Consider the following 57,671-nt stretch of genomic DNA (forward strand, 5'->3'; position numbering starts at 1 on the left):
CTCAAGCATGGCCGTACCGGCAAGTGAATTACCATGGTTATCAAGCTCTGGCGACCAAACGCAAATCGAGAGTTCCCCAGGAATAACGGCAATGATGCCGCCACCGACACCACTTTTACCCGGCATACCGACACGATAAGCAAACTCACCCGCACCGTCATATAGGCCAGAGGTCGCCAATAAGGCATTAAGCTGCCGAGTTTGTACCGGTGAAATAAGTTCAGTCCCTGTAATGCTTTTGCCGCGATTTGCCAAATACAACATGGCTTTGGACAAGTCTGCACAATTCATTTTTAAGGCACAATAATGAAAATAGGTGCGCAGCACAGTATCGACATCGCCTTGAAAATTCCCAAACGACTTCATTAAATAAGCAATCGCCGCATTGCGCGCACTATGCTGATATTCTGAATCGGCCACTTGTTTGTCGAAACTCACTTTATCGTTTTGGCTAAGTTGCCTAACTAACTCGAGCATTCTATGTTTAGGCGCACCTAAACGGCTCTGCAATAAGTCAGCAATCACTAACGCGCCCGCATTGATAAATGGATTACGCGGCTTGCCACGCTCTAACTCAACTTGCACTAAAGAGTTAAATGAATGGCCCGACGGTTCTTTGCCAACACGGCTCCAAATTTCGGCTTCGTCATATAAAGTTAACGCTAAGGTTAAGCTGAACACTTTGGAGATACTTTGAACCGAGAATGGTTCAAGGTAATCACCCGCACCTAAGGTTTTACCATCAACGGTTGTGACAGCAATACCTAATTTGCCAGCATCAACACTGGCGAGTGCGGGGATATAATTTGCAACCTTTCCTTGGCCGAGCAAGGGTCGAACTTTCTCGACCACTTCCTCAAGTAATGCCAACTCGGGCATTAACCCCACCAAATGTCGTACAGTTCACTAACTTCAAGCTGAGACACGTTTTGCTTTGCCCAGAATGCTTTAACAGCTGCAATATCTTCTTCAGTACATTTGCCGATGGTTTGGGTTGCGATAATGCCTTCCCATTCGATATGACCGCCGCCATGGAAACCTAATTTACGAGTCTCAATCACTTCTTCGATAAATTTATCTACCGTTGCATCGATATCAGCTTCTGACACTGATGCATCAAAAGACCAAGTCATATCAAAACCTAACTCTTGGAATTCATCAACGCGCATTTTCTTACGTAAACGACGGCTACGATTAGTTGCCATATAGATTTTCCCCGTTGTGTTAAAAAACTAATTAATCATTCAATTGAAATATCTAAATTAAGCAATACGCTCAAACATTAGATCCCATACACCGTGACCCAATCTATGGCCTCGGGCTTCAAACTTGGTTAATGGACGATGATCGGGGCGTGGCACCACAGTGCCATCACTTGACTGGTTTTTATAACCAGGAGCCGCTTGCATCACTTCCAACATATGTTCGCTGTATTCTTCCCAGTCGGTTGCCATATGGAACACGCCACCAATTTTTAGCTTGCGGCGGATAAGCTCAGCAAATTCAGCTTGCACGATACGGCGCTTATGGTGACGTTTTTTATGCCAAGGATCGGGGAAAAACAATTGTACTCGAGCTAAAGAACCGTCAGCAATTGCATGCTCTAATACTTCCATGGCATCGTGATGATACACACGTAAATTAGTCACCTCTGCAATAGCGGCATCGCTTAAGCAAGAACCGACACCCGGTTTATGCACTTCAATACCTATGAAATTTTGCTCTGGTGAGTCTTTAGCCATTTGCACTAAAGAGGCGCCCATGCCAAAACCAATTTCTAGCACGGTATCAGCTTCACGGCCAAAAACGTCACTCAGTACCAATGGCGTTGGGCTGTAATCTAAACCCATTGTTGGCCACTGACTGTCAATAGCGTGTGCTTGGCCTTTGGTTAAGCGACCTTCTCTTAGGACAAAGCTTCTGATCTTACGCAGATACTTGCCTTCTTCATTAAATTCAGCGGTAGTAACTTCGCTCATTTTTGCCTCGTCTAGTGGACAACACCATCATAAAAGAAGGGCATTATCCAAAGTTCAACATACAGTGCAAGCACTAATGGGGCGAAAGTATACCAAGATTATTTAAGAGTGCGAATTTAGTATGACTTTCGGCTTATTAACCTCTATATAGCATGTCTTTGGCGCTTGTCTAAGAAGGGAACTGCCGCTACACTGCGCCGATGAAATCTACAGCCTGCTTTGCTACACGTATCGTCTCTTGGTACGACAATCACGGTCGTAAAACCCTCCCTTGGCAGCAAGATAAAACCCCATATAGCGTATGGGTTTCTGAGATCATGCTGCAACAAACTCAGGTTGCGACGGTTATTCCCTATTACCTTAAATTTATGGCGCGTTTCCCCGATGTGTTAGTACTCGCTAACGCGCCAGATGATGAGGTGCTGCATCATTGGACAGGCCTTGGTTATTACGCCAGAGCGCGTAATTTACATAAAGCAGCTAAGATAATCCGCGATGATTATCAAGGACTATTTCCAACAAATTTTGAGCAAGTACTTGCGCTGCCTGGCATAGGTCGCTCGACCGCAGGTGCGGTATTGTCATTATCACTTGGACAACATCACCCTATTCTCGACGGCAACGTAAAGCGCGTGCTGGCAAGACACGGCGCCATTGCTGGCTGGCCAGGGCAAAAAACGGTTGAAGCGCAACTGTGGCAACTGACCGGTACCTATACACCAAAGCGAGATATTCAGAAATATAATCAAGCTATGATGGATATCGGTGCCAGTATTTGCACCCGTAGCAAACCTAGCTGCGCCGCTTGCCCTGTGGCAATTGATTGCAAAGCACAGCTTATTGGCAGACAAACTGATTTCCCTGGCAAAAAGCCTAAAAAAACCATACCAACTAAAGCGGCGTGGATGTTAGTGCTGGTCAAAAACAATGAAGTCTTTTTAACAAAACGTCCGCCCGCGGGAATTTGGGGAGGACTTTGGTGTTTCCCTGAGTTTGCCACCCAAGCCACCCTAGAAACTCACCTCGAAGAGCAAGGGTTTGCTACGCAGCAGCTTGAATGGTTAATCGGCTTTAGGCACACATTTAGCCACTTTCATTTAGATATTCAGCCCATGATGCTTAATTTAGATAAAATCCACGGCAATAAAGAGAGCGTGGGCGTTGTCATGGAACAAAACCAGTCACTCTGGTATAACATAAGTCATCCTTCCAAAGTGGGACTCGCCGCTGCCACCGAGCGCGTGCTAGCCAATTTGGGATCACTCGTTCAATCCGCAGTCAGTAAGGAATAATCATGGCGCGTACAGTCAATTGCGTATATTTAAATAAAGAAGCCGACGGCCTAGACTTTCAACTGTATCCAGGTGAATTAGGTAAACGCATTTTTGATAACATCAGCAAAGAAGCTTGGGGCCTATGGCAAAAAAAGCAAACCATGCTGATCAACGAGAAAAAACTCAACATGATGAATGTTGAGGATCGCAAGTTTCTTGAAGAACAAATGATCGCTTTCCTATTTGAAGGTAAAGAAGTAGAAATTGAAGGTTTTGTACCTGAAAAAGACCAAGATTAATTACTGTCATTAACTTAATAATAAAACTTACAAAAAAAGCGCCTTTCGGCGCTTTTTGTTTATGTATCTCGTAAAGCATAACTGAACGTTACTTACGCACGCCTTCAACGACCAGATCTAACTCAACATGGCTAGAAGCTGGGCCTAAATCCATTTTGATGCCAAAATCTTTCATCGCAAAAGTGGTTGTGCCGGTAAAACCAGCACGGTAGCCGCCCCAAGGATCTTGACCTTCGCCCACTTCATGGGCATTGATCGCTAATGGTTTAGTGACACCGTTTAAGGTTAAGTTACCGTTAATCACTAAATCGCCATTACCTTTATCTTCAACTGTGGTTGAGGTAAACGTCGCTTGCGCAAATTGACTCGTGTTAAGGAAATCAGCGCTACGAATATGCTTGTCACGCTCGGCGTGGTTTGAATCCACACTGAGCGTATTGACTGTCACATTCACTTTAGCCGCAGTGGGTTTAGCCGCGTCATAGCTAAAGTCACCGCTAAAATCATTAAAGCGACCAACGACATAGCTATAACCTAAATGGCTCACTTTGAAGGTAATAGAGGCATGTGCTCCTTCACGGTCAATGACATAGTCTGCCGCAAAAGCCGCCATCGGAGCCAATAGAGATGCACCAATCAGTGCGCTTAACAGTTGCTTTTTCATTGTATTATCCTCGATTAAATTTAATCATTTTGAGTAAAGTTGCGTCTTTATCGATAAAGTGATGCTTTAACGCACCAGCTGCGTGGATCACGATTAGTGCGATTAAGCTATAAGCTGCGTATTGATGGATATCGCCTGCTATATCAGCTTGGTTTTCAAAAAAAGGGCCAAATCCTGGTAGTTCAAACCAGTCAAACAACATAATTCCACGCCCTTCTGCCGTTGAAATAAGAATCCCAGCAAACATAATCACCAGCAGCAATACATAAATAGCTAAATGCGCAATGTGAGCCGCCTTTTTCTCCCAAAGCTGATGATTCGCCTCTGGTACGGGCTTAGGATTCACTAAGCGCCACAACAAGCGGAATAAGGTCACCAACAAAAGTAAAATACCAATACTCTTATGTAGATGTGGCGCTGCCTTGTACCACGCGCTGTAGTAGGTTAACTCCACCATCCACACACCGACCGCAAACAACCCAATCACGACGATCGCACTCAGCCAGTGAGTCACAATTGCGGTTATCCCATAAGTAAACTGATTATTTCGAAACATACTGCGACTCCGTACTCGCGTTTTCTTCATACTATCCATGAAATAATATTCATTATCATAAGTCTAATTTTAAAAACTAAAATCAGTAAAAATCGCTCATATCTTTCTAAATTTTAGAAAGTAAGCCGAAAACTGAGATTTATGAGTACAACTCTATAGTAAACATCAGTATCTCTTGGCCTTGAAAAGTATAGTCAACGAATGATATTGACCTAAACTCGCAGAATAAAAGATAAAAAACAGCCAAGATGCACATTAAACCGCCGAACGAGTTATTAATTGGGAAAAAGCACTTGCAGAGGTGAAACTCACTAGCTAATATAGCCGCACTTCGAACGAGACGGCTCAGCCAACGAGATCAAAGTAGTTAACTAACGCTTAGTTAGTTGCCCGAATAGCTCAGTCGGTAGAGCAGAGGATTGAAAATCCTCGTGTCCCTGGTTCGATTCCGGGTTCGGGCACCACTTTTAAAGTAATAAATTCTAAAGTGATTGTTTAAGTAGAGTTTTTTACGATGCTTTAGCCGGCATAGCTCAGTTGGTAGAGCAACTGACTTGTAATCAGTAGGTCCCGAGTTCGACTCTTGGTGCCGGCACCATATAAACAACCAAGCCACTCAATGAGTGGCTTTTTTGTATCTGTATTTTGACTAACAACTCATCAAGAATCGCAACTGACTGACTCCCGATAATCCAGCAGCTCTCGAGTTCGACTCTTGAACAACGAAGCCACTCAATGAGTGGCTTTTTTGTGTCTGAATTTTGACTAACAACTCATCAGGAATCGCAACTGACTGTCTCCCAATAATCCAGCAGGTCCCGAGCTCGACTCTTGATTGTTCGAACAGCCGATGCCAGTCTCGGCTTAGTTACTGACAAACATAATTACAATCTGCCTGTCGATAAAAACGCTATAACGCTAATTAATCTTCGTGGTCAGTATCACCTCTTCGCATAAGCTAAATGACTTAGCGTTAATTTCCCTTCTTGAAACACAACATAAACGGGGGCTGAGGTTAATCTAATCAATCCAAAGGAAGCACCATAACGATTAAAATGCTGAAAATTTCGACGACTTAATACCAGTAAAGCGGAAGTCTCACATAAATATTCAAATTCTGTTTAATAGTTAATCAGTCATTTAAAAAGGGCTTGCACAGCTAAAGCGAGCACTATATTATACGCGCACTTCGAACAAAGAAGGTCCTTACGACTTAGTTTGTAGTAGTTAACTAACGCTTAGTTAGTTGCCCGAATAGCTCAGTCGGTAGAGCAGAGGATTGAAAATCCTCGTGTCCCTGGTTCGATTCCGGGTTCGGGCACCACTATTTAAAGTAATAGATTCTAAAGTGATTGTTTAAGTAGAGTTTTTTACGACGTTTTAGCCGGCATAGCTCAGTTGGTAGAGCAACTGACTTGTAATCAGTAGGTCCCGAGTTCGACTCTTGGTGCCGGCACCATATAAACAACGAAGCCACTCAATGAGTGGTTTTTTTGTATCTTTAATTTGACTAGCAACTCATCAAGAATCGCAACTGACTGTCTCCCGATAATCCAGCAGCTCCCGAGTTCGACTCTTGGTGCCGGCACCATATAAACAACGAAGCCACTCAATGAGTGGTTTTTTTGTATCTTTAATTTGACTAACAACTCATCAAGAATCGCAACTGACTGACTCCCGATAATCCAGCAGGTCCCGAGTTCGACTCTTAGTGCCAGCACCATATGAACAACCAAGCCACTCAAAGAGTGGCTTTTTTGTATCTGTATTTTGACTAACAACTCATCAAGAATCGCAACTGACTGACTCCCGATAATCCAGCAATCCCGAGTTCAGCTGTTGGCGCAAACTGTTCAGACTCAAATGTTACATTCTATCTATTATCTAAATTCTAAATTCGCCCAAGCAGTTTATCTCTCTTATACCCTTAAGTTTAATTGTGTATTTGATTACCTAATCAAAATTGCGTGTTAGCGCACTGTTAAAACAAGCCACTACAAGGTATCTTGGCTTAATAAACATGACTAGGAGGCGTTATGACAGCCAATATTTTAAAACTCATTTTTGTCGCAATTGGAATATTTCTGGTCTACAAATTGATATTTGGTGGTAAAAAAGGGCTAAGTCTTTTTGAAATATATTTTAAAGATGGCCGTATGACTCAACATAAAGGCAAGATCCCCGAACGGTTCGAGCGAGAGTGTCGCCAAATTGCTAAAGTAGAAAAACTGACATGCACTATTAGAGCTGAAAAATCTGGCGATGTACGCTTACACATTTCAGCTAATGTGAGTGACAATGTGAAGCAAAGGATTCGCAATCTATTTCCGTTTGAATATTATGATAAAAAAACGATAGATAACAATCGTCAAGCGGGTTAATACCCTATATATCACGAGATGCTTAGTGGGATAAAACTTAAGTGATTACGACTCGGTATCACTCTGAAATTTAAACGTGCTAGGGCTAAACGAAGTTACGGCACAGTAAGATAGCTCAGCGGATGCTCAAACGACGTAGATTGAAATACCTAACTGTAATTTCAGTTAGGTATTTCAAAATGATGGTGGAATTGATGAGTCGACGATCAACTTAACGCCATAAATCAATTAATATTATTTTTGAATAACTAAAGTAACCTGAGCGACCGTGACACCAAACTTAATAATATCACTCTGATTTATAATGGTATTATCATTCACTAAGAACATCCAATCATCGAAATGCACTTGATATTCATCGCCATCTACAGGCAACAACATATCGTATTTCCAACGTAATGCACTCCCACTCGATTGCCCCAATGCCGTGCCTAAGATATCGCCAGCGGTTCCTGTGTATTGTCCATTACCTAAGGCTTTAATCTTCCATACTCGAGTTTGAGTTTCGCCATCATCGTAGACAAACCACTCATTAATAACGCCTTCACTCCCCTGCCAGTTGGCTTCGATTGTGACATTAAATTTTCGGATCACTTTGCCACTAAAATCATGCACGACTCCAGAAGCTTTTAAAGGACCGTTAAAAAATGATTCCAACACCAATGTCGGGGTAGTATCTTTATAATCAGTGACTTCCACTGAGGAGCAACTCGATAGCCAACTTATCATTAAGCAACCTAAAAACAACTTTCTACCCATCAAATTTTTGCCTATCAAGATGTTTAACAGTCGCATGATTTTTCTCCGAGTAATTGCGCCCGCAAACTCGGACGGCTGGTGTCTTTAGATAACCAGATGGCTAAAAACGCTGCAGCGAAATTAGCATCGTGCATAACCCCTAATGGTTGTTGATTAAAGAAAAACTGACTGGTTTGCTCATCAATAACCTTAAAGCTTAAATGATCGCCCGGCTTCACATCGGGCCAAGTCGCAGCTAATAAACCTTGCCAACGCGCAATGTCATCGGCAGAAAACTGTAAATGTTGCCATTGATCCCGCGTTGCTTCTAACAGATCTTCAGCTGCAATATCTCGGTAATATTCAATGTCCAGTAGTAGAGGATATTGTCCCTGTTGATAACGACCCGTTAGCGTCATCAGTTTGGCTTTATATAAACTAAACCACAGCCAATCCATTTCTCCACGGCCCACTTCTAGGAACTTCTGCGTAGGCTCGCTAACCTCTGTACTTTCAACAGCGGCAGTCGTTGACACTAAAGTATCCGCCTCTCGTCCAGCTAAAGGCACAGTGAATAGACTAAGCAACAACAAACCTAAGGTGCTTGAATTAAGACACGATAAACTAAGCTTTAAGTTGCAATAACGATTAAAAATAACTGCCATAGAAATTCTCCTTTACTGCCAAGTATTACCCACATTTAGCAGGCGCTAACCCATTTGATTAATATCAAAATATCGTAAAAGAGCGAGCTTTAGAGCGACGATTGAAACCATAGGGATTGGCACATTGAACCGCAAATGGCAGTAAAATAGACCAAACAACAAATAGAATTAACGCCGAAACCACAGTGCCATAGGGTAAGATCACCGCATCAAATTTTGCCCCAGCCAAATAACTTAACGAGCCAAATATGCCGCCGATGATCGCCTGAAATATTAGTGGTAAAGGCCGTATGAAAGCTAAACTATGATTCAAGCTCAACGAAAAGTGCAACCACAGACAGCCAAGCCACCAAGGAAAAACCGCAAACTCAAACACGCCTAAAACTGACAGCACTGTGTCTATGCCTATTCCCAAAGCAGCAATCTTCAACATCAAGCCCAAATCTATTTTGCGATATTGACTCTTTCCCGATGAAGACAATAAAATAAAATGCACGAATAGCAGCGGTATCGTCAGCAAAAGCGACAAATTAAGCCAAAGCACACTAGACCACCATACGACTTGAAAACTCAGGGCATTATAGAGAACAAAACCCTGATGTTTCGGAAGATGACGAGAGTTAGCTAACATCGATTTCATTTTCCCTCACTGATACCTAAGTAACCTGATGTGATGATCTCCTCCCACTACAGTGATTGTGCTACGGGCAGACGATAATCAGGACGCACTGCAACCAAATGTACAGTGCTAGTCGTACGCTCTAAAAATCCACCTTCACAATAACTTAAGTAGAATTTCCACATGCGGATAAAGTCTTCGCCATAGCCTAATGTGCGGATTTCATCTAGGGCATGGTCAAAATTCTCATGCCAATGCTTTAAGGTTTTAGCGTAATCAAGCCCCATATCATTGAGCGACCAAACCACCATATCCGTTTGCTTGGCAATATGACCCGCCATTTGGCTAATCGAAGGTAAGCAGCCACCAGGGAAGATATAACGTTGAATAAAATCAACGCCTTTGCGATAACTATCGTAACGTTGGTCAGCAATCGTAATAGCTTGCAGCAACATGCGCCCATGGGGTTTTAACAATGACTCCAATTTTTTAAAGAAACCGGGTAAATATTCATGTCCCACTGCTTCAATCATTTCGATGGAAACGACTCTGTCATATTCGCCCGTAAGATTGCGATAATCCTCCGTTAACAGGGTAACTTTATCGCTTAACCCTTCCTGTTCGACACGCGCGTTGGCGTAGGCATATTGAGCATCAGAAATCGTTGTCGTCGTCACATGTACGCCATAATGTTTGGCCGCATAAATTGCCAAAGATCCCCAACCGGTACCGATTTCCAATAAAGTTTGGCCCGGTTGTAAATCGAGTCGCTCACAGATAGTCATTAACTTAAACTGCTGCGCCTCTTGTAAACTGGCTTCTTCATGGGGATACAGCGCACTTGAGTACAGCATTTCTCGGTCGAGAAATTGCTCATACATAGCATTACCTAAATCATAATGGGCAAGAATATTACGCTTTGAACCTTCTTGTGAATTACGATTAAGTACATGCTTAACTCGGTTTATTGTGCCTGTTAACCAAGAGAATTTGGCCTCAATCCTATCAAGCAAAGCTAAATTACGGGCAAACAATTGCACCACTTTGGTTAAATCTGGGCTGGTCCAATGGCCTTGGATATACCCCTCACCCGCGCCAATAGAACCGGCAAGCATCACTTGGCGATAAAAACTCGGATGCTTAACCACCAAGGTGGCATGCAAATCAGTTTGAGCCTCACCAAAACGATAACTCTTATCGCCTTCAACTAAAGTCAAACAGCCATGAGGCAAGCTTTCAAGCGCCTTAAGTAACACCTTACGCGCAATACTGTCGGGCAGTTTCTCTGTGGTGATTGAGGTTTGCGAAGCAGTATTTTCCATGTTATTTCTCCACCTGAGCTGGATGCGGCACAAAAGGCACACGTTTGAAAAAGAGTTTTAGCGCTTGCCAATAAATTCCGAAAAAGATCTTAAGCGTCATAAAAGGGAAGCGAAACAAAAGCGTGCGTAAATTCTTAGCGTTGATAGCTTGGCGTTTCATCACTAAATTGGCGTTAAACAGTTTTTTACTGCCCTCTTGCGCCGACTGGTTTTCGATACCAATATTCAAGCGCTCACTTGGGGCTGACACGTGCCAGAGATAACGCATGTCCAATGACATAAAAGGTGATACGTGAAAAACCTTGTCAGAGGCTTTTGGCGTTGTTAAATCCACCAAATAACAATGACGTTGATCCCAAGGGGTATTGCTCACTTCTGCGAGCATGTATAACGGTGTTTGATTTTGATAACAAAAATAGAAGTTAACTGGGCTGAAATAAATACCAAAATGACGTATCTGACCAACAAACAGTACGCGGTCACATTGCTTAGCCCCACCTAACTCGCTCACTTGCGCCAATACTCGACTCTTTAGTGCTGCCACGCTCGGATCCGCTACAGCCACGGCATTGCTTTGATTGGTTTTCTTCGTAAAAGACCTTAAGTAGTCTTGAGGATTAAATCGCAGTAAAGCGCGATGCTGGCTCGCAAAAACTCGTCCCATAGCGCTAATTTTATCGACTTCATCTAAATCAATGGCCATCAGCGCCATTTCGTAGTCAAAACTATGTTTAATCGGCGTAAAACGGCTGTGAGACACAGTGCCATAATAAATACCGCTATTAAGCTCTGCCACATTGTGCTCTGGCATATTAAGAAGTGTCATAGGCTGACCCCAAAATGTGCGCACACATCAAGTGCACTGCGTACGCCATCTTCATGGAAACCGTTGTGCCAATAAGCGCCGGCAAAATGAGTATGGTTTTGCCCCGAAATCTCTTCACGACGGCTTTGGGCTTTAAGGCTGGCCTCGTTAAATACTGGATGAGCATAGTTAAAACGGCGCAGCACTTTGGACGTATCAATCAATTCTGACTGATTTAAAGTGACACAAAAAGTCGGCGCATTGGCTGGTAACTGCTGCAGAATATTCATGTTATAAGTCACTGAAGCAGGACGTTTTGCATTGCCGTCTAAACGATAATTCCAACTCGCCCACGCGGCTTTGCGCTTTGGCAAAATGGTAGTATCCATGTGCAATACAACATCATTATCTTGGTAACTTAAATCACCCAAAATGGCCTGTTCCGCGGCCGTCGGATCCTTTAACATCCGCAGCGCTTGGTCGCTATGACAGGCGAGGATCACCTCATCAAATTCTAACCACTGCCCGTTAACCTGTAATTTAACGCCATTGTCATGGCGTTCTATAGCCGTGACTGGAGAATTGAGGCGGATATTGTCTTTAAAGGGGGCAATTAAATCAGGAATATAACTACGTGAACCGCCCTGTAGTACATACCATTGCGGCCTGTCACTGATATTTAATAATCCGTGATGCTCAAAAAAACGGATAAAAAACTTTAATGAAAACGAGCGCATATCTTCGATACTGGAAGACCAAATCGCCGCGCCCATCGGTAAAATATAATGCTCAGCAAAAAAGGACGAAAAGTTCTCACTATCTAAGTAATCACCTAAGTTGCCATCAGGATAAATATCTTGTTGATATAGGGCTTTACAGCTTTTGTTAAAACGTAGAATTTCCCTTAAAAAAGCCCAAAAACGCGGATTAAGTAGATTACGCTTTTGGGCAAACAAACTGCCTAAATTATTGCCATTATACTCAAGCCCAGTGAGCGCATTATGTACGCTAAAGCTCATCTCAGTCGGTAATGTCGTGACTTTAAGACGCTTTAATAAACGCTCAAACCGCGGATAAGTTCTGTCGTTAAATACGATAAAACCTGTATCTATGGCATAGGTTTGGCCTTGATGCTCTATATCGACGGTTGCAGTATGCCCACCAATATAATCATTGGCCTCAAATACGGTCACTTGATGCGATTCGCTGAGTAAATGCCCGCAGGTTAATCCAGAAATACCGGTGCCGACGATAGCAATGTTTTTCATCAGTTCTTGTCCTTAAGCGACTTGGATTGGGTGTCGTTTGCCATCATTTTTTGCCACACAAAGGCAGGCAAAAACGACATCAATTTTAATAAATAGGTAAAGCGGCGCGGGAAGTGGATCTCGCGTTTATTATGTTCTAGTCCGTTACGGATGGCTTTTGATGCGGCTTGTACACTCACTTGCATCGGCATAGAAAAATCGTTTTTAGCCGTCAGTGGCGTCGCCACAAAACCAGGACAAATTAAACTCACGCCTATATCACTGTTAACAAGATCAAGCGCCAAACTTGATGCTAAATACTGCACGCCAGCTTTTGAGGCGCCATAGGCTTCTGCACGTGGAAAGGGCAAATAAATAGCGCTAGAGCTCATCAATCCAATGCGCGAGCCCCTAGGCATTAATGGTAAAAATGCCCCAAGGCAGTATCCCATTGCAATTAAATTGGTATGAACAACACGCTCAAATAACGCATCATCAAAGGCTTTAGCATCATCGATGTATTCACAACTGCCGGCATTTAAAATAACTAAATCAAGCTGACGGTCGGTTTGTGTTAATAATTCTGTTAAATCTTGGCCAGCCAGCTGCACTTGGCTGCGCTGGGTAATATCAAAGTTTAGCAGTGTGACAATTCCAAGCTCTTTAAGTGCTAACGCTTCGAGTTTTTGTAGGGAGCGGCCACAGGCAATCACATGCCACCCCAGTGCTAAATAATCCTTTGCCAGTTGCAGCCCAATACCCGAGCTCGCACCTGTAATAAGCACCGTTTTGAGTGTCATCGCGTTAATGGCGTTCATCACTTTGCCGCCCTCGTTTTAAGCAACCGAATGAGCCCACCAACAAAAGGCACCTGCTCATATAGCATTTGTCCAAGGTCAAAATAATCCCTATGGAAATAGATCTTGTCGTTAAATTTGAGCTGACTCATACCGTCAACACGAATCAATTGACCCTTATTTAATTTAGGATGGCGGTACTGCATTTGCCAAAAGAGTGAAGCTTGGCCGTCACTCTGCTGCACTTCTTTGATTTCAAATTGAATGTGTTGCACGTTCTCATATAACTTAGCGAAGTACTGGGTTAATGACTCAAGACCGCTGATTTGATGCATTGGATCAGTGAAGATAATGTCGTCGCCATACACTTGCCCCAGCAGATGCAGATTATTTTTATTTAACGCCTGATACAGTTCAATAAAATTATCCACGAGTGGATTAGGCTTAATCACGGCACTATTTATCATCTGGTTATTGCTCCAATCCTAATCTAGGTAATCGCGGCTTTTTTTAATACGCCCAACACGGTTAACGCCCTGACTCTTGCGGTGCTGTGGTCAACAATCGCACTTGGATAAGCTGTTTGAGTATTAAATAACGGCGCTTCAAACAAAGACGGTGTTTTGGCTGCACTAGGTTGATGTAATTGCTTAATTCCCCAAGATGCGAGCTCTGGTAAGTACTTACGGATGAAGCTGCCATCTGGATCAAACTTTTCGCTCTGGCTTATGGGATTAAAAATACGGAAATAAGGCTGGGCATCACAGCCACAACCTGCAGACCATTGCCAACCGCCATTGTTAGCGGCTAAATCACCGTCAATCAGCTTTTGACGAAAATAACGCTCACCCCAACGCCAATCAATCAACAAATGCTTCGTTAAAAAGCTGGCAACGACCATACGCAGGCGATTGTGCATCCAACCGGTTTGATTAAGCTGTCGCATCGCGGCGTCCACAATTGGGTAGCCCGTTTGCCCCTCACACCATGCCGTGAACTCATCGGGATTATTGCGCCACTGCACTTTATCTGCTTGACGATTAAAATTATGATTCTTAGATAAATCAGAAAATGCCACCAGCAAGTGACGATAAAACTCACGCCAAATAAGCTCATTTAACCAAGTTCGAGCTGGGCTAGTATCATCAACAATCACCTCTGGGAAGCGTTGTAGTAGCGCAGCCACGCATTGCCTTGAACTAAGCACGCCAATCGCCAAATAAGGTGATATTGAACTGGTACCATCGATGGCAGGGAAATCCCTATCTTGCTTATAATCCTGAACTTTCTGTTGAATAAATTCTGATAGTAAGCGCTTAGCCTGCCCTTCTCCCGCGGCCCATAGTTCGCTTGATAGTTTAAGCGTATTGATAAAGGTCAGCTGCGGTGGCTGATTGATGACTGGCCCAAGCGGCGCGGGAACAGCAAGAGGCAAAATAGCTTTGCGGGCGGCGATTTCTCGCCACTTACGACTAAAAGGCGTGAAAACCTTATACATGCCACCGGATAAATTAAGTACGCTACCCGGAGCCAGTAAACAATGCTCGTCAGTTAATACCAAGGGTATGCCTGATTCAATACAAGCTTGGTCGCGTAGTTGCTCGTTAATTTCAGGCTCTTTGCCCGCAAACACTCGAGTGACACTGTGTTGCTGGCAATAATCGAGCATAAACTCTGGCACATCGGCAAAGGTGTCTAGCTGAATAAGCTCAAATGCAACACCTAAACTCGCTAACCCTTGGGCAAGCAAATTAATATGTCTCTCAATAAAATCTAGCTGAATGGGCGCAACATCATGCTGTTGCCACTGGGTTGGCGTAGCGATGTAAATCGCTTTCAATACTGTGCCATTCTCCCTCGCCCAATCACAAGCGACGGTTAACGCCTGATTATCAGCAAGACGTAAATCTTGGCGAAACCACATCAACGCATTTTGATGCTGCAAAGCCATTGAATGATGTTTAGTTGATGTCATGATTTTTCCTAATCTTGTGATGTTCACTGTGACTAACTGCGGCGATTCTTTCTGTGTGTTTGATACTTTTGCGAGCCTTGCTCGTCGAGCGAGCCGATACTTGCCCAATTAAGTCTGCAATTGAAGGTGTATAAAAAGCCGATAAGGACGTTAAAGTCGGTGCGAAGGGGCCAACAAACCGACATGGAAACGTCATTTGCGCTAACACGGCCTGCATTTCTGCTTGTTCAGTCCCCGAGTGATTCGGTTCGGGCAGCAGTAAAAGCGCATCAAGATTAAGCCTATTGCTCAACAGTGACACGCTAGCAATAGTTTGGTTGCCAAGGTCGATAACCGAGGCTCGCAGCGCCGCAAGTTCTAATAATAACAACAGTGAAAAAAGTGTTTTGCTGCGTGTAGAATTAGGCGGTGTCAGTGCTCCATGGGTTAAATTAATCACAGCGATTCGCGCTGACACCGTTTGCCCAGCAAAAGCTGCGCGACCACCGATACGGCTTAGCAGCTCACTCTTTAACCAAGCAATAATTAAGTCAGCGTCGAGTCGCTCGACAACTAAATCATCTAACTGATTCAGCCATGGTTGCAGTAACTTCTCTTTCACAAGTACAAATGGATACAGGCCAATGGCATCATCTAGAATCTGCTGTAACTTATGCTGATTGAAGTCGAATAATGCTGTTGTCAAAGCAATGATTTGCTCGCCCCAGCTATCAACAGCTTGGCTTTGAAGCATTTCATTTGATGATTTAGCTGAACTATTCAGCAAAGGTTTAACCTTGCTGATCGCAACGCCTTTAGCTAGCCATGCATTGATCTCATGAATTTCTTCAATATTATCGCTGGTATACAATCTGTGGCCCTTGGGCGTGCGAGCAGGGATCACTAAGCCAAAACGGCGCTGCCATGCCCTTAAGGTTACGGCGTTAACCCCGGTTAGCGCCGACACTTCACCTATGGGTAATAATACATCGCCGTTAGATTCAATGTCGGTAGCGGACGCTATCATCTGTTTCATATTTCAATATCACCCACTAGAACAAAGCAAAAAAGACTGCCTAACAAAGCTTGGCTAGTAGGCATAACGCAGCTTTAATGCCTCAGGATGGGGATGCAAATACACTTGTTCTTCAATGTAAGGCGTTGGGAATTCGCGCAAATAATGGTTAATAAGTGTAATCGGCACTAATAACGGTAATAAACCTTCGTGATATTTCATTATGGCTTCAGAGAGTTCATTTTTTTGCTCTTTACTCAGATGCTTTTTAAAGTAACCCTGAATATGTTGCAGTGTACTGGTGTGATTTTTACGGGTTGCGTTGATTTTTAAGGCAGTCATAAAGCCTTCAAAATAACGGGTTGCGCTTTGTTCCAGATCGTCGATATGCGCCACTATTGGCCCAAGATCGCGATACCATGTAGGGCTATGTGCCATCAGCAGATATTTATAACGGGAGTGAAATTTAACCAATTTATGCTTAGTTAAACCTTCATGCTTCATTAGCTGCCAATCGTGGTAGGCGTAAACCCGAGTGAAAAAGTTTTCCCTCAGTACTAGGTCATGTAAACGCCCTTCTTCTTCCACCGGCAATAGCGGATAACGTTCCATTAGCTTACGGGCAAATACACCAATACCAGATTTAGAACCATTATTGGTGCCAATTTTGTACACTGTAACGCGTTCCATCCCACAGGTAGGCGACTTAGCGCAAAGCAAATATCCACCTAGAAAGTCCAGTTCTTGCACCTTACTCTCACTGTACTCGTTGAGTTTGTCAGTGACATCTAAGCTGCCATCACCGCTTTGCACTAATACGGTTTCACCATCACGGACTAAGCGAATGCTTTTACGCGGCGCCCCGAGGCCAATCGCCATTTCAGGACAGACGGGAACATAATCGAAAAATTGCTTAATTTCTTGATTACAATAGGTCGAATTTTTATGTCCACCATCAAAACGAACCTTCTCGCCTAAAAGGCAAGCACTGATCCCTATCTGAATTCGCTGCGGGTTAAACTTGTACATAAGTAAGCTCCTTGTATAACTATAACTTTCATTACGGCTCATACTTGTACAAGGATCAAGTTTTTGTATAGATATTTTTAAATATTGTTGGATTATCTCCTGTAAAACGCAAAACATTGCTGTATCGGTGTGCTTTACAGTAAAGCATGGAGTTACAAGATGAGTAACCCACACTCAGGATAAGTATATAAACGAGGGAATAAGAGATGAGCCTAACAAGACGAATAGAATAACGAACATTATCAAGCCTAAATTATTTTTTACGCTTGATAATGAGCCGTTCATAGGTTTACATAAGCCAATTACAACCCCATGCATCATCCATGATATGCAAACAGCTTTACTAATTTAACGCGGTAGATGAGTATCTAATGCTTATTACAATTTCAGCTATCTACTGCCATTTTTGCCTAATGCGCGTTTCTTGGCTCGCTGTTTTTGAGCCGCTTTACCGTTGCGTTTTGGCTCAGCTTCCATCTTATTAAAGTCGGGCTCAAAGCCGGGTAACCATTGTTGCGGTAAGCGTTTGTCGAGAACCACCTCAACTTCCTCCAGTAGTAGAGCATCATCTTGACTAAAGAGCGTGATAGCCAGCCCTGCACTGCCCGCTCGGCCTGTGCGGCCAATTCGGTGAATATAATCCTGCGCAATAAACGGCAACTCAAAGTTAATCACGTATTTGAGTTCAACAATATCTAAGCCACGGGCGGCGACATCTGTAGCCACCAGCACTTGAATTTTGCCTTGTTTAAACTCCTGCAATACTTTCTCGCGCGCACCTTGGGATAAATCTCCGTGAAAAGCCTGCGTGATAATATTGGCTTTATTAAGCTGCAAAGCGAGCTTATCGACGCCTTGTTTAGTTCGGCTAAAAATCAACACTTGTTGCCAATTTTTACTGCGCACTAAATGACTAACCAGTTCCGTTTTACGGTCGGCATCAACGGCGTAAACAACTTGCTCAATTTCAGTGGCGGTAGTGTTGCGCTTGGCAACTTCAATCAACTTGGGATCGCGCAGTAGCGTTTTGCTTAAGCTAAAAATAGCGGCATCTAAAGTGGCAGAAAATAATAACGTTTGCCTGTCTCTGGGTACTTGCTTAAGCACTGCCGTAATTTCATCCATAAACCCCATATCGAGCATACGGTCGGCCTCATCAAACACTAGCATACTCAGCTGCTTAAGACTTAGTACACCTTGTCTGAGATGATCGAGTAAGCGGCCCGGTGTTGCCACTAATACATCAATCCCTGTATTAAAAACGGCCGCCTGCGCATCAATACTCACGCCGCCGTAGGCGATACCGACACGAATATCGCTTCCTTTAGCATACTTAACAAAGCTCTGTTGTACCTGCACCGCCAACTCCCGCGTTGGCACTAATACTAATGCGCGTATTGGCCTAACTGCGGCTAAATCTGGCGAGGGGCAAAGTGTTAATAAATGATGCAAGATGGGCAATGCAAATGCGGCTGTTTTACCCGTACCCGTTTGCGCGCCAGCCATAACATCGCGTTTCGCTAAAATGGCGGGAATAGCTTCCAATTGGATAGGCGTTGGCGTTTCATAACCCAGATTGGCTAAGGTGCTCACTAACGTGGAGTTTAAGGATAAAACACTAAAAGACATAACAGAGCACCGCAAAAAATAGTGTGCAGAATTTTAACAGACACAGACCTAAGCGACTAGGTGTATGACGCTAGTCTGTTATGCATTGGGGTTAAACCCATTTCACGATAAAAATGCGTCGAGATCCTGCGGAAGTTGTGGACGACTAAAGAGATAACCTTGGGCTTGATCGCACTTATTTTGCAGCAGAAAATCCGCTTGCTCTTGGGTTTCAACGCCTTCGGCGATAATTTCGAGCTTCAACGCATGCCCAAGTGCAATCACAGCTTTAGCGATAGCGGTATTATTGGTATCAAAGGGAATATCCCGCACGAAGGATTGGTCAATCTTAAGTTTATGGATAGGTAACTTTTTCAAATAATTTAGTGACGAATAACCGGTACCAAAATCATCTACCGATAATTCGATGCCGAGATCGCCAAGTCGCTTTAAATCACTAATGGCTACATCTGGGTTTTGCATCATTACACTTTCGGTCACTTCAAGTTCTAAGTGTTTGGCTGGTAAACCCGTTTCGGCTAGAACACGTTTTACATCATCAACAAACGAGCTGCGTTGTAACTGCTGTCCGGCGACGTTCACCGCAATACGGCCAAAGTGTTTGCCGTCGCTAAGCCAGCGCACGCCCTGACGACAGGCGGTTTCTAACACCCATAAGCCTATTTCATGAATAAGACCAATTTTTTCAGCCACAGGAATAAATACCGACGGTGAAATTAAACCAAGCAAGGGATCATGCCAACGCAATAATGCTTCAAAGCCTACTGTTTTGCGGGTCACTAAATCTAATTTGGGCTGATACATCAGATACAAAGCATTTTGTTCAATGGCACCATAGAGGGCGCTTTGCAGCTTAAGGTGTTCCAATGACAGTTGAGTTAAAGACTCGGTATAAAAAGCATAATTATTACGGCCATCATTTTTGGCGCGATACATAGCAGCATCGGCGTTACGCAGTAAAGTGGCGGCATCTTGTCCATCGCTCGGGTACAAAGAAACTCCCATGCTCGCGGTTAAACGTAAGTGATCGCCCGTGCTCACAATAAAAGGCTGTTCAAAGACTTGCCGCAGTTGATTAATGGCAATCGTAGCATCATCACTACTATCAATCCCCGAAATTAATACCACAAATTCATCACCGCCAATCCGCGATAACACATCTTGCCCGGCAACTTGACCGCGTAATCGTTTGGCAAGTTCAACCAACATTTCATCCCCTATGCTATGACCAAAGCTGTCGTTGATATGCTTGAACAAATCAACATCTATCATCACAATGGCTAACTGTATGTTCAACCGCTTAGCGTGTCGCACTTCTTGTTTGAGCTGCATCATAAACTTCATGCGATTGGGTAAGTGCGTTAGTGGGTCGAAATAGGCTAAGTGCGTGAGTTGCGCTTCATTCTCTTTCTGGGCTGAAATATCGGCAAACACGGCCACAAAATAGCGAATATCCCCCACTTCATCATAGATAGTACTGATAGTGATATTTTGCGGGAAAATAGTACCATTTTTACGTCGATTCCAAACCTCACCATTCCACTTGCCGTCAGCCAACAATGTGCTCCACAGTGTATCGAAGAATGCTTTATCGTGCCGACCCGAGCTAAAAATCCGTGGATTTTGACCGAGTAACTCTTCCCTCGTATAGCCTGTTATCTCAAAAAACGCGCCATTAACATCAGTAATATTACCGTGTCTATCTGTTACTACAACGCCTTCAAAGGAGTGTTTAAATACATTGGTCGCCAGCGTCAGTTTATCTTCAACGGCTTTGTACTTTGAAATATTGCGCGTCATCCCGATAACCCCAGCGAACTCACCGGCAGCATTAAACGCAGGCAGTTTTAGGGTTTCTAACCAAAGATGGGGTTTAGACTCTGCGCCAGCTAAGCACTCAGCGACAATAATAGGCGTACCCGATTCAATCGCAAATCGGTCACCTTCTAGGTAGCTATCTGCTGTATCGGCGCCAAAAAGTTCTACATCGGAATGCCCAATGATCTCATTGCGTTGCTTTGCCCATGCTTGTTCGACGCTACGATTACACAAAGTGTATATACCATAGGTATTTTTCATCCAGATATGTTCGTCAAAACTATCAATGAATGATTGTAAATCAATCACATCAATATTATTGGGCGTGCCACGATTGAGCGATTCTGTGGCGTTATGCAGGCGTAATATGTCAGCTAACTGCCGTTGAATACTGTCGCCGACAAGCTTAGTAAGCTGCAATGTTTTAGCATCAACACCCTGTGGCTCATTATGGTAAAAACATAAGAAGCCAAAATTGGCCCCTGATGGCCAAGCAAGTGGGATAAAAATGACACTACCGATAACAATACTGGTGCACCAAGCTGGGTGAAGCTGAGTATCCGTAATCAACTCGGCCTCACCCACTAACGCTGATAATTGCGAGGGGGATAAAAATGTGCAGTGCTGATTAACCTCTAGCGGCGACGATTGCAAAATGGGTTCGCTCAAGCTAACTCGCTTATCCTGAATGGTGTTTTGAGCGGCGTAATCTTTAATGTAACGGTCAGTGGTAAATGCAGATGAGGTAGTCGTAGGGTTGGGGTTAGCAATATTTCTGCCACTCAACTGGGTTAGTATTGCCTGTATTTCGTTTTCAACAACGGCGTCTGAACATAACAAACTACTCAGCTCACCCACTGCATTCCATGTTAATAGCGTGGCTTTACAGTTTGATATGCCAGCGATTAAATTTAAGTCAGCTAACCAGAGGTCAAGTTGTTGCTGCGAAATGGGCACATTCATCATCTTATCTAACACCTAGTTACTACTTAATGCACTTGCGGTTAGAACGCTACAGAGCCAAACGTATACTCGATAGAATTCTACAGATAAGCGTTAATCAAACAAAAAACATTCTGTATCTCAATTCAATACACATCAATTAATGCCAATTTCAGCTCCTACACAACGGTATCATATCGGCCTTTAACTACTTTAGAGGTCAAACCATTCACTGTCGTGATACTTGTCTAACGAGCCACACCAATCAAGTTCAATTCAATCAATATTCCCCAACAACTTTAGCACAAAAAATGAACACACCATTTCAACAAGTTAAATGGCTAACAATGACTTATCCGTTAATGAACTAAGTATAGATACAGTGCCACGCGGTTCTTTTCGCGCTAGAGCACCTCGCCCTACCAACATAAATAGTCAATTACGAATTTATGTTTGACAAAAATGCTATCTTATTGTCTACAATGGAAATAATAAGGCTAAAAATAAGGATACTTATGCCCACTGACGTCGTATCAAGCCAAGCCATGCTACTAAACAGCAAACAACTGTATCGCATTTGCGAACTCGAACAATTAAGCAAAGATTGTCAGTCTACGGCCGAACTCACTCCACTTGACGATATTGTGGGCCAAGAGCGCGCCCAGCAAGCGGTAGAGTTTGCGATGGGGATTAAAGAAAAGGGCTATAACATTTATGCCATAGGTCAAAACGGTTTAGGTAAACGCACTATGATGCTGCGTTACTTAAGCCGCCACGAACCCAGCGATCATACTTTGTACGATTGGTGTTATGTGGTCAATTTTGATGATACTCGTAGTCCAAAAGTGCTCAAACTCAATGCAGGTACTGGGCTTGAGTTTAAAAAGTCTGTCGAAAAGTTAATGTTAAAGCTGGTCAAAGCTATGCCCTTAGCCTTTGATAATGAAATGTATTATGCCCGCACCGAAAAACTCAAAAGCCAACTAGCACAAAAACAAGAAGTAGCACTCACAGAATTAACCGAAGAAGCGAAGCAAAAAGGCATAAGCCTCAGTTTAACCCTGCAGGGCGACTATCAAATGGTGGCGCTAAATGGTGAAGAACCCCACGACGAAAGCTCATTTGAAGCACTGACAGAGGCTGAACGTAACCAATTTGAAAGTAATATCAATGGCCTTGAAGTTAAGCTGCGCGGCATTATTCGCCAGATAACTGAATGGGAAGAAGAGTTTAGCGATAAGCAGCAAGAGCATGACGAGCAAGTTGCCAAAGAAGTGTTAATTCATTTTATTAAGCCACTCAAAGATAAGTTTAAACATCAGCCTGAGGCGCGCACTTTCTTAACGGGTATGCAGGCAGATATCTTAGATAATCTGGACATTTTTTTAGAAGAAAGCGAAGAACAATTGGGCCTAGCCTACGCATCACTTGAAAAGAAAATGCCTCGCCGCTATCAAGTTAACGTTTTGGTCGGCCAAGGAACGCAAAAATTCCCCATCGTCGTCGAAGAAAGCCCCAGTTATCACAGCTTATTTGGCTATGTAGAAAACGCCACGTTTAGAGGCACTGTGTTCACCGACTTTTCGCTTATTCGCTCAGGTAGCCTGCACAAAGCTAACGGCGGCGTACTGTTGATGGACGCCGTTAAAGTATTAGAGCGCCCTTATGTGTGGGACGGACTCAAGCGTGCCCTGCGTTCACGCAAACTGGATTTAAGCTCACTCGAACGGGAAGTTTCGCTATCAGGTACAATTTCACTGGCACCTGAACCTATCCCGTTAGATGTGAAAATTATTCTTTTTGGCGATCATGAAACCTATCAGCTGTTACAGCATTATGATCCTGATTTTAGTGAGTTATTTCGTGTTACCGCTGACTTTGAAGATCTGATGGACAGAACTCCAACCTCTGAGGCGCACTATGCTCGTTTTATTTCTAGCATAGTGCACGATAACAACATGCTGCACTGCGACCGCGCCGCCATAGCCCGTATCATTGAATACAGCTCACGTGAAGCTGAAGATCAGCAAAAGCTGTCGCTGCACTCGGCTAATGTGGCTAACCTGCTGCGAGAATCCAACTACTGCGCAAAATTAGCAGGCAGTGAACAAATTTCAGTGCTACACGTTGAGCAAGCGTTACGTAATCAAGAGCAACGAGTCTCGCGCCTACACGACAACATAATGCAAAGCTTTAGCAACGGCACAACCTTGATCAGCACTCAAGGTAAGGTGGTCGGACAAATCAATGCGTTATCTGTGATATCGACCTCAGATCACCAGTTTGGTATGCCTAATCGCATCACAGCAACCACGGCCTTTGGTAAGGGTGAGGTGATGGATATCGAGCACAGAGTCAAACTTGGAGGGCAAATTCATTCTAAGGGCGTACTGATCTTAACCGCTTATTTAGCCTCAGTGTTAGGTAAAACTGCGCACATCCCGCTCACTACTTACCTCACCTTCGAGCAATCTTACAGCGGCGTGGACGGCGATAGCGCCTCAATGGCCGAATGTTGCGCCATTATCTCAGCCATTAGTGAGCAAGCACTCAGGCAAGATATTGCCATAACCGGTTCGATGAACCAGTTTGGTGAGGCGCAGCCTATTGGCGGCGTGAATGAAAAGATTGAAGGCTTTTTTGATGTTTGCAAAATCAAGGGCCGCTCAGCAGAGCAAGGGGTGATTATTCCCGCCTCGAACGTCGCCAACCTAATGCTGCGTAAAGATATTGTCGATGCGGTTGCACTTGGGGAGTTTCACATTTGGGCTATCACCCATGTAACTCAGGCAATGGAGCTACTACTGGGTAAAAATGCCGGAAGTTTGTCGCCAACGGCATTACCGAACTCAGGGCAATATGCTCCAGAGAGTATTTTTGGCATCGCCCAACAAAAACTCACAGCACTAAGAGCATTGGCTAAAACAGATTAAACCATCGCACTAATCAAAACAGCGTAAACCACGCAAATAAAAAGGGTTAGCAAATGCTAACCCTTTCTTTATTAAGTTATTCAGCTATTAAGCACAATCACACTAAGCTTGTTAACATTTCGTCGCTGTAAGGCACGAGTTCAACGCCATCACGCACGCGGGCAACATAATCAGGATTGGCAATAAAGGGACGACCGATAGCAATTAAGTCGAACTTATCCGTTGCAATCGCTTCGCTCGCAGATTGGGCGCTGTAGCTTCCGACTCCGACTAAGGTTTTACCATAGTGGGCGCGCACATAGCTTGAAGCGTTGCCGTCAAGATAGTCGAACTGCATGCTGTCATCAAAAATACCAATATGCAAAAAGGCGATATCGCGCGACTCAAGCTCAGGTAAAAAATAATCAAACACTGCACGGTCACGGCTATCGGCTGCCATGTTGAAATATGCGCCCGGAGAAATCCGTAAACCAGTTCTGTCTTTGCCAATACGCTCCGCGACAGCATCGACCACTTCCAGTGCAAAACGCGACATATTGGCAGGTGTACCACCATATTCATCGGTGCGGCGGTTGCTGTCATGGTGTAAAAAGGTATCAATTAAATAACCATTAGCACCGTGAATTTCAACACCATCAAACCCAGCTTCAATGGCATTTTCTGCCGCTTTGGCGTAATCACGCACTAAACCTTGAATATCCTCGAGCGTGGCAGCTTTTGGCGTGACATAAGTTAGCTCACGCATTCTGGGTACGCTGCCTTCAATCTTTTGTGCTGATGCGGCAAGTACATCGCCACCACCGAAAAAGTGTGGATGAGATACACGGCCGGTATGCCATAACTGTACAAAAATCTTACCGTCTTTAGCATGTACTGCATCGGTCACTTTGCGCCAGCCGGCTATTTGCGCTTGAGTAAAAATACCCGGAGTATTGGGGTAACCTTGGCCATCAGGACGAATAATCGTCGCCTCAGTGATAATCAAACCTGCTTCGGCGCGGCGTTCATAATAAGCAACCATATCGTCGGTTGGCACCAAATTAGCATCCGCCATACAACGGGTTAATGGAGCCATAAGAATACGATTTTTTAAGCTAATAGTGTCGTTAAGCGAGTAGGTTTCGAACAGATTAGCCAATAGATTTGGCGCAGTTTGTGTGGTCATTTTTCTGGTCCCATTCTTGAATATGCGTTCAAGATATTATTATTTGAATGATCATTCAAGTTTATTTTTGAATGTCTGTTCAAATTTAGGTAGAATTTCGCCTAAGTATGTCAACTAGGTGAATTAAATTCGATGCGTAATGCAGAGTTCGATCGAGAACAGGTACTTCGCGGCGCTATGGCCGCCTTCATGCACAAGGGTTACACCAAAACGAGCATGCAAGATCTCACTCAAGCCACGGGGTTACATCCAGGGTCGATTTACTGTGCTTTCACCAATAAACGCGGATTATTAATCGCAGCCATTGAACAGTATCAACTAGATAGGAGCGAGCAATTTAACCGTTTGTTTGCCAATAGCGATAATGTGCTCGCCAATTTGAAAACCTACTTAGATTATCTGGTTATTGAGTGCTTAAGTTGCGATAGTGGCCAAGTCTGCCTATTGACTAAGGCGCTCAATGAAATTGCAGAACAAGATGTTGAAATCCAAAACATCATCAACCAGTATCTGCAAGCCATGCAGTTGGCGTTGATGCAACAATTCGCCGCCGCGAAACTGCAAGGTTTGTTGCAAGGCCATCGCAGCAGCGAGCAAAGAGCACAATATTTAATGATGGGAATTTATGGTTTAAGAACTTTCGCCCACACTCACCCTGAAGCGGAAACCTTACAACATCTTGCCGAACAATTACTGACTGACGTTTGCCAATAAGCCATTTCACGCTCAATTTTAAACGACGTAAAATGGCCTATACGAGCGGGATAAAACCGATATTTGGCCGCACTTAACGATACGATGTGTTCCGATAAACGCAGCTTTTTAGTTAGTTCTCTATTTTATTAATACTGCCCTTATACCCCGTTTTATCGACCGCCTTGAGCAAGATGTCTAGATTAAAATCCTCAGGCACAGTCACTATGGCTTGCTCGGTTTTTAACGAAGCCTTAGCCTTAATCACACCATCGGTTTGTCGCAAGGCTTTATTGACGACAGTGACGCATAGCGGACAGGTCATACCCTTAACATCTAAGGTAACTTGCCGATTTGCCGCCCAGCTCGATACTGAACAAAGAATTAAGGCAATAAATAATACTAACTTCATTCAAAAACCTCTAATAACCAAGGTAATACAAAGGGATATAACTGAAACGCCAGCACAATAGGCACAGTTAACCAGTAGAGCCATACCATCTGAGTACGGCTTAACGTCGCGGTGCACAATGGTTTTTTCGCAAAATAGAGCCGCCAAAATCCCATTAAGATAAGCCCAGTCGACAATATCAACATAGGTACTTGCAACCAGCTTAGTTGCTCTATCCCCGACAAACTCGCGGCCGACACACCGAACACCAAATAAATAAGTGGGGCAATGCAGCACAAACTTGAAGCCACAGCAGCAATAACGGCAGCGGCCATAGTCGCAAAAAGTCCCTTAGCGTTGTTCGGTTGACTGGTAGTCATAGGCAAATACTTTAGGTTCATAATAATTCACAGGATCACCATCGACTTCGGCGTAGGGATAACCAAAGTTATTCAATGGTGTTTGCTCAGCTTCAGGGAATAAATCAAAGTCTCGGCCATAATTAAAACCAACCCAGTTCATTTCCCAATTGCCAAAGAGGTAATCATTTACCGCCTGAACAGCAGGATCGCTATGCTCTTTTTTCTCGGTTAAACGCATTTTGGTTACATCAGCAGGATCGGCAGGCAACCAACCATAACCCGCTAAATAAAACATAGCGCGACAATGTTGACCACCACTGACATCGGCAACGCCTTTGTCATCGGCACTGCCAAACGCCTTTTTAGAATATTGACCCATCTTGATCGCCTGACCTAAACGAATACCAAACATTTCGCGGGCAGGAATATCCACGGCGCGCATTAGCGCAACGAATACGGAGTTAATATCGGTACATTTACCACCTAATTTACCACTGGCTAAAATGCTGGCCACATCACCCGAACCACAACCAATCACACTATTATCGCGGAACATATTGGCGCTAACCCAAAGATAAATCAGCCGCGCTTGTTTTAATGGTTCTGTTTCGCTACCCACAATTTTATCTGCTGTTAGCTTCACAATACCGTTAATTGGCATATGTTTAGTGGGAAATAAATAGTACTCAACATCTGCAGGATAACTAATTTCTGTTGGCGTACGGTAGTGGGCCAAGGCGCCGCTTTTCACAGGTTCCCAATCTAACGTTTCAATATCTAGCTCAACCGTCATGGTCATACTCGATTTGGCATCTGGCCAAGTTGCAAACAGAGTTTTAGCACCGTAACGGTTGTTTGAAGTTATGTAGGCATCTTTAAAACTGCCAGTAAAACTCAGCTTACGCACCCATTGAAATTGCGTATCTTCAGGCAGCGGGATCCACAACTTAACCACGCCTTCAGAGCCTTCTGGAGCAACAAGATGGTAAGTGTTGATTAAGGTAAAACGACGACGTCCCTCCGCTGAACTATGCTCAACAACACTCGGTTGCGAGGAAGATGCCAGCACCGGTGTGATAAATCCCGCGGTCGACAAAATAGCCGCACTTTTTAAAAAATTGCGTCTTTGCATGATGACATTCCTTAACATTATTTAGCGCTAGAGAAAAAGGGATGACTGGAGTCATTGCGCGCCATTATAAGGGCTCTCACTGTCAGCACAATAACGCCGTTATCTCAGTCGTAAAAAACATACAAAAGTGCACATTAAGCCGACAACTTCTCATAACCTTTAAACAAAATAACCCATAAGAGTGTTAAATCTCACATACAAAAACAGGTGTTGATCAATTCAACACCTGTTTTTTTATAGTTAAATTTAACTTCGCGCTTGAGGTTAACTAAACGCTAAGAACGGGGATATACACAGTAATAAACCGGTAATGATAATAATGTATAAGGACGCGCCCTTGTACTTATGCAGCGCTGGCACTTGATATACTAAATAAGCAGGGATAAGGCATCCAACCAAACCAAAAATAGGACTACAAATTGAGGTGAAACTTAACACTGGGGCATTTAATACAATCGCACCCCAAGACAGTAAAATGGTGAAAATCATGATGCCGTAACCAACCAGCTTTTTGTTGATACGATCTTCAGGCATATAGCGGCGTAGCATGTTCATAGTCAAACCCTGGCAAGCTTCCCTAAAACCTAAATACACCCCAAAGTAAGCCGTCATTACTGCAAAAATATTTAAGGTCAGGCTGAGTAGTTTAAGCGTTTGTCCCTGCATACCTTGGGCGACCATAGCTAAGGCCGAGATATTTTCTTCTGATGCACGCACCGCTTGATCATGTCCCATCGCTAGCGTAAATGACACTGCATAAAAGAACACCACAACAAACAAGATACCAAAGGCAATGTTCATCGCCCGCATGGCTTTAAAACGGGCAACAGCTAAAGATTTTTCCCGCGAGCGGTATGAAATCACCATTGGACTTAAGCTTTGAATGAAGAGAATCGATGTTAGCGTGAAGGGCAACATAACGATGGCATCTTTTAACCAATCCCCTGTTGCTGGAATCGCGCCAATATTATTGATATCCCACTTATCCACCATTAATAACCCTAATACAGCGACCACGCCCAACTTAGTCAGCACCATAAAAGTAGATATTTTGAATAATAGATTTTCACCACGGGATGCTAAAGCGACTAAACCACAAATCAGCACTAAACCGTAGAAGGGATTACGCGACAATAATTCCTTTGTCACGCCAAAGCTTTGCAAGAATGAGGCGCTATCGTTAGTGATGGCTGTTGAATAAACAAACACCCAAATAACCAACATAGTGAAGTACAAGCCACCCAATAACATGCCCCAGTTTTTACCTAAGTAACCCGAAATCACACTCGGGTAATCTTTACATTCTGGTGATTCTGCTAAGGTGTTAATAAACAAACGCTGAAACATATACATAGCCGGGTAGCCAATTACGCCAGACAGTAAAAACACCCACAGGCCCATTAAACCGACCTGTACGGGCAAAAATACGATCCCCGCGCCAATTGCCATGCCGATACTCATAATAATCCAGCCCCAATCCGTACTATCGAAGCGGGTATCTATTTTCCATTGGGCAGCATTAGCCGCCGTCATTGTTGCATCCATCATTTCACCTTTACCTTGTTGCTATTATTTGTTGCAAATATATTTGAATGAAATGAACTCAGCAACCAATACGTTCAACTTTTATTAAACAAAGCGTTAACGCTCACAACTTGGCTAAAATTGGGATTAATAACGCACAAATTGCAGAGGCAAATCAAATCTATTAAAAAATAATTGCAATAAAACCTAAAAATACAAATAATGTTGCACATCAGCCGACCGCGGCATTCAATTTTATTTGCAAGCTGGAGAAACAATGAAAACGATTATTAACGCAGAACATGCTCCCGCAGCCATTGGCCCATACTCCCATGGCACAACTTATGGCAATCTGATTTTCACCTCAGGCCAGCTCCCTGTATGTAAGAAGAAGGGCAGCGTCGTTAACGGTGGGATCACAGAGCAATCGATTCAGTCGTTAGAAAACCTTAAATACGTGCTCGAAGCGGGTGGCGGCAGTTTAGAAACGGTCCTAAAAACCACTTGCTATCTTGCCGAAATCAGTGACTTTGCCGCGTTTAACGAAGTGTATAAAAGCTATTTTAAAACCGACTGCCCAGCACGTAGCTGTTTTGCGGTAAAGGACCTTCCACTGGGCGTTAAAGTAGAAGTCGAAGCGATAGCACACGTTAAAATGTAAGTATTAATATAAGGTTATAAAGCTCATGAAACCCCAATGGCAACAATATATTCAAATTATCAAACAAGTTGTTAAGCCCGCATTGGGCTGCACAGAGCCTATCGCTGCCGCTTACGCCGCCGCTGTGGCCCGCGCTTTACTCGGCGTTGAACCCGATTCAATTGCAGTACAAGTGTCTGACAATCTTTATAAAAATTCTATGGGTGTATTTGTACCTGGCACAGGCAAAATTGGTCTTGCAATTGCCGCCGCTGCGGGTGCCATTGCGGGTAACCCTGATGCCGGTCTAGAAGTGTTGGCGGTGATAACACCTGAACAAGTTGCAAAGGCACAAGCACTGATCGATACGGGTAAAGTGACCGTTGAACGTACACCAACGGCAGAGTTTATTTATTGCTGCGTGATTGCTAAAAAGGGCGATCGTGAAGCCCTAGTTAAAATTTGTGGCGGCCATACATTGATTGCCGAAAAACGCCTTAATGGCGAGTCGGTCTTCATTGTTGATAGTACAAAATCGACAGCCACGGGCTCAATTTGTGAAGGCGTGGATATTACTATCGAATCCATTTATCACTTTGCGGATGAAGTCCCCTTCGAGGAGATCAAATTTATCCTTGAGGCTTCTGAATTAAACGGCAAATTATCCGATGAAGGCATGGCTAATCCCTATGGTCTGGAAGTCGGCCGTACCATGAAAAGCGGTATCGCCGCAGGCATTATTGGTGAAGACTTACTCAATAAAATAGTTATGTTAACTGCGGCGGCGTCTGATGCACGCATGGGAGGTGCTAACTTACCCGCCATGAGTAATTTTGGCAGTGGTAACCAAGGCATTGCCGCAACCATTCCAGTGGTATTAACGGCGCAATGCTATAACGCTTCGGAAGAAAAACTCGCCCGAGCTTTGATTATGAGCCACCTTGGGGCAATTTATATCAAATCCCATTACCCACCATTATCGGCATTTTGTGGTAATACAGTCACCAGCGCCGCAGCCTCTATGGCGATGGTATATCTAGCCGGTGGCTCATTCGAGCAATCTTGTTTCGCAATTCAAAATGTTATTAGCGATAGCTCTGGCATGGTGTGTGATGGAGCAAAAGCCTCCTGCGCCATGAAGGTCAGCACTTCATCTAGTGCGGCCGTGCGCTCATTTTTAATGGCACTCAGTAGTCACAATGTCTCCGGCCAAGGTATTATCGCTACCGATGTAGAGAAAACCATTAAAAATATTGGTAAAATGATCCTCAATGGCATGTCATCCACAGATGTTACTATTATCGATATTATGTCGGCATAGTAATTTTGACTCGCTGCTCATTAGCGGGTTAACAACCCAAGGTTGAAACTTTGAAACTGCAAGATTTAACGCAAAGTGATCTGGATATTCTTAAATCCATCGAAAATATCGTCGATGGTATCGCAGCCATGTATGGCCAACACACTGAAGTGGTATTGCACAGCTTAGATGCTAAACATCCGTCGGTAGTTAAAATAGCCAATGGCCATGTGACAGGCAGAGAAGTGGGCGCACCAATCACTAACCTTGCCTTGCTTAAGCTCAAAACGGGTCAAGATATTTCTAATTCTTATCTCACTAAATGCACTAATGGAAAAACGCTAAGATCGATTACTACGGTGATCCGTAACCGTAAAAATCAACCAATAGCCTTACTGTGTATTAATAGCGATATGGATGCGCCGCTGCAATCAGTGCTACGCACTATGATGCCAGATAATTTACTAAATATTGAAGTCACCAGTTCACCCGAAACGTTTGCCCGTAATATTGATGAAGCATTGCACAGCACCATTGACAGTATCAATCATGAAGTGCGCTCCAATCCTTCGATTTCGACCTCACAAAAGAGCCGCGAAATCGTCAATCAACTACATGAGTTAGGTATTTTTGAACTCAAAGACAGCGCCCAAGTCGCGGCGACTCGATTAGGGATTTCAGTGCATTCAATTTACCGTTATCTACGGGAAATTAAAGCTAATCAGGCATAACCTCGATAACAATAAAAAAGCAGCGATTTATCGCTGCTTTTTTATTTGGTAAACCTATCACCTCGGAGTGGATAAGGTTCAGCTCCTATTACCCACTTTCTCTAAGCCCCAAACCAGTGCTATTGCCGCCAACATACACACGATGGCAAAAGCGAGTTGTGAAGGTTGGCCTGTAATGTGTTCAAAATTAAGTGGCGAAATATTTTGCTCTAATAAAGGCACTTGTTCGCCATGTGAATTTGTTCGCCAGGTTAAGGTTTCTTTCCACGGCCAAATTTTACCTAAGGTGCCTAACATTAAACCGGTTAAAAACACGATAGTCGCATCGTGATATTTCCGCAGTAGTGCCGACAATAAATGGCTAAAAGTCAATAATCCCGTCACTGCACCTACGGCGAAACAGGCCAAAATATCGAGCTGAAAATCTTTAGCCGCCGCGAGGACTACAGGATATAAGCCTAACAATAATAAGATAAAGCTGCCTGAGATCCCAGGTAATACCATAGCGCAAATGGCAATCGCGCCACCGAAGAAGATGTTGATATAACTGGCTTCTACCGCTACAGGATTTAGCACAGTAATCGCCCACGCCGCCAGCACACCTAAGGCAAATAAAGCTAAACGTGCCACCGTAAAACCACTCACTTGCTTGAGCATATGCACGACAGAGATGATGATCAAACCAAAAAAGAACGACCAAATTGGGATCGGGTGCGTTGCGAGCAACCAAGAAATCAACTTAGCAAAGGTAAAAATACTGGTCAGGATCCCCGCCAGCAGGCTCACTAAAAAGCCCCCATTAATATGGGTAAATGCCCCTTTTATGCCCTGCGACTTAATCACGCCCCATAGGGAAGGATTGATGCGTTTTACACTGTCGAGCAAAGTGTCGAGAATACCGGTAATAAACGCTATGGTGCCGCCTGAAACGCCAGGTACTACGTCGGCAGCGCCCATGGCCATTCCCTTAAAATACGTCAGCAAATATTTCACTGTGAGTCCTTGTTGTTAAATCAAAATACCCTTGCCGCTAAACGACAAATTGGCCGTAATTATACGGTGTTACACTAAAAACCGCGAAATGAAGTTTGTTTAAGCTGACTGGTATTTGTTGTTACCCTAATGTTACACTCATCCGACCAGAGCGGCCCAAGCTCAACTTGGAACAGGCTCAAGTTAACAATCCCCTTTGCATCACTATTAAGGATGACCATGAGCCAGACTGACTCAACTTGCACAGCCCAACAAAAACCGAATAAAGTGCTCGCGCTCTACTATAAAACTCGCCGTTATCCCTTCGGACAAAAACTATTTTCAATCATGGTTTCACGCATGGCGCCCTATTTTGGCACCATCAAACCACTGATCACTGAATTACGCCTTAATCATTGCGCCTGTTTAATTAAAAAACGCCATGCGGTACATAACCACATTAAAACGGTGCATGTGATTGCCATTTGTAATGGCTTAGAAATGGCCATGGGCGTGATGGCAGAAGCCTCTATTCCCACCCATTTACGTTGGATCCCTAAGGGCATGAGTTTGGATTATACCGCTAAGGCTGGTAGCGATATTTTATGCATCGCAGAAGTGACGCCAGAGCAATGGACTCCCGGCGATATGCTGGTCCCCGTTACCGCCTACGATACTCAAGGTGTGGTCGTAGTAAAGGGACATATCAAGTTGTGGATATCTGAAAAGCCGCAAAAATAGCATGACCCCATAGCGAAACGAGGCTGCCGCATTCAATAGGCTAAAGTGGCAGGCATTGGCCTAATACGAGCTTACAATAACAACAGATACATGACGTTAGCGTTAACTATCCTAAATGGTGGAACGAAAGATATTGGCAAGTCGTTAATCGTGCAATTATCCATTAGGTTTTACGCTGCCTATATTCCACTGTCTATATTCTACTATCTAGGTTTTCTATATTTCATTGAGGGCGAGTGCCTGCTAGGCTAGCCCTCTTAAATCAGCTCAAAAAGTCAAACATGCCTACTAGCGAAAGGAACTCAGCTAACGTGTCAGCCAACCAGCCTATTGACGAGTGGTCAACGCCCCCTTCAGGAGCCACACTACCAGCCAGCGCTACCATCATATCCACACAGCGCAATGCCAATATTGATGCTATTCGTGGCTTAGCTGTATTGGGGATATTTTTCATGAATATCTATTTTATGGGGATGACCTTTTATGGCTATGCCCCTCACGAAATACCGCTGTTATCTGATCAAGTTATCGAAGCATTTAATCTCTTGTTTATCAAAGTGCGCTTTATTAGTCTGTTTTCCATTTTGTTTGGTGTTGGGCTTTTTATTCAGTATCAACGTTTTAATGCCCAAGGGCTCAATGCGTATCCACGCTTACGTTCACGCCTAAAATGGCTGATGGCATTGGGTTTAATCCATGGCATTTTGATTTGGTCTGGCGATATCTTACTCACCTACGGGATCAGTGGATTTTTAGCGCTATGTTACAAAGATTTAAGTATTGATGCCCTTAAACGTAAGGCCAATATCTTTATTTTCGGCGCCTTAGTGATCATTACCCTCATCACTGTTAGCAGCGCAGATAAATCTTTTATCCGCGAATCAAGCCTATTTGCACAGCAATACAGTGCTTGGACCTCAAGCTATGCAGACCAACTCGTGTTGCAATTAATGCAGGTGGGTTACATGGCGTTAGTGATCCCTTTTACTTTAATGTGGTTAACCGCAGGCTTGATGTTGCTCGGTATGGCGTTATATCAACAAGGAACTTTTGAGCAGGGATTTAGCAAAACTACGCTCATACAATTAGTGATAGCCAGTGTAACGCTATCACTAATTGCGATACTTTTAGGCTTAACACAACGTCCAATTTTAGTCGCGCTTTCAGATACCTTAGCCATGTTAAGTGCGATCCCAATGGCGCAAATTTATATCCATATTATCGTTAAAGTTTGTGAAAATAGCCCTAAGATACTGACCTTATTACAAAATGTAGGTAAACTCGCCTTTAGCCTCTATATTCTGCAATCCATCGTTGGCGTGTTAGTGTTTAGACACCTCGCCCCCGAATTACTCTTACAGTTAGATAGATGGCAATATATGGTCATGGCAATTGTTTATTCAATCGTGCAACTGCTATTAGCCAGCCTTTACTTACGCTATTTCAAGCAAGGGCCACTGGAAAAGCTTTGGCGCTACCTCGCGTTTAAAAAGTATGCGATACCAGTAAAAAATCACATTTAGAGCCACGATACGAGATTGATACCAAACCATGACGAATAGAAAAACAGCTAAAACGAGCAACAACGCCTCATCTCAAACAAAGCGTACTCAAAAGAGTCGACAACAAAGCAGTCGCACTCAAAAGCCCAACGCAACCGCTTCAAGCTCAAGCATTATGCCATTGTTGTTAGTGGTTATTTTTCTAGCTGGGTTAATTGGTGCAGCGCAGCAGCATATGTTGCCCATTGGCATTGTGGGTATTTACCTCACGCTTAGTTTGCTCAGTTTTATCGCCTACGCCATCGATAAATCTGCCGCCAAGCGGGGTAAGTGGCGCACTAAAGAGAGCACCTTGCATCTACTTGCCCTTATGGGCGGCTGGCCCGGCGCCCTGTTTGCCCAAAACGTGTTAAGGCACAAGTCAGTTAAGGCTTCATTTAGAAACGTTTTCTGGCTCACCGTTATCGCCAATTTAGCCATACTGGCTTATGGCATCCAAACTGGCGCTATAGATATGTTTATTTAAACCTAACTATCCGCGTGAGGTTAGCCGACTATAGTTAAGTTTACCTGTGACTAAAACCGAATAAAAAGGGCAATCTAAGATTACCCTTTTTATTCATTTAGCTATGGAAAATAATGTAGCTTAGCCGCTTAGTTATCTTTAAAACTAGCTCAAGGCGATACTGATAATCACACCAGTGATTATCAGCTGCATCAAACAGCTACATCAAATAAAAAACTATAATATCCCGCGCTTTTAAGCCCGCAATTGCCTGCACTGGCAATGCCCAAAAAAAGGTTGAATAAGGTTAGTCTACGCATCGCCCCAAGCAACGGCCATAACAACCCAAGCAACATCGACGCCTAACGCCTAGTGGGTAACATAATCGGTGCGTACACAGCCCGCGTACGCAGTGATAGCATCTACAGCTAAAAAACTGATAACATGGCCGAAAATAATTTAAGGTGCTCTTTGTATGAAAATATTACTCGCCATTGTGGTGATAGCTGGGGTGATTTTTTACTTCTTTACCTCGATGAACGGCCAAAAAGCCGCCCAAGAAAATATCCGTTTGGGAAATGAGTTTTTAACCCAAAACAAAGCGAAAGAAGGCGTCATTACCACGACTTCAGGTTTGCAATATGAAGTGCTAACCCAGGGCGATGGCACTATTCATCCCAAAGCTAGCGATACTGTGACCGTGCATTATCATGGCACTTTACTAGACGGAAGCGTGTTTGACAGTTCAGTTGATCGCGGCGAGCCTATCGCATTTCCGCTTAATCGAGTGATTAAAGGCTGGACCGAGGGCGTACAACTGATGGTCGTTGGCGATAAAGTGCGTTTCTTTATTCCAAGTGAACTCGCCTACGGTAACAGCAGCGCAGGCAAGATTAGCGGTGGTTCAATGTTAATTTTTGATGTAGAACTACTTAAGATTAATTAAATCTATCTTTAATAAGCTCGTCTCAAGGCATTAGTCTGTATTCACAGCATTTGCCTAAGCGTTTAATAAAGATAAAAAGCCTTGCATTTTCGCAGGGCTTTTTTGATCAAATCGTATTAATAAGTTAGACGATTATGGACACGCTATTGCGCCAATATCACCCCATAAGGCCACAACGGCCGCAAGGGAAACTAGCAACAATAGCGTTGTTATGAGCGAGGGTAATCACTTGCGAGCATCACAGCTAACCCGCGGCAAACTAAGGTTTCCATATCCTCGACGCGATTAACCTGCATCCCGACCAAAGGAGTGCTCAGTGCCATCTGCTTTAAACTATCAAGGCAGCCTTGATAGTACGGTACGTTACTCATCATCCTACCCGCTAACCATACTCGATTCGGATTCAATAAGTTAACCGCCCAAGCAAGCCCCATTCCTAGATAACTCCCGGCCCGATACAGTTCATCCTCCGTGGCAATATGACGACTTCGCACTGAATCGCCACTGGCCAACTGCTCTAAACTAAACTCACCTGATTCTGTCATCACGCGGCAATGACCTAATTCACCAGCCACACCCGTTGCGCCAGTAAAGACTTGCCCATTAAAGGCAATCGACATGCCAATTCCGGTGCCGCACATCACCAACAACTCACAAGCATATTTTGTATCGCAAGTGGCCTGCATACCCGCGTCGATATCGTTGCAGATAAACTCAAGTGTGCCTTGGGTTTTCACCGTATCCAAGCTCAATCCATTGAGTCCAGGTACTGATTTACACGACACCAAACGATTATTTTGTACCAGTCCAGGCACAGCAATCGCGAGTTGGTAATCTTGTAAATCGTAATCACGCTCTAATGCGGCAATCTGGTTATTTAACTCTTCAATCTTAAAGCCTTCACCGGTAGGAATTTTATATTGTTCTGTATGTTCCGCCAGTTAAAGTTTAAACAGGGCCTTAGTCCCGCCTACATCTATGGTTAATACTTGCATCGCCAGCTCCACTGATACATGTCCCCCGCTCTGACCCCGAGCGAAGGTACAAAATATTAGCATGTTGGCAAAGTACTCGCGATAAAATAAATATTAAGCTGCTAATTTATAATGGGAAAATCATTAAATTAGCTATAGATGATATTTCATATAATTGACTTTTTACCATGCTCAAACTGACTCCATTTATTCAGGCGTAAAAACCACGGTTAAAGTCCATTCTCAGCACACACTCACAATTGTATATAAAATCCTTTATTCACTTCCCTTGCATCTAGAGCGTTAGCCTTGCGATAATCTAAGCGGGTTAAAACTCAAATTAATATAAAACCTTTGCCTACCGACTCGCACTGCGTGCCGGTCTCACTTGGAGCCTATATGTCACATTCTATCGCTAGCCGCCTCGGCGCTATTCGCAGCGAATTAACCACAGCCAATCTCGATGCATTTATTATTCCGCGCGCCGACGAATATCTGGGCGAATATGTACCTGAGCATAACGAGCGTTTGTATTGGGCGACCCACTTTACGGGCTCAGCAGGGATGGCGATCGTATTAAAAGATAAGGCGGCTATTTTTACTGATGGCCGCTATACCGTGCAAGTTCGCCTACAAGTTGATGCAGCACTTTTCAGCTACGAGAGCCTTACCGACACACCACAAATTGAGTGGTTATGTGATGCACTGCCAGCGGGTTCTCGCGTGGGATTTGATGCAAGATTGCATACTTTAGCTTGGTTCGAAAACGCCAAAGCCATCTTAGACAAAGCGCAAATTGAATTAGTGTCTGTTGCGCAAAACCCGATTGATTTACATTGGCAACATCGCCCCGCGCCATCAAGCGCACCCATCACTTTATTCAGTAACGAGAGTGCCGGTAAAACCAGCCTACAAAAACGTACCGAAATTGGTGCATTAGTGAAAAAAGCCGGTGCCGATGTGGCTTTAATTGCCGCTTTAGATTCTTTCTGTTGGCTGTTAAATATTCGCGGCAACGATATACCACGCCTGCCTGTAGTGCTCGGTTGTGCCCTATTGTACGCCAATGGTGATATGGTGCTTTATACCGACTTAGCAAAATTACCTAAAGGTATTGAGGCCCATGTCGGTAAAGGCGTGAGCTTTAAAGCCGAGGCCACACTCGCCGATACACTTGCCAGCTTGCAGGGTGTAAAACTGTTAGCCGATCCTCATTCTGCTAACGCTTGGGCACAAAATATTGCCCGTGAAGCCGGTGCTAAATTAATTGCAGGCATCGACCCTGTTGCATTACCCAAAGCGCAGAAAAACAGTGCAGAACTTGCCGGAATACGCGCCTGCCATATCCGTGATGGCGTCGCGGTGACGCGCTTTCTTGCATGGTTAGATGCCGAAGTTGCTTCAAATCATCTGCATAATGAAGCCACACTTGCGGATAAATTAGAAAGTTTTCGCCTGCTGGATGAACATTATCGCGAGCCGAGTTTTGATACCATTTCTGCTGCTGGCGCTAATGCCGCCATGTGCCATTACAATCACAACAATGGCACGCCCGCCATGATGGCGATGAATAGCCTTTATTTAGTGGATTCTGGCGCGCAATATATTGACGGTACTACCGATGTAACCCGTACGATCGCCATTGGTAATGTTACCGATGAACATAAAAAAATGGTGACCTTAGTACTAAAAGGTCATATTGCGCTTGACCAAGCCCGCTTTCCTAAAGGCACTTCAGGCCAGCAACTAGATGCGTTCGCGCGCCAACATCTATGGCAATATGGTTTTGATTACGACCACGGCACTGGCCATGGCGTAGGCCATTTTCTCAGTGTGCACGAAGGCCCGCAGCGCATAGGTAAAAATGTCAACGGTATTGCACTGCTGCCCGGTATGGTGCTTTCTAACGAGCCAGGTTATTACCGTGCAGACAATTTTGGTATTCGCTTAGAAAACTTAGTGGTAGTGCAACACTGCGAGGCACTTAAAGGCGCTGAGCGTGAAATGTATGAATTTGATGCGCTGACAATGATCCCTATGGATAAGCGTCTTATCGATAAGCATATGTTAACGCAAGGGGAAATCAGTTGGTTCAATGCCTACCATCAGCAAGTGTACGATACCTTAGCCCCATTGATGTCGGGTGATGAATTAGCCTGGCTAACCCAAGCGACTCGGGCGATTTAAGTATAAAAGAAGCAAACAGGAGTATTAAAGCATTGCTGCTTTATCATAGCTCCCGTACACAGAACCGCTCAAGCCAGTATATTTGAGCGGTTTTTACTGCAACATAATGTATTTTATATTTTTGAAGATCTTGGGCGGAGCACCTTAATTAATAAACGAAATATCGCCATATCATGCTGTGCAATAAACAACCTATTGCTCACACTCTGACTTTTGTGCCATCCAAACTACTTAGCTGTGCATCTCAATTAACAATATCGATTCCACTATTTTATGCAGGATTTATATGGCGTGATAAATCACTCAACACGATTAACCCTATAATAAAAAAGGAAATAGTAACCTAACAGCATAAACACTTGTTTTAATGTTGTTATTTTGAGGTGAAAAAACCATATTTTGCAATAGCTTATAAATACAACAATCGACTGATTATCACTAAACTTAAGTAAATACTTATCTCCTATACCCATACAAAAATGATAGCCTTGTCACATAACAAGCTAGCACCAATGAGTGCTAGCACAGATTAATACCCCACTTATACCCTAAATCATCGTATCGGCCAGGAATGGACACACTAAATGAGCCCGAGTAACCCTAATTTCAATAAGCCTATAAACATGAATCGTGTAGATCAAGAAGTTCGGTTACACCCAAATGATGAACTCATTTCAACCACAGACACTCGCGGTACTATCACTTACGTTAATACCCGTTTTGCCGAAGTGTCTGGCTATAGCGCCCAAGAATTAATTGGTAGTGCCCACAATATTGTGCGCCATCCCGATATGCCCAGCGAAGCCTTCAAAGAGATGTGGGAAAAATTAAAATCGGGCCAGTCTTGGCGCGGGATTGTTAAAAACCGCTGTAAGAATGGTGGATTTTACTGGGTTGATGCTTTCGTCTCGCCCTTATTTGAAAACGGCACCATAGTGGGTTATCAATCGGTTCGTATTCATCCACAGGCTAACTACATCAGTAAAGCTAATGAAATTTATCAGAAGCTTAAGCAAAATAAATCCATCCCTAAGCCTTTGAGCCTAATGCAAAAACGCATTATTTCAGCCGTGGTGGTTTCAATAGGTTTACTGCTTGCTGGCTATTTTTGGGGGTGGGGAGTGATTATTGCGGGGGCGGTTCTAATGAGCATCAACTTGGCCATATTCTATGATGAAGCATTTTTGATCCCCGCCAAATTAATTGAAATGCAAACTAAATACGATTCGATTAGTCGCTACATTTATTCTGGCGCTGATACCTCATCGATTCTCGATTTTCAGTTAATTATGCTGCAAGCAAAAATGAATGGCGTGCTTGGGCGTACTCAAGATCAAGCCAATCAACTGCACGGTATCGCCGACCAATTAGTTGTTGCGACAGGGCAAACTTATGTCAGTTTAGATCAAGAGAAAAATCAATTAGAACAGCTTGCAAGCGCTATGGAAGAAATGAGTTCAACCATTGCTGAAGTGGCCCAAAATACCCAATTGACCTCGAGCAGCATCAATACTGCCCATGAGCTTTGTCTTAAAAGCAGCGCCCACATGCAAGCCAACACTCAAAAAGTAGAACAATTGGCGAAATCTGTTGCCGACGCCGCCACGAATGCCCAGCAATTGAATAAAGAAGCCGAGCAAGTCGCTAATGCGATGGGAGAGATTGACTCGATTGCCGAGCAAACTAACCTACTCGCACTCAATGCTGCGATTGAAGCTGCAAGGGCGGGCGAGCAAGGTCGCGGATTTGCCGTGGTGGCCGATGAGGTTCGCGCCCTGTCGAGCAGAACTCAACTGTCAACCAACAGCATTTCTAAAAGTGTCGATAAAATGTTTACCATGCTTAACGCTTGGGCAAAAGAAATGGAGCAAAGCCGCCAACACGCTGAGCGTTGCGCGAGCGACATTCAACTGTCGGCCGAGAATGTGAATACCATTTATCAAGAAGTCAGTGACATGCATAACTTTGCCCAACAAAATGCCGTTGCCGCCGCTCAACAACGGCAAGTGGTTAATGAGATCGCCAGCAATATCCATTCTATCGCCCATGTCAGTCATGAAAACCTAGCTGCAACCCATCTGATTGGTGATGCTGCTAACTTACTAAAACATAATGCTGAAAAAGCCCTCAGCCTGAGACGCACTTTCGGCTAAATATACCTATTTGAGACACTGTGATATCGCAGCTTAGACTGCGGTATTTTTTGTCAGCTCTTTATCCCTAATGCCTTATCACTAATTTGCACGAAATTAGCCTCAGCGCGGCAGAATAGTGACTCAACCTTTTATCCCTTCTGGGTTAAATCATTCAGATAAAACGCCAAAACACTAAAAAATTCAGGTTTTAACCGGAATTTTTGCTATACTCCGCGCCCGCCATTTTTCTTATAAATCTGTGTGGAAGAATGAGCTAGCCTAGCGTCTACTGTGAAGCCTAAGTGATACTGATATCAATAAATCTCAGTCGGCAAAACAGCAAAAAGCGGCTTTAGGTGCTTGAATGTTTGAATGTTTGAATAAGTAAATGACAGGAATCCAAAATGAGATTTGAATCTTTTAGTTTTTCCCCCGAGATTTTGCGCGCTATCTCAGATTGCGGTTATCAACAAATGACGCCTATTCAGCAGCAAGCGATACCTGCTATCCGCCGCGGCCAAGATGTTTTAGCCAGTGCGCAAACAGGTACGGGTAAAACCGCTGCCTTTGCCCTGCCGATTCTGCAAAAGATGGTTGAAAAACCAAGTGAAACGTTAAAGTCTAATACCCGTGTATTAATCCTTACGCCGACCCGTGAACTTGCCGCGCAAGTGGCTGATAACGTTGTTGCTTACTGTAAATACCTAAACTTCAGTGTATTAACCATTTATGGCGGCGTAAAAATAGAGACTCAAGCGCAAAAGCTAAAACGCGGTGCAGATGTGATTGTTGCCACGCCAGGCCGTTTACTTGAGCACCTTACTGCCTGTAACTTAAGCTTATCAAACGTCGACTTTTTAGTCCTCGATGAAGCTGACCGCATGCTAGATATGGGCTTTAGCGCCGATATTCAAAAAATTCTACAAGCGGTAAATAAAAAACGCCAAAATCTACTGTTCTCAGCCACCTTCTCAAGCGCGGTGAAAAAACTCGCCAACGATATGATGGTCAAACCATTAGTCATCAGTGTCGATAAGCAAAACACCACAGCTGATACCGTTAGCCAAGTGGTTTATCCGGTTGAGCAGCGCCGTAAACGCGAATTATTATCTGAGCTTATCGGTAAGAAAAACTGGCAACAGGTATTGGTATTTACCGCAACCCGTGATGCCGCTGATACCTTAGTGAAAGAATTGAATTTAGATGGTATTCCATCTGAAGTGGTCCACGGTGAAAAAGGCCAAGGTAGCCGCCGTCGTGCCCTACGTGAGTTTGTGGCAGGTGATGTGCGCGTACTGGTTGCCACCGAAGTTGCGGCGCGCGGTTTAGATATTCCAAGCCTTGAATACGTAGTCAACTACGACTTGCCTTTCCTCGCAGAAGACTATGTACATCGTATCGGTCGTACGGGCCGTGCGGGTAAAACAGGCGTTGCAATTTCATTTGTAAGCCGTGAAGAAGAACGCACTTTAGCCGATATCGAAAAACTTATCGGTCAACAGATTCGCCGCGTAACTGTGCCAGGTTATGAAGTCGGTAGCCGCGAATTACTGTTAAAACAACTGCAAACTCGTCGCAGCTTTGCTAAAAACCAACAAAGAACTGACAACGTTGGCGCTCAAGTTACTGCAGAGAAAAACATGCAAGGCCGCCGCGTAAAAATGAAGGTGGGTCAAGCGCCTAGCAAAGTAAAAAAGCTTAAGTAATCGCAAAACGGATGGGGTAAAGCCAATGGCGTTTAAGCCCATCCCACATGTTTTAGTCAAATCGGCCACAACAACTGTTGTGGCCGATTTTTTATAGTGATATTTCTCAAAATGTGCTCGCCGTAATGCTGAGTCAATATAAACCATAAAAGCTCTGCTAAAAAACATCGAATCGAAATATCTCTGCTATTTCCAACCTTGAAGCCAATGGGTTTTATCTTTTAAATCAAGCCAGTTTATCGGTATTACTCGTTTAGACATCACAGCTTCAATTGAACATGAGACAACTAAGCCTTCCTCATCGAATTCAATTTCTGTAATTAAAAAATGTTTCTCTTTATGGGCCGGTTTTACCGCAGTCCACTTACTGTTGAGTAATTTTTTAGGGTTAATTTGATTCATTAAAACTCCATAAAACAGTCGAGTTAACGTTGCACTTATCCTATCAGACTGCCTATACGCTATTTTAGGCACAAGGGATCTCTCATAAACGCCGTTAATAGTAAGCATATAATGCTATTGCATTGAATATTCATAAGGAGTTAGTCACTGCAGAATAATCAATATCGGTTTTAGTGGCACTTTGCTAAACTAGCCCCGCCGCAATCCAAGCGTTCGAGCTCAGCATCATTTATGCTGATGGTTCAAACAGATAACATCACTTCAGCCCGCGGCGGAGCCATAATGAATTCTCAAACCTATAACCAAGTTGTGCTGGAGCTCGCCATTGCGGGCCTTGCCGATTTAACCGCCTCAGCACAAACGAAAAAAGCCCAACGCACACCTGCGCAGGAAAGCCATTTTTTGTGTAATTGGATGGTCGAATCCTTAAAAGAAAAACGTTTTTCTAAACTGGTTGCTGACGACCTAACAGCGTGGATCCGCTTAGCCCGCAGCCAAGGTGCAGGCGCTGAACTCAAACATTTATTAGAAAGAATTGTGTATCAATATCAGGCTATTGAACAAACTGAGCCCGCCTTAGGAATAGGTTTGAATGCCATGCTTGAGGAACTAAAACAGGCACAATGGCTAGTCTTTACGGATACTGACATTACTGCAAAACTTAAGCTCGATGGCGATGGTCAATCCAGCTTAGTGATTGATGCAAAAGAATTTAGCCAACATATCAAAGATAATCAGCTGGTAAAGCCAATTAACTTATATGTCCGTGCCGACGAACAACAACTGACGCGAATTGCGTTATCCCATGGCTTACTGCTTAGCCAAAGCAATAAGAAAACTAGCTTAATTAAACATCATAAAACTTATCGAATTTATCCCCACAATCAACAACCTGCCCTGTGCCAGCTATTAGCATAAAGTATAATTACTTAATCTGTTGAAATGCTTGAATATGACTTGTGTGATAAAAGAAGCATTTTATTCACATAAGTCAGGTAAGATGAACACAAAATTATGCTGAGAGACATCAAGATAACAGGGATGAGGACAAGATGGTTAAGCGAGGTTTACAGTATAAACACTTAATTCAATTCGCTTTATTGATCCTTTTTTTGACTCAGCAACAGGCCTTCGCACAGTCGCTTAAATACAATATCACTGGCTCTTACTCTTGGTATCCTTACTTTATTGATCATCAAGCAGAGGCACCGGGGATGATCGCAGAACTGATCCCAATGATTTTATCATTAGCTAAAGTTGAAGCTGAAATCCTCGACTTACCACCTAAGCGCACCAACAATGCTCTTGAAACGGGTCTACTCGACTTTGATATTGTCAGTCCGAGCTGGTTTGCAAAACAAGATTTAGGGCCGCTATTTGTTAAATCTACGCCCATCATTCAAATCACCGAATATGTGGTCACACTGCCCGAAAACCTGAGTCAATATCGTGATATCAACCAGATAAGAGGTAAAGAAGTAGGCACGGTGCGCGGCTATTTATACCACGACGATCAACATTTTATCCGTGCCGACTTTGCTTCCGAACAAGAGCTGCTCAAAGCTTTAGACAAACACAGAGTCAAAGCCATTATTGCGGGTAATTATCCTGCTCTGTATTGGTCGACTCAGCTAGGGATCCCTGTGGCACTTGCGGCGGTACATTCCGATGGTGATTTAGTATTTCGATTACGTAAAGAACACGCTGCTCTACTTCCTGCTATCAATCAAGCTATAGCGACCCTTAAGGCTAATGGAAATATTGATAAGATCATCAAAAAGTACACTCAAACTCAGATAAGTTAATATAAACAAATAAATAGGGTAAAATATAAGGCTAGGTCACCCACAATACCTAGCTCAAATTATAGGTTAAACCACTCACGATAAAAGCTATTTGATATGTTAATAGCCAAAAAGATTGTCCCAGCAATGCTGCGTCAATAACGTTATTGATTCATATACCTTTGAGTAACACGTTCTCTTAATAACAAAAAAGCGCCCGAAGGCGCTTATTAATAGAGTAATTTAACCTTAGTTTGACCATTCACAGGGATCGTAATTGGCAAGCACGGCTGCATAGCTATGACTTAACCCTTGAGTCGAGTAATAGTAACCTTGCCCCTGGTTATCCTGCGCATAATGTATATCCTCAGCACCTGGCTGCTGGGGCAATTGTTGACGTAAATGGCATAGTTTCGGCTCATCATAAAAATAAGGCGCAAACGTTAATACGCTCTCTAGATACACCTCAGTATGGCGGCAACTATTGCGACGAATTTGCGCGATAACCGCCTCAAAAGCCTCACCTCGCTCGAGCGCCAACCACTGCTCCGCATAGCGTTCAACAATACTCCTATCAGAATAAAAGAAATATTTTTCACCCGATAAACGCATCTGCACATCCACATAATCTTCTGTAAGGATGAGGTTAATGTAGCGATGAATCGTCTGCTCGCTATCCCACTCCAGTCCAGCTACGGCGGCGATTTGCTCCGCCGTAACCAAACGTCCGTGTTGACTAAATACCCTGATATAACCCACTAGTTCAATCATTGTTTTCAACCGGGTAATAGGCCTCGCGCTGCTAATCTATCAGCGACAAACCCTAAACTAAACTTATCAAGCGTGGCTCGAGTCGGCGCACCTGTCTGGATATCCCAACCAAACGCTTCATAGAACATATCTAATGAAGTTTGCATATCCGCACGATCCATCTTGATGGTGCCCTCTTGGCCAAAGTTTTTATCTGGATCCATGTCATAAACCCAGTCGCTGAGCACATCGTGTTCTTCACGCATATTACTTTCATTCATCTGCAATATGGTTAAGGCACGGTGTAAATGTAAAACTCTCTCGGCCTTGAAATCTAACTCAGTTTCACTGGTTTCAATCCCAGTGACTAAGCTAAACATTTGCGACTCGATAGTACTATCACCCTCATAATTCCGGTTTTTATCGGGCGAGGCTAATAACGGGAACATCCAGTTACACAGTGTCAACGAATCATGTAATACGTTTTTCACCAAAGACCATTTGGCAAAACGCACCTTTGCAGCATTGATTGGGGTATACCAGTTCACCTTATCAAAGGCGCCCTCACCCCATTTTCTCTCGGCAATGGCTGCCGTCATATCATGGGGTAGCCCACTGTTAACAATGTTAATGTGCGAATGACACTGAGCATCACGGTTAAACACTACGTTGATTAATGTGCCTACCTGCCCCGCGGTTTCACTCGCATGGTGCACTGCTGCGTTAGTTTTTTTATTAAAAACCTTGGTTTTACTTTCTTTATGTATGTCCCAATAACCTAATGCGGGATTGGTACCATCCAAGCCCCAACGTTCAATTAAGTCATATAAACCATCGGCCATGTGAGAGATTTCACCTTCTTTAAAGGCAATTCGGCGATAAAAATCGATCAAAAAAGCAGGGTCTTGATTATCCCAAAGCGCCCAAGGAATGCTGTTGTATTCATCTTCTGGTAATAAATGCTTAAACATATCATTGGTTTTTAAAAACTTAAAAATATGAGAAATCAAACCGTAGTTACACCAAATACCATAATCATCGAGAATTTGAGCCCCCAACACGCCCGCCATCGCATGTGCTTCAGTGCCATTCTTGGTTCCCATCAAATATTGAGGCACAAGGAATCCCATGCAGACATTGGAGATATGCTCAGATTTACGATTGTATTTGCTTTTTAATTCAGGAACTTTGAGCTCACAAAAACAACGAATAGGGCATGAATGACAACCGCCGGTACGCTTCATCCATTTGTTGGCATATTCCACTCCGATATAGCTTTCTGCCATCGAGGTACGAAAACCAATACGATTACGTTCATTCCACGGCACTTCACCCAAGTCGATTTCTTGATCGGCGGCGCCCCACTTAAGGCCGGGTCTGGATTTCCAACGGCTGATTGGTGCTGAGTATTCGGCCCAAGATTGTGGAGTAGAAGGCACTACACCGTTATTATTGGCACCGATAATGCCTAAAATATGGTCATCTAAAGCGCGCATTTTTTCATTACTGGCGGCGATTTTGACCGCGCCTGTACCAATAATACCAATCCCTTTACAATTCTTTGAGCCCATAACCGAGCCATGACCACCAGCAGAATGCCCGCCTTGAGTCATGATGACGGACAAGGGAACTTGATTTTCACCGGCTTGACCAATAGCTGCAACCTGCGCATTAGGCCCCATCATTTGGGCTATCATGGCGTGGGTATCAAAAATACCTTTTCCCCACAAAGTATCAGCAGGTTCGATGGTGACTTTATCATCGACAATTTTCAGCCACACAGGTCGACTCGCCTTGCCTTCTATTGCTATTGCATCGAAACCGGCAAATTTCATCGCTGGCGAAAAATGTCCACCAAAGTGACCATCGGCAATAAGATGTTTTTCAATAACGGGGCTACGGGAAGTAATTGTTGTTCGGCCAGTACAAATAACACCTGAGCCCGATAATGGTCCAGCAGAGAACACTATTATATTTTCAGCATCGGTAGCTTTAATATCATCCTTATGATCATCCCATAGTATTTTATATCCAATACCCATGCCGCCAATATAGTCGTAATATTGTTCAATGGGTTCATAAACAATAGAGCTAGTCGTTAAATTAACGCGAAGTACTTTACCTGCCCAACCACCTATTTTATTACTCATTATATTTCCCTCAATTTAAGAAACTAAGCCGGTATATTTTTCATATTGTTCTAATGCAGCTTCGGCTTCTTCCCAAGGATAAAATTTAATTGCCCCTGTTGGACAAACTTGAGCACAAGCAGGATTTCCATTGCATAAATCGCATTTAACGGCTTTCATTTTACTGCGAACAACTTTAATCACTTGCTGCGGACATTTATCAGCGCAATAGCCACATCCAACACAGCGCTCTTCATCAATAATTTTAGCGCCTGTGAGTGGATTGGTTGAAATGGCCTGTTGCGGACAGACTTGGGTACAAACTTCGCATTGACGACAAGTTGCTGGTACTACAGTGCCATCACCGCACTCACCGTGTTGTGTCTGATAGTCAAATTGCACACCATGTGGGCCAAAGTTCATATTACGTTCGACTTTTACCCGCGCCAGTGTAGGGCTGCAATCCCCCTCATGGTTCCAACTACAGGCGATCTCACAGCGGCGGCAACTTACACACATCACAGGGTTGACGACCATTAATCCACCCGCCATGACCTCTATAACTTCTGGACTGCTATTATCACTACCACAACCAGTAAGAAAACTAATCAGTGTTCCGTGATAAACAGTACCGACAGCAACGCCCATACTGCTTTTAAGTATTCCTCTTCTAGTTATCATATTCGATCCTTTATTAGTCAAAGCAATATAATTAAAATATGCATACACTTTGATTCCCGACAACTTATGCTAGAGTAATATCTGTAATTATTTTATATCTGCGTCACACTTACCCATATTGGGTAATGATTAGTTTGAGTTGCGTGACTTTTATCATAACCCTGTTATTAACAATTAATAATTCCAAATTTCATAAACTGAAATAACGCCCCACTTCAAACTAAGCTAATATAATTAGATATTGCTATTAAAAATGATTAGTTTTATATCGTTAGACTAATAACTGAGTTAATATTTTAAACGCATACATTCCGATTAGAGTCCCGACAGAATCTAATTAAAAAGGAATGGAAAATGATGAAAATGAATAACCGTTCTCAATGGAAGGTTTTTACACCCATTGCCATTGCCGTTTGTCTAATGACAGCGTGCTCCGAGGGCGATGATGGTAAAGAAGGCCCACCTGGAACTATCAGTATCAGCATAGAAAAAGCGGATACGCTCCAAGCAACAATCGACAAAGTCACTATTGATGCTCAAACTCAAGTACAGGTTGATTTTTTCCTCAGTAATGCCAATGGTATTGCCGTCACTGGACTCGAAAGCCTTAAGGAATTAGATACCTTAAGCTTAGGTATCGCCAAACTGGCACCGCCGCAAGATCACTATAAAGCCACTCAGACTACAGTAGGCTTAGCCACTGGAAGCCTGTCTGTCACGGGCACTACCGATGCTGCTCTACAATGGACCAGCTATATTAATAACCAAGTTGAACCTGCGATTAATTCACAGGCCAATGCTAAAACTCAATTTCAAGCGGGTATCGAGAGCAATTGTAAAACGACGTGTTTAATCTCACTCGGTGAAGGTTTATACCGTTATACCTTCAGCAAGCCACTGACAGGCTACCCTCAATTTGCAGGGCTCGATACGCAATATACGCCAGAGCTTACCCACAGGATTTATCTAGAGTTAAAACCATTGGCGACCAGCCTAGCCAACACTCAATTGATCAACAGCGTATATGATTTTGTGCCCACAACAGGACAAACCGTTGCGGCAGATATGGGCCGTAACGTGATAGCACCTGAGCAAGCGTGTTTTCGTTGCCATAGTGACAATCTGGCGAATACCGATACTCGTTTGTTGATGCACGATGGGAAACGTTTTGCCTATGAAGGTTGCGTTGTTTGTCACACGACTTACTCTGGCGATCCTGAAACAGGCAATAGCTTAGATATGGCCACGTTGACACACCAAATCCACCAAGCTAAATACCAAGTTGTAGGTTACAAGGGACAGTTATATGACTACTCAAATGTGACCTTTCCGGGCGATATGAGCCAGTGTCAGCAATGTCATATTCCCGGCGCAGCGGCTCAAAGCGACAATTACAACATCCCCAGTAAAACGGCCTGCCTTGACTGTCATACCCAGCAAATTCCCGCTAACTGGAATGGCACTGTGGCAGGGTTATTCCACGATAGAGAAATCTTCGCCAACGCTTGGTCAATGAGTTGTAGCGGTTGCCATCCTGATAGCAATAATCCCCAAGGTGTCGGTCTGTTTCACAATGCCGCAGTCAATACAGCCTCTAAACTGGCGAGCGATTACCAAGTCAAGTTACTCAATTCGCAGCTCAGTGTTGAAACTCAAACCCTTGAAGTTACATTGCAAGTGCTGCAACTGGATCAACTTCCCGCGACTCAAGCGATGATTAAATCTTTCTGGTTGATTGCAACGGGTGAAAACCATCGCACCGACATGCCTGTTAATAATGGTCAACGCAAAGTGTGGGATTTATTGGCAACCACAGCCGATGTAGCCTTAAAAATTACCGGACCTAATCAAATAACAGTCACAATCACAAATCTGTCGACAGCTGATTTTGGCGATTTAAGCCAGTCGCAGCTCTACAGTAAACTGGTACTCTGCGCCGATAAAAACACCGGGTTTACCGTTAACTGTAATGTGGCGAATCAAGATGTGAGTCTTAGTGCAGTAAATACATTAACTCTGCAAGGTCAAGCCGTTACGGCAAAAACCAAAGTGAATGAATCAGCCTGCCGTCAATGTCATGATCAAGGACTAGAGGATAGAGTCCTATCTGCGCATCAAATGAAAGGGATTTTTGAGCCCAATAGCAGCTGCGGTACCTGCCATGCTCCGCAAACGTCAACGGCGCTCACTGATAGGCAATGCCAAAGTTGCCATACTAATGATGCAGTTATGTATCTCAATGCTAATGTGATGCATGCCTCTGGGGCCAGCCAAATCAAGCCCTATCGCACTATCAACAATACCTTGAGCTACAGGGAAATGGTGCATTCACTGCATGCAGGAACCCGCACTGTGGTTGGTTTTGGCAATCCGCGCCCTGAACTGACCTACCCTAATGCCAAAAATAATTGCAGTACTTGTCACAGCGCAGGGCAACTCGACCTTGCCGAACTGAGTACGCAGCAATCCCTGCTTGTTGCAGCGCCGGGGGCTACCAACATTGGCCAAGTAGCTGAATACTCACCGACATTGGCAACCTGCACAGCTTGTCACGCTCAACTAGATAGCTTAGTGGTTCATGCGCGTAGCTTTGGCGGGGTGTATCAAAGTGATGCCAGCGGGGGTCGAATTTATCAATCGGGACAAGAGTCATGCGCTACCTGTCATGCAGAAGGTCGCTCATCGGGGGTCGATAAGGTACACCAATAAGCTGTTAAGTTTTACCTAGTCCCAAAAGGCGCTCGTTATAAAGCGAGCGCCTTCGCCTTGAGTCAAAATATTTTATTTATCATGCCCTAATGATCACATCAAATGACGACACTTTAAGCCTCACAAACAGTAACGGCTAAAATTTAATATTTGGTTTTCACACCGTTAAGCAGGCCGACTCCCCTCTATCAAGGTTTAAGCGTTATTAACGCTAAACGGTTCATCAGTTAATCAGCCTACATTTACTACCAAAGCGATAGCGGCGAGTGTCTAGCGCCGTGCTACCTTTAAGGTTTTAGTGTTATATGATTTTGGCTTCGTTGTATTATCATTCTGTTATTGTTATTTATTTGCGCAGGGTTTTATGCCCTTGAAGGAAAATCAAATGGGCACACAGCTTAAGCCTCAAGTACCAATACCACGTTACGATAAACTGACAGCACACTTTCAGAAAATCTCTCACTTTGAACATTTCAGCGCTTTAGGTGATTGGGATCAAGCGGCCATGATGCCCATTGGCGGCGGTAATGATCGCGGTAATGCAATGGCAGAACTGGCGCTGCATATCCACACACTCAAAACCTCAGACACCTTAGCCGAGCATTTACATGGCGCTGCAGAAGAAGTACTCACTGCTGAGCAACAAGCTAATCTGCGGGAAATGCAGTACCAGTATCAACAGGCAAACCTAGTGCCAGGCTGCCTTGTACAAGCCAAAACCAAAATGGCCTATCAATGTGAGAATGCATGGCGCGAGCAGCGTAAAAATAATGACTGGCAGGGCTTTAAACCCAATCTAAAAGCGGTTATTGAGCTTGCTAAGGAAGAAGCGCAGATCCGCAGTGAAGCCCAGAAGATTTCTCCCTATGATGCCCTGCTCAATAAATTTGAGCCGGGAATGACCACCGCAAAATTAGAGCAAACCTTTGGTGGACTTAAAGATTGGCTACCAACACTCATCCAAGAAGTGCTGGCTAAGCAGGCAAACGAGCCTAAGCTTGTGCTCAATGGTCCCTTCGATATTAGCGCGCAGCAAGCCCTTGGCCGTGACGTAATGACATTTCTGGGGTTTGACTTTAATCATGGCAGGCTAGATATGAGTAGCCACCCATTCTGCGGCGGCGTGCCAAGCGATGTACGCATAACGACTCGCTACAACGAGGCCGATTTCAGTAGCGCGATTATGGGCATAGTTCATGAAACTGGCCATGCCAGATACGAACAAGGTTTACCTCAAGCGTGGCGCGGTCAACCCGCTGGGCTTGCACGTTCTATGGGCGTACACGAAAGCCAAAGTCTATTTTGTGAAATGCAGCTCGGGGCAAACTCGGCATTTTTACGTCAGTTGCAGCCTAAAATCGCGCAGCATCTTAATTGTGATTTTAGCGCCCAAGAATTAGCCCAGCATTACACCCGCGTAAATCCCGGACTTATTCGCGTCGACGCAGATGAAGTCACCTACCCCTGCCACATTTTACTGCGTTTTGAGGCGGAAAAAGCCTTTATCGACGGCAGCTTAACGGTTGATGACTTACCTGATTTTTGGTCGGCGCAGATGCAACAATTACTGGGGATCAATACCGATGGCAATTATCGCGACGGTTGTATGCAAGATATCCATTGGGCTGTAGGTGAACTTGGATATTTCCCTAGTTACACCTTAGGCGCCATGTATGCTGCCCAGTGTCGTTTTGCGATGGAAAAAGCCTTAGGGCCGATTGAGGCTTTAATCGATGCTGGCAAGCTGGAATCGGTATTTCAGTGGCTGAGCAAACATATTTGGTCAAAGGGATCCTTGCTCACAACAGATGAACTAATTCAGCAAGCAACGGGTGAAACCTTAAATAGTCAATATCTTGAGCGTCACCTGCGCCAACGATATCTAGGTATTTAGCCGTTATGCGTGAGAAAGCACTGAAAGCTCAGTTTTAATGGGTTTTTAAGCGCTATATATTGCCGCTCAAACCTGCATTTTAAAGCCGCTTGAGGTTATAATGCCGAGCTTATTTTAAGAGAGATATATTGAGCGGGATAAATATCGGCCATGTTACTGCGAGCAATCACCCCACAGGATTGGGATGCTATTTTAAACATCCAAGATGAGTGTTACTCACAACTGGATCCTGAGCCATTGCATGTGCTGCAGAGTAAATGGCAGGTATCGCCTCAGTCCTGTTTTGTGTTTGAAGTCGATAACGCGGTTGTGGGTTATTGTTTGGCGCATCCTTGGACCGTCAATATGCCACCAGCGCTTTATCAGCCCATTACCCATTTACCTAAGGCTGATACTTTGTATCTGCACGATATTGCGATTTCAGCAAAAGCCCAAGGGTTGGGTGCTGGTGCTAAAGCACTCACCCGTTTAACATTACTGGCGGATCGCTTTAATCTTAATTCCTTATCTCTCGTTGCTGTACAAGGCGCCGACAGTTATTGGCTTAAAATGGGCTTTAAACCTCAGAGCATAGATAAATGTCTTGGCAGTTACACTGACGATGCCATGTATATGATTTATAAAATTAATCATAGAGATGAAAGATGAATCCAACCCTGACCACTATTGGCTTACTCTGCCTAAGCAATATCTTTATGACCTTTGCTTGGTACGGACATTTGAAAACCTTAGGCTCAAAACCTTGGATTATCGCCGCCTTAGTGAGTTGGGGTATCGCCCTATTTGAATACTTGCTGCAAGTGCCCGCTAACCGTATCGGTTATACGGTTATGAATCTCGGCCAGTTAAAAATTTTACAAGAAGTCATCACCTTAAGTCTGTTCGTCCCCTTTGCCTATTTCTACATGAAAGAGCCCTTGAAGCTCGATTATCTATGGGCAGGATTGTGCATATTAGGTGCTGTATATTTTATTTTTAGAAGTAAATTTAATTAATTTCAGACTTATTTCAGGAGAGCTCCCCCATGGCCCGTCAAGTCACTTATACCTTTAAAGGTAAGATTAAAACTATCGCCTTTAGCTACGATAAACACCACGATTTATATGAAGCGGTTGCCGAAGCTGAAGGCATCGATTTAACCCAATTTTTAGCGATGGAACAACAGGTCGCCATGACATCTCGCAAAGGTGCAAAGGCAGAAAAAGAATTCAGAAAAGTAGAATTTGCCCGCTTTGGCTTTAGCAATATCCACTTTGTTAGAGATGAAGAACCCGAAGCCTAAGCAGGTTATTGATTTTTGTATTCGCTTTAAGCACTTTAAAACAGGACACTGTGATGCTCAATACCGAACATGCTAACTTTCCCCGCGCGGGGTTCTTACGCCGCTTAGGCGCTGCTGTTTACGATTCAATGTTAGCCATAGCGGTTTATATGGTTGCTGGCGCCGTGAGTTTTGGAGTTTTTTACGGCCTTACAGCTTCAGGACTAGCTGGCATGAATGGCTTTGAGCATGTCTCTGAGGCGCTCAACGGCACGCCGATTTACCTGTTCATTAATCAACTCTGGCTGGTCTTGTGTGTTGGCACTTTTTACGCCTTATTCTGGAGCAAAGGTGGCCAAACCTTAGGTATGCGCGCTTGGCGCCTTAAAGTGCAGCATCCTAACGGGCAAAATTTAAGCCTGATCACCGCCTATGCGCGTATTGTTTGGTCATTGCTCGGCATTGGTAATCTGTGGATCCTCATCAGTGGTAACAAGCTTGCCCTGCAAGATAGCATGACCCGTTCAGAAGTGGTTGTGCTGTCTAAAGAAGCCAACCAAATGCGTAACTGGCACGGCGCGTAAGTGAAGTTTCAGAAAATTAGCCCATAAAAAACGACGCATTTGCGTCGCTTTTTATGGGCTAAATTCAGAGTAATAGCAACATCATCGCCGGATAAAGTAAAAGGCAATCCCAGTAAACAATAAGCTCGGCGCAACAGCCCCTACGTAAGCGGGTAACTCATACACCATGCTCATGGGACCAAAAATTTCGTTACTGATATAAAAGCTAAAACCTGCCACAACCCCAAGTAATACCCGCGCACCCATAGTTACAGTTCGTAGCGGGCCAAACACAAACGACAACGCCACTAACATCATTACGGCAACAGTCATTGGCTGCATCATCTTGCGCCATAACGCGAGCTCATAACGGCTAGGATCTTGGCTGTTCGTTTTTAGATACTCAAGATAACCGACCAGACCACGAATCGATAACGCTTCAGGTTTAACCGATACCACACTGAGCTTATCTGGGGTTAAACTCGATAGCCATTGTTCTTCGTCGTGGTGTTCTAGAATGACTCTGTCATAGCTTAAATCGGTACGTTTCACATCAAATAGACGCCAACTATTCTCAACAAAAACCGCGCGTTCAGCATGCACTACGTTAGTGAGTTTTAACTCACTATTAAACTTATAGAGTGTAATATTGTTGAGTTTGTCTATCTTTTCAACTTCACCAATATTAACGAAAAAATCGCCATCTTTGGCCCAAATCCCACGATGGGATTTAATTAAACTCCCGCCAGAAAGTTTAATCGCCTGTAGTTCATTGGCCTTTTGCTCCGCAATGGGAGCGCCCCATTCACCTAATGCCATAACCAATAACATTAACGGCACTGCGGTTTTCATCGCCGACATAGTAATCTGCAAACGGGACATACCCGATGCTTGCATCACCACAAGTTCCGAGTTCGATGCCAACATTCCCATGCCAATCAACGCGCCCAGCAACACAGCCATCGGGAAAAACATTTCAATATCCCGTGGCACTAAAAACAACACATAAATCCCCGCATCCATCATGCTATAGGTGCCGCGCCCCACTAAACGCAGTTGGTCAACCCATTTAATAATGCCCGACAAACCCGTCAATACCAGCAAACAAAGCGCTGAAGTGCTTAACAATATCCGCGCGATATAAAGGTCTAAAATCTTCATGCCGCCACCTTCTTATGGGTAAATAATCCCGATAGATGGCTAAAGATAGGTCGATCTTTCCCCAG

At 43.9% G+C, this 57,671-nt stretch carries 54 protein-coding genes, 4 tRNA genes and 1 pseudogene (2 of these 59 cut by a window edge); 27 read left to right on the forward strand and 32 right to left on the reverse strand.

Features of this window, described 5'->3' with window-relative positions; genetic code table 11:
- The 3 genes in view from glsB to trmB are tightly spaced (at most 57 nt apart) and all read right to left on the reverse strand, a layout consistent with a single transcriptional unit that may run on beyond the window.
- On the reverse strand, window positions 1-879 hold the 5' portion of the coding sequence (gene glsB / locus L2717_RS10325; RefSeq protein ID WP_220772660.1) for a glutaminase B. 36 nt of this gene lie to the left of the window's left edge; only the first 879 of its 915 coding nucleotides appear in the window; the start codon lies at window positions 877-879; its stop codon lies beyond the left edge, outside the window.
- Window positions 879-1,205 carry a YggL family protein gene (locus tag L2717_RS10330; RefSeq protein WP_220772659.1) on the reverse strand — a complete coding sequence of 109 codons (327 nt, stop codon included), beginning with the start codon at window positions 1,203-1,205 and terminating at the stop codon, window positions 879-881. Before L2717_RS10330 ends, glsB begins: the two co-directional genes overlap by 1 nt.
- A 57-nt stretch (window positions 1,206-1,262) precedes the next feature.
- A complete protein-coding gene (gene trmB, locus L2717_RS10335) occupies window positions 1,263-1,979 on the reverse strand; it encodes a tRNA (guanosine(46)-N7)-methyltransferase TrmB (protein ID WP_220772658.1) in 717 nt (238 codons plus the stop codon).
- Window positions 1,980-2,179: 200 nt separating this feature from the next.
- Here trmB and mutY point away from each other — a divergent pair, with 200 nt between their 5' ends.
- The gene (gene mutY / locus L2717_RS10340; protein WP_220772657.1) at window positions 2,180-3,271 is read left to right on the forward strand and encodes an A/G-specific adenine glycosylase; all 1,092 of its coding nucleotides are present in this window, start codon (window positions 2,180-2,182) and stop codon (window positions 3,269-3,271) included.
- Window positions 3,272-3,273: 2 nt separating this feature from the next.
- Entirely contained in the window at window positions 3,274-3,552 is a 279-nt protein-coding gene (locus L2717_RS10345) for an oxidative damage protection protein (RefSeq protein WP_220772656.1), read from the forward strand.
- 88 nt (window positions 3,553-3,640) lie between these two features.
- Here the strand turns inward: L2717_RS10345 and L2717_RS10350 are convergent, their stop codons facing one another.
- Window positions 3,641-4,216, reverse strand: coding sequence for a YceI family protein (locus L2717_RS10350; protein WP_220772655.1), 576 nt, complete (start codon window positions 4,214-4,216; stop codon window positions 3,641-3,643).
- Between the two features lie 4 nt (window positions 4,217-4,220).
- Complete coding sequence (locus L2717_RS10355) at window positions 4,221-4,772, reverse strand: cytochrome b (protein ID WP_220772654.1); 552 nt, start codon at window positions 4,770-4,772, stop codon at window positions 4,221-4,223.
- 388 nt (window positions 4,773-5,160) lie between these two features.
- Between L2717_RS10355 and L2717_RS10360 the strand changes: the two genes are divergently transcribed.
- The 5 genes from L2717_RS10360 to L2717_RS10380 all read left to right on the forward strand — a co-directional run bounded on the left by L2717_RS10360 (window position 5,161) and on the right by L2717_RS10380 (window position 7,153).
- Window positions 5,161-5,236 (forward strand) — tRNA-Phe (locus L2717_RS10360).
- 58 nt (window positions 5,237-5,294) lie between these two features.
- Window positions 5,295-5,370, forward strand: a tRNA-Thr gene (locus L2717_RS10365).
- 650 nt (window positions 5,371-6,020) lie between these two features.
- Window positions 6,021-6,096: transfer RNA gene (locus L2717_RS10370), tRNA-Phe, on the forward strand.
- Between the two features lie 59 nt (window positions 6,097-6,155).
- A tRNA-Thr gene (locus L2717_RS10375) sits at window positions 6,156-6,231 on the forward strand.
- A gap of 577 nt (window positions 6,232-6,808) precedes the next feature.
- Window positions 6,809-7,153 carry a DUF3634 family protein gene (locus L2717_RS10380; protein WP_220772653.1) on the forward strand — a complete coding sequence of 115 codons (345 nt, stop codon included), beginning with the start codon at window positions 6,809-6,811 and terminating at the stop codon, window positions 7,151-7,153.
- A 234-nt stretch (window positions 7,154-7,387) separates the two neighbouring features.
- Here the strand turns inward: L2717_RS10380 and L2717_RS10385 are convergent, their stop codons facing one another.
- From L2717_RS10385 to L2717_RS10445, 13 genes are all read right to left on the reverse strand, one after another.
- Window positions 7,388-7,948 carry a DUF3833 domain-containing protein gene (locus L2717_RS10385; RefSeq protein ID WP_220772652.1) on the reverse strand — a complete coding sequence of 187 codons (561 nt, stop codon included), beginning with the start codon at window positions 7,946-7,948 and terminating at the stop codon, window positions 7,388-7,390.
- Window positions 7,936-8,556 carry a chalcone isomerase family protein gene (locus L2717_RS10390; protein ID WP_220772651.1) on the reverse strand — a complete coding sequence of 207 codons (621 nt, stop codon included), beginning with the start codon at window positions 8,554-8,556 and terminating at the stop codon, window positions 7,936-7,938. The genes L2717_RS10385 and L2717_RS10390 overlap by 13 nt, the downstream gene beginning before the upstream one ends.
- A gap of 64 nt (window positions 8,557-8,620) precedes the next feature.
- Window positions 8,621-9,196 (reverse strand): DUF2878 domain-containing protein, encoded by a 576-nt coding sequence (locus L2717_RS10395; protein ID WP_220772650.1) that lies wholly within the window; start codon window positions 9,194-9,196, stop codon window positions 8,621-8,623.
- A gap of 47 nt (window positions 9,197-9,243) precedes the next feature.
- Window positions 9,244-10,497 carry an SAM-dependent methyltransferase gene (locus L2717_RS10400; protein WP_220772649.1) on the reverse strand — a complete coding sequence of 418 codons (1,254 nt, stop codon included), beginning with the start codon at window positions 10,495-10,497 and terminating at the stop codon, window positions 9,244-9,246.
- Window position 10,498: 1 nt separating this feature from the next.
- On the reverse strand, window positions 10,499-11,323 hold the full coding sequence (locus L2717_RS10405) for a DUF1365 domain-containing protein (protein ID WP_220772648.1): 825 nt from the start codon (window positions 11,321-11,323) through the stop codon (window positions 10,499-10,501).
- Window positions 11,320-12,570: an NAD(P)/FAD-dependent oxidoreductase gene (locus L2717_RS10410; protein WP_220772647.1), complete on the reverse strand. Its 1,251-nt coding sequence runs from the start codon at window positions 12,568-12,570 to the stop codon at window positions 11,320-11,322. Before L2717_RS10410 ends, L2717_RS10405 begins: the two co-directional genes overlap by 4 nt.
- Window positions 12,570-13,367 carry an SDR family NAD(P)-dependent oxidoreductase gene (locus tag L2717_RS10415; RefSeq protein WP_220772646.1) on the reverse strand — a complete coding sequence of 266 codons (798 nt, stop codon included), beginning with the start codon at window positions 13,365-13,367 and terminating at the stop codon, window positions 12,570-12,572. The genes L2717_RS10410 and L2717_RS10415 overlap by 1 nt, the downstream gene beginning before the upstream one ends.
- Window positions 13,367-13,813, reverse strand: coding sequence for a nuclear transport factor 2 family protein (locus L2717_RS10420; RefSeq protein WP_220772645.1), 447 nt, complete (start codon window positions 13,811-13,813; stop codon window positions 13,367-13,369). The genes L2717_RS10415 and L2717_RS10420 overlap by 1 nt, the downstream gene beginning before the upstream one ends.
- A gap of 23 nt (window positions 13,814-13,836) precedes the next feature.
- Window positions 13,837-15,321, reverse strand: a complete 1,485-nt coding sequence (gene phrB, locus L2717_RS10425; protein WP_220772644.1) for a deoxyribodipyrimidine photo-lyase — start codon at window positions 15,319-15,321, stop codon at window positions 13,837-13,839.
- Window positions 15,308-16,336, reverse strand: a complete 1,029-nt coding sequence (locus L2717_RS10430; protein ID WP_220772643.1) for a MerR family transcriptional regulator — start codon at window positions 16,334-16,336, stop codon at window positions 15,308-15,310. The genes phrB and L2717_RS10430 overlap by 14 nt, the downstream gene beginning before the upstream one ends.
- Before the next feature lie 54 nt (window positions 16,337-16,390).
- Complete coding sequence (locus L2717_RS10435; protein ID WP_220772642.1) at window positions 16,391-17,344, reverse strand: YbgA family protein; 954 nt, start codon at window positions 17,342-17,344, stop codon at window positions 16,391-16,393.
- A gap of 390 nt (window positions 17,345-17,734) precedes the next feature.
- Window positions 17,735-18,973: a DEAD/DEAH box helicase gene (locus L2717_RS10440; protein ID WP_220772641.1), complete on the reverse strand. Its 1,239-nt coding sequence runs from the start codon at window positions 18,971-18,973 to the stop codon at window positions 17,735-17,737.
- A 102-nt stretch (window positions 18,974-19,075) separates the two neighbouring features.
- Window positions 19,076-21,757, reverse strand: a complete 2,682-nt coding sequence (locus L2717_RS10445) for a putative bifunctional diguanylate cyclase/phosphodiesterase (RefSeq protein WP_220772640.1) — start codon at window positions 21,755-21,757, stop codon at window positions 19,076-19,078.
- 491 nt (window positions 21,758-22,248) lie between these two features.
- On the opposite strand from L2717_RS10445, the gene L2717_RS10450 reads away from it, so the two are divergent.
- Window positions 22,249-24,666, forward strand: coding sequence for a Lon protease family protein (locus L2717_RS10450; RefSeq protein WP_220772639.1), 2,418 nt, complete (start codon window positions 22,249-22,251; stop codon window positions 24,664-24,666).
- A 97-nt stretch (window positions 24,667-24,763) separates the two neighbouring features.
- Here L2717_RS10450 and L2717_RS10455 read toward each other — a convergent pair whose 3' ends face one another.
- Window positions 24,764-25,831 (reverse strand): alkene reductase, encoded by a 1,068-nt coding sequence (locus L2717_RS10455; protein ID WP_220772638.1) that lies wholly within the window; start codon window positions 25,829-25,831, stop codon window positions 24,764-24,766.
- A gap of 132 nt (window positions 25,832-25,963) precedes the next feature.
- On the opposite strand from L2717_RS10455, the gene L2717_RS10460 reads away from it, so the two are divergent.
- Window positions 25,964-26,545, forward strand: coding sequence for a TetR/AcrR family transcriptional regulator (locus L2717_RS10460; RefSeq protein WP_220772637.1), 582 nt, complete (start codon window positions 25,964-25,966; stop codon window positions 26,543-26,545).
- 112 nt (window positions 26,546-26,657) lie between these two features.
- Here L2717_RS10460 and L2717_RS10465 read toward each other — a convergent pair whose 3' ends face one another.
- The 4 genes from L2717_RS10465 to L2717_RS10480 all read right to left on the reverse strand — a co-directional run bounded on the left by L2717_RS10465 (window position 26,658) and on the right by L2717_RS10480 (window position 29,954).
- On the reverse strand, window positions 26,658-26,936 hold the full coding sequence (locus L2717_RS10465; protein ID WP_220772636.1) for a heavy-metal-associated domain-containing protein: 279 nt from the start codon (window positions 26,934-26,936) through the stop codon (window positions 26,658-26,660).
- Entirely contained in the window at window positions 26,933-27,250 is a 318-nt protein-coding gene (locus tag L2717_RS10470) for a hypothetical protein (RefSeq protein WP_308445842.1), read from the reverse strand. The genes L2717_RS10465 and L2717_RS10470 overlap by 4 nt, the downstream gene beginning before the upstream one ends.
- 16 nt (window positions 27,251-27,266) lie before the next feature.
- Window positions 27,267-28,409 carry a transglutaminase-like domain-containing protein gene (locus L2717_RS10475; protein WP_220772634.1) on the reverse strand — a complete coding sequence of 381 codons (1,143 nt, stop codon included), beginning with the start codon at window positions 28,407-28,409 and terminating at the stop codon, window positions 27,267-27,269.
- A 264-nt stretch (window positions 28,410-28,673) separates the two neighbouring features.
- Window positions 28,674-29,954: an SLC5/6 family protein gene (locus L2717_RS10480; RefSeq protein WP_220772661.1), complete on the reverse strand. Its 1,281-nt coding sequence runs from the start codon at window positions 29,952-29,954 to the stop codon at window positions 28,674-28,676.
- A gap of 256 nt (window positions 29,955-30,210) precedes the next feature.
- Between L2717_RS10480 and L2717_RS10485 the strand changes: the two genes are divergently transcribed.
- Genes L2717_RS10485 through L2717_RS10495 form a run of 3 tightly spaced genes read left to right on the forward strand, consistent with a single transcriptional unit; the run spans window position 30,211 to window position 32,604 of the window.
- Window positions 30,211-30,594 carry a RidA family protein gene (locus L2717_RS10485; RefSeq protein ID WP_220772633.1) on the forward strand — a complete coding sequence of 128 codons (384 nt, stop codon included), beginning with the start codon at window positions 30,211-30,213 and terminating at the stop codon, window positions 30,592-30,594.
- Window positions 30,595-30,619: 25 nt separating this feature from the next.
- On the forward strand, window positions 30,620-31,894 hold the full coding sequence (locus L2717_RS10490) for an L-cysteine desulfidase family protein (protein ID WP_220772632.1): 1,275 nt from the start codon (window positions 30,620-30,622) through the stop codon (window positions 31,892-31,894).
- Between the two features lie 50 nt (window positions 31,895-31,944).
- Window positions 31,945-32,604, forward strand: coding sequence for a helix-turn-helix transcriptional regulator (locus L2717_RS10495; protein ID WP_107883425.1), 660 nt, complete (start codon window positions 31,945-31,947; stop codon window positions 32,602-32,604).
- A 78-nt stretch (window positions 32,605-32,682) separates the two neighbouring features.
- Here the strand turns inward: L2717_RS10495 and L2717_RS10500 are convergent, their stop codons facing one another.
- Window positions 32,683-33,597, reverse strand: a complete 915-nt coding sequence (locus L2717_RS10500) for a polyprenyl-phosphate transporter (RefSeq protein ID WP_220772631.1) — start codon at window positions 33,595-33,597, stop codon at window positions 32,683-32,685.
- A gap of 219 nt (window positions 33,598-33,816) precedes the next feature.
- Between L2717_RS10500 and L2717_RS10505 the strand changes: the two genes are divergently transcribed.
- The 3 genes from L2717_RS10505 to L2717_RS10515 all read left to right on the forward strand — a co-directional run bounded on the left by L2717_RS10505 (window position 33,817) and on the right by L2717_RS10515 (window position 36,345).
- Window positions 33,817-34,317: a hotdog fold domain-containing protein gene (locus tag L2717_RS10505; RefSeq protein ID WP_220772630.1), complete on the forward strand. Its 501-nt coding sequence runs from the start codon at window positions 33,817-33,819 to the stop codon at window positions 34,315-34,317.
- 311 nt (window positions 34,318-34,628) lie between these two features.
- Window positions 34,629-35,840, forward strand: a complete 1,212-nt coding sequence (locus L2717_RS10510; protein WP_373316146.1) for a DUF418 domain-containing protein — start codon at window positions 34,629-34,631, stop codon at window positions 35,838-35,840.
- A gap of 28 nt (window positions 35,841-35,868) precedes the next feature.
- Window positions 35,869-36,345 carry a DUF1294 domain-containing protein gene (locus tag L2717_RS10515; RefSeq protein WP_220772628.1) on the forward strand — a complete coding sequence of 159 codons (477 nt, stop codon included), beginning with the start codon at window positions 35,869-35,871 and terminating at the stop codon, window positions 36,343-36,345.
- Window positions 36,346-36,489: 144 nt separating this feature from the next.
- On the opposite strand, the pseudogene L2717_RS18195 reads toward L2717_RS10515, so the two are convergent.
- Window positions 36,490-36,725: pseudogene (locus tag L2717_RS18195) on the reverse strand (TIGR00366 family protein); the annotation flags it as partial.
- A gap of 74 nt (window positions 36,726-36,799) precedes the next feature.
- Between L2717_RS18195 and bamJ the strand changes: the two are divergent.
- The gene (bamJ, locus tag L2717_RS10525) at window positions 36,800-37,270 is read left to right on the forward strand and encodes a BamJ family beta-barrel-assembly machinery protein (RefSeq protein WP_220772627.1); all 471 of its coding nucleotides are present in this window, start codon (window positions 36,800-36,802) and stop codon (window positions 37,268-37,270) included.
- A gap of 209 nt (window positions 37,271-37,479) precedes the next feature.
- Here bamJ and L2717_RS10530 read toward each other — a convergent pair whose 3' ends face one another.
- Window positions 37,480-38,211 carry an ROK family protein gene (locus tag L2717_RS10530; RefSeq protein ID WP_246611720.1) on the reverse strand — a complete coding sequence of 244 codons (732 nt, stop codon included), beginning with the start codon at window positions 38,209-38,211 and terminating at the stop codon, window positions 37,480-37,482.
- A gap of 432 nt (window positions 38,212-38,643) precedes the next feature.
- On the opposite strand from L2717_RS10530, the gene L2717_RS10535 reads away from it, so the two are divergent.
- From L2717_RS10535 to L2717_RS10545, 3 genes are all read left to right on the forward strand, one after another.
- Window positions 38,644-40,431 carry an aminopeptidase P family protein gene (locus L2717_RS10535; RefSeq protein ID WP_220772626.1) on the forward strand — a complete coding sequence of 596 codons (1,788 nt, stop codon included), beginning with the start codon at window positions 38,644-38,646 and terminating at the stop codon, window positions 40,429-40,431.
- Between the two features lie 584 nt (window positions 40,432-41,015).
- Window positions 41,016-42,584 (forward strand): methyl-accepting chemotaxis protein, encoded by a 1,569-nt coding sequence (locus tag L2717_RS10540; protein WP_220772625.1) that lies wholly within the window; start codon window positions 41,016-41,018, stop codon window positions 42,582-42,584.
- A 386-nt stretch (window positions 42,585-42,970) separates the two neighbouring features.
- Window positions 42,971-44,272: a DEAD/DEAH box helicase gene (locus L2717_RS10545; RefSeq protein WP_220772624.1), complete on the forward strand. Its 1,302-nt coding sequence runs from the start codon at window positions 42,971-42,973 to the stop codon at window positions 44,270-44,272.
- A gap of 186 nt (window positions 44,273-44,458) precedes the next feature.
- Here L2717_RS10545 and L2717_RS10550 read toward each other — a convergent pair whose 3' ends face one another.
- Entirely contained in the window at window positions 44,459-44,674 is a 216-nt protein-coding gene (locus tag L2717_RS10550) for a TIGR02450 family Trp-rich protein (protein ID WP_220772623.1), read from the reverse strand.
- A gap of 282 nt (window positions 44,675-44,956) precedes the next feature.
- Here L2717_RS10550 and L2717_RS10555 point away from each other — a divergent pair, with 282 nt between their 5' ends.
- Both L2717_RS10555 and L2717_RS10560 read left to right on the forward strand, forming a co-directional pair.
- The gene (locus L2717_RS10555) at window positions 44,957-45,592 is read left to right on the forward strand and encodes a DUF2913 family protein (protein ID WP_220772622.1); all 636 of its coding nucleotides are present in this window, start codon (window positions 44,957-44,959) and stop codon (window positions 45,590-45,592) included.
- A gap of 134 nt (window positions 45,593-45,726) precedes the next feature.
- Window positions 45,727-46,479: a substrate-binding periplasmic protein gene (locus L2717_RS10560; RefSeq protein WP_220772621.1), complete on the forward strand. Its 753-nt coding sequence runs from the start codon at window positions 45,727-45,729 to the stop codon at window positions 46,477-46,479.
- A 228-nt stretch (window positions 46,480-46,707) separates the two neighbouring features.
- Here the strand turns inward: L2717_RS10560 and L2717_RS10565 are convergent, their stop codons facing one another.
- Genes L2717_RS10565 through L2717_RS10575 form a run of 3 tightly spaced genes read right to left on the reverse strand, consistent with a single transcriptional unit; the run spans window position 46,708 to window position 50,018 of the window.
- On the reverse strand, window positions 46,708-47,229 hold the full coding sequence (locus L2717_RS10565; protein WP_220775168.1) for a YdhW C-terminal domain-containing protein: 522 nt from the start codon (window positions 47,227-47,229) through the stop codon (window positions 46,708-46,710).
- Window positions 47,230-47,234: 5 nt separating this feature from the next.
- Window positions 47,235-49,358 carry an aldehyde ferredoxin oxidoreductase gene (locus tag L2717_RS10570; protein ID WP_248938043.1) on the reverse strand — a complete coding sequence of 708 codons (2,124 nt, stop codon included), beginning with the start codon at window positions 49,356-49,358 and terminating at the stop codon, window positions 47,235-47,237.
- 15 nt (window positions 49,359-49,373) lie between these two features.
- The gene (locus tag L2717_RS10575; protein WP_220774944.1) at window positions 49,374-50,018 is read right to left on the reverse strand and encodes a 4Fe-4S dicluster domain-containing protein; all 645 of its coding nucleotides are present in this window, start codon (window positions 50,016-50,018) and stop codon (window positions 49,374-49,376) included.
- A gap of 354 nt (window positions 50,019-50,372) precedes the next feature.
- Here L2717_RS10575 and L2717_RS10580 point away from each other — a divergent pair, with 354 nt between their 5' ends.
- The 6 genes from L2717_RS10580 (at window position 50,373) to L2717_RS10605 (ending at window position 56,466) form a co-directional block, all read left to right on the forward strand.
- Window positions 50,373-52,727: an OmcA/MtrC family decaheme c-type cytochrome gene (locus L2717_RS10580; RefSeq protein ID WP_220774943.1), complete on the forward strand. Its 2,355-nt coding sequence runs from the start codon at window positions 50,373-50,375 to the stop codon at window positions 52,725-52,727.
- Between the two features lie 385 nt (window positions 52,728-53,112).
- The gene (locus L2717_RS10585) at window positions 53,113-54,621 is read left to right on the forward strand and encodes a carboxypeptidase M32 (protein WP_220773578.1); all 1,509 of its coding nucleotides are present in this window, start codon (window positions 53,113-53,115) and stop codon (window positions 54,619-54,621) included.
- A gap of 150 nt (window positions 54,622-54,771) precedes the next feature.
- The gene (locus tag L2717_RS10590; RefSeq protein WP_115406098.1) at window positions 54,772-55,269 is read left to right on the forward strand and encodes a GNAT family N-acetyltransferase; all 498 of its coding nucleotides are present in this window, start codon (window positions 54,772-54,774) and stop codon (window positions 55,267-55,269) included.
- Window positions 55,266-55,616, forward strand: coding sequence for a DMT family protein (locus L2717_RS10595; RefSeq protein ID WP_220773565.1), 351 nt, complete (start codon window positions 55,266-55,268; stop codon window positions 55,614-55,616). The genes L2717_RS10590 and L2717_RS10595 overlap by 4 nt, the downstream gene beginning before the upstream one ends.
- A gap of 29 nt (window positions 55,617-55,645) precedes the next feature.
- Window positions 55,646-55,903: a DUF2960 domain-containing protein gene (locus L2717_RS10600; RefSeq protein WP_076496516.1), complete on the forward strand. Its 258-nt coding sequence runs from the start codon at window positions 55,646-55,648 to the stop codon at window positions 55,901-55,903.
- Window positions 55,904-55,956: 53 nt separating this feature from the next.
- Window positions 55,957-56,466: an RDD family protein gene (locus tag L2717_RS10605; protein WP_220773566.1), complete on the forward strand. Its 510-nt coding sequence runs from the start codon at window positions 55,957-55,959 to the stop codon at window positions 56,464-56,466.
- A gap of 81 nt (window positions 56,467-56,547) precedes the next feature.
- On the opposite strand, the gene lptG is transcribed toward L2717_RS10605, so the two are convergent.
- Together lptG and lptF are read right to left on the reverse strand one after the other, a co-directional pair.
- A complete protein-coding gene (gene lptG / locus L2717_RS10610; RefSeq protein WP_220773567.1) occupies window positions 56,548-57,606 on the reverse strand; it encodes an LPS export ABC transporter permease LptG in 1,059 nt (352 codons plus the stop codon).
- On the reverse strand, window positions 57,603-57,671 hold the 3' portion of the coding sequence (lptF, locus tag L2717_RS10615; protein ID WP_248938044.1) for an LPS export ABC transporter permease LptF. It continues 1,044 nt past the right edge of the window; the window shows 69 of its 1,113 coding nt (coding positions 1,045-1,113); its start codon lies beyond the right edge, outside the window — the gene reads right to left on this strand; its stop codon occupies window positions 57,603-57,605. Before lptF ends, lptG begins: the two co-directional genes overlap by 4 nt.

Source organism: Shewanella glacialipiscicola, from assembly GCF_023283485.1.
Lineage (GTDB): Bacteria > Pseudomonadota > Gammaproteobacteria > Enterobacterales > Shewanellaceae > Shewanella > Shewanella glacialipiscicola.

Bases quoted from the DNA above. Each gene is read 5' to 3' on its own strand.
- L2717_RS10330 (WP_220772659.1), bottom strand. From the start codon at position 1,205: ATGGCAACTAATCGTAGCCGTCGTTTACGTAAGAAAATGCGCGTTGAT.
- trmB (WP_220772658.1), bottom strand. From the start codon at position 1,979: ATGAGCGAAGTTACTACCGCTGAATTTAATGAAGAAGGCAAGTATCTG.
- mutY (WP_220772657.1), top strand. From the start codon at position 2,180: ATGAAATCTACAGCCTGCTTTGCTACACGTATCGTCTCTTGGTACGAC.
- L2717_RS10345 (WP_220772656.1), top strand. From the start codon at position 3,274: ATGGCGCGTACAGTCAATTGCGTATATTTAAATAAAGAAGCCGACGGC.
- L2717_RS10350 (WP_220772655.1), bottom strand. From the start codon at position 4,216: ATGAAAAAGCAACTGTTAAGCGCACTGATTGGTGCATCTCTATTGGCT.
- L2717_RS10355 (WP_220772654.1), bottom strand. From the start codon at position 4,772: ATGTTTCGAAATAATCAGTTTACTTATGGGATAACCGCAATTGTGACT.
- L2717_RS10380 (WP_220772653.1), top strand. From the start codon at position 6,809: ATGACAGCCAATATTTTAAAACTCATTTTTGTCGCAATTGGAATATTT.
- L2717_RS10385 (WP_220772652.1), bottom strand. From the start codon at position 7,948: ATGCGACTGTTAAACATCTTGATAGGCAAAAATTTGATGGGTAGAAAG.
- L2717_RS10390 (WP_220772651.1), bottom strand. From the start codon at position 8,556: ATGGCAGTTATTTTTAATCGTTATTGCAACTTAAAGCTTAGTTTATCG.
- L2717_RS10395 (WP_220772650.1), bottom strand. From the start codon at position 9,196: ATGAAATCGATGTTAGCTAACTCTCGTCATCTTCCGAAACATCAGGGT.
- L2717_RS10400 (WP_220772649.1), bottom strand. From the start codon at position 10,497: ATGGAAAATACTGCTTCGCAAACCTCAATCACCACAGAGAAACTGCCC.
- L2717_RS10405 (WP_220772648.1), bottom strand. From the start codon at position 11,323: ATGACACTTCTTAATATGCCAGAGCACAATGTGGCAGAGCTTAATAGC.
- L2717_RS10410 (WP_220772647.1), bottom strand. From the start codon at position 12,570: ATGAAAAACATTGCTATCGTCGGCACCGGTATTTCTGGATTAACCTGC.
- L2717_RS10415 (WP_220772646.1), bottom strand. From the start codon at position 13,367: ATGAACGCCATTAACGCGATGACACTCAAAACGGTGCTTATTACAGGT.
- L2717_RS10420 (WP_220772645.1), bottom strand. From the start codon at position 13,813: ATGATAAATAGTGCCGTGATTAAGCCTAATCCACTCGTGGATAATTTT.
- phrB (WP_220772644.1), bottom strand. From the start codon at position 15,321: ATGACATCAACTAAACATCATTCAATGGCTTTGCAGCATCAAAATGCG.
- L2717_RS10430 (WP_220772643.1), bottom strand. From the start codon at position 16,336: ATGAAACAGATGATAGCGTCCGCTACCGACATTGAATCTAACGGCGAT.
- L2717_RS10435 (WP_220772642.1), bottom strand. From the start codon at position 17,344: ATGTACAAGTTTAACCCGCAGCGAATTCAGATAGGGATCAGTGCTTGC.
- L2717_RS10440 (WP_220772641.1), bottom strand. From the start codon at position 18,973: ATGTCTTTTAGTGTTTTATCCTTAAACTCCACGTTAGTGAGCACCTTA.
- L2717_RS10445 (WP_220772640.1), bottom strand. From the start codon at position 21,757: ATGATGAATGTGCCCATTTCGCAGCAACAACTTGACCTCTGGTTAGCT.
- L2717_RS10450 (WP_220772639.1), top strand. From the start codon at position 22,249: ATGCCCACTGACGTCGTATCAAGCCAAGCCATGCTACTAAACAGCAAA.
- L2717_RS10455 (WP_220772638.1), bottom strand. From the start codon at position 25,831: ATGACCACACAAACTGCGCCAAATCTATTGGCTAATCTGTTCGAAACC.
- L2717_RS10460 (WP_220772637.1), top strand. From the start codon at position 25,964: ATGCGTAATGCAGAGTTCGATCGAGAACAGGTACTTCGCGGCGCTATG.
- L2717_RS10465 (WP_220772636.1), bottom strand. From the start codon at position 26,936: ATGAAGTTAGTATTATTTATTGCCTTAATTCTTTGTTCAGTATCGAGC.
- L2717_RS10470 (WP_308445842.1), bottom strand. From the start codon at position 27,250: ATGGCCGCTGCCGTTATTGCTGCTGTGGCTTCAAGTTTGTGCTGCATT.
- L2717_RS10475 (WP_220772634.1), bottom strand. From the start codon at position 28,409: ATGCAAAGACGCAATTTTTTAAAAAGTGCGGCTATTTTGTCGACCGCG.
- L2717_RS10480 (WP_220772661.1), bottom strand. From the start codon at position 29,954: ATGGATGCAACAATGACGGCGGCTAATGCTGCCCAATGGAAAATAGAT.
- L2717_RS10485 (WP_220772633.1), top strand. From the start codon at position 30,211: ATGAAAACGATTATTAACGCAGAACATGCTCCCGCAGCCATTGGCCCA.
- L2717_RS10490 (WP_220772632.1), top strand. From the start codon at position 30,620: ATGAAACCCCAATGGCAACAATATATTCAAATTATCAAACAAGTTGTT.
- L2717_RS10505 (WP_220772630.1), top strand. From the start codon at position 33,817: ATGAGCCAGACTGACTCAACTTGCACAGCCCAACAAAAACCGAATAAA.
- L2717_RS10515 (WP_220772628.1), top strand. From the start codon at position 35,869: ATGACGAATAGAAAAACAGCTAAAACGAGCAACAACGCCTCATCTCAA.
- bamJ (WP_220772627.1), top strand. From the start codon at position 36,800: ATGAAAATATTACTCGCCATTGTGGTGATAGCTGGGGTGATTTTTTAC.
- L2717_RS10535 (WP_220772626.1), top strand. From the start codon at position 38,644: ATGTCACATTCTATCGCTAGCCGCCTCGGCGCTATTCGCAGCGAATTA.
- L2717_RS10540 (WP_220772625.1), top strand. From the start codon at position 41,016: ATGAGCCCGAGTAACCCTAATTTCAATAAGCCTATAAACATGAATCGT.
- L2717_RS10545 (WP_220772624.1), top strand. From the start codon at position 42,971: ATGAGATTTGAATCTTTTAGTTTTTCCCCCGAGATTTTGCGCGCTATC.
- L2717_RS10550 (WP_220772623.1), bottom strand. From the start codon at position 44,674: ATGAATCAAATTAACCCTAAAAAATTACTCAACAGTAAGTGGACTGCG.
- L2717_RS10555 (WP_220772622.1), top strand. From the start codon at position 44,957: ATGAATTCTCAAACCTATAACCAAGTTGTGCTGGAGCTCGCCATTGCG.
- L2717_RS10560 (WP_220772621.1), top strand. From the start codon at position 45,727: ATGGTTAAGCGAGGTTTACAGTATAAACACTTAATTCAATTCGCTTTA.
- L2717_RS10565 (WP_220775168.1), bottom strand. From the start codon at position 47,229: ATGATTGAACTAGTGGGTTATATCAGGGTATTTAGTCAACACGGACGT.
- L2717_RS10570 (WP_248938043.1), bottom strand. From the start codon at position 49,358: ATGAGTAATAAAATAGGTGGTTGGGCAGGTAAAGTACTTCGCGTTAAT.
- L2717_RS10575 (WP_220774944.1), bottom strand. From the start codon at position 50,018: ATGATAACTAGAAGAGGAATACTTAAAAGCAGTATGGGCGTTGCTGTC.
- L2717_RS10580 (WP_220774943.1), top strand. From the start codon at position 50,373: ATGATGAAAATGAATAACCGTTCTCAATGGAAGGTTTTTACACCCATT.
- L2717_RS10585 (WP_220773578.1), top strand. From the start codon at position 53,113: ATGGGCACACAGCTTAAGCCTCAAGTACCAATACCACGTTACGATAAA.
- L2717_RS10590 (WP_115406098.1), top strand. From the start codon at position 54,772: ATGTTACTGCGAGCAATCACCCCACAGGATTGGGATGCTATTTTAAAC.
- L2717_RS10595 (WP_220773565.1), top strand. From the start codon at position 55,266: ATGAATCCAACCCTGACCACTATTGGCTTACTCTGCCTAAGCAATATC.
- L2717_RS10600 (WP_076496516.1), top strand. From the start codon at position 55,646: ATGGCCCGTCAAGTCACTTATACCTTTAAAGGTAAGATTAAAACTATC.
- L2717_RS10605 (WP_220773566.1), top strand. From the start codon at position 55,957: ATGCTCAATACCGAACATGCTAACTTTCCCCGCGCGGGGTTCTTACGC.
- lptG (WP_220773567.1), bottom strand. From the start codon at position 57,606: ATGAAGATTTTAGACCTTTATATCGCGCGGATATTGTTAAGCACTTCA.